The organism is Herbidospora sakaeratensis (assembly GCF_001570525.1).
GTDB lineage: Bacteria > Actinomycetota > Actinomycetes > Streptosporangiales > Streptosporangiaceae > Herbidospora > Herbidospora sakaeratensis.
On the sequence record NZ_BBXC01000024.1, the window covers coordinates 27,784 to 83,000 of the forward strand.

Below are 55,217 nucleotides of genomic sequence, written 5' to 3' on the forward strand. Positions count from 1 at the left end.
ATATGGGACGCGGGCGCCGAGGTCCTGCGGCTCGCGCACGACGGCCCGGTGAACTGGGTCGTCTTCGACCCAGGCGGCGCAGGCCTGGCGACGGCGAGCGCCGACGGCACGGTCCGGGTGTGGGACGCGGCCACGGGCGCGGAGCTGATCCGGCTGACCCACGGCGACGTGGTGTGGTCGGTGGTGTTCAGCCCCGGCGGCGACCTGCTGGCGTCGGCGAGCGGCGACGGTACGGCCCGCGTCTGGGACACCCGATCGGGCACGGAAAAGGCCCGGCTGGCCCACGACGTCCTGGTGCGGGCGGTGGTGTTCGGGCCCGGCGGCGACCGGCTGGCCTCGGTCGACGACGCCGGGTGCGTACGGGTGTGGGACGTGGTCTCGGCCGCGGAGGTGGCGCGGCTGACCCACGACGGCGAGGTGAACTGGGCGGCGTTCTCCCCCGGCGGCGACCGGCTGGCGACGGCCTGCCGCGACGGCTCGGTGCGGATCTGGGACGCCGCCTCCGGCGCGGAACTGGCCGAGTTGCCGCACGACGACGCGGTGTGGTCGCTGGCGTTCAGCCCCGACGGTTCCCGGCTGGCCTCGGCGAGCGGCGACGGCTCGGCGCGGGTGTGGGCCCTGAGCACCGAGGAGCTGATCGCCCAGGCGCTGGGCCGCCTCACCGAGAACCTGACCGAAGAGGAGTGGCAGCACCACATGGGCCCGGACGTGCCCTACCGCCGCCTGCGCGACGACCTCCCCTGAACGCGGAAACGCCCGTCCCCCGGGGAAGAGGACGGGCGCTTCCGTTCTGCGGAGGGTGTTACTCGACGTCCACGACCGGGCTGCCCGGACGGCACCGCTCGGGCAGCGGCTCCGTGTTGCACCCGGTCAGGATCCGCAGGATCTGCGGGTCGTGGTCGGAGGCCTGGTCGGAGAACTCGGCGTTGATGTGCACGACGCCGTACGCGTAGCCCTTGATGTTCGGGGTCACCAGGATGTGGTCGAGCGCCTGGGAGTTCCCGTCGAAGATGTACGAGTAGCGCTCACCGGCGGGCAGGTCGTTGATCAGCGCCTTCAGCAGCGCGCCGTTGTCGGTCAGCGTGCCGACGGCCGGCGAGAACTGGTAGTCGTTGATGTCGCCCAGGACGACCGCGCGGGCCTGGCCGCCGCTCTTGGTGTTGAGGTCGGCGATGAAGTTGCGCACCTCGGTGGCCTGCGCGATGCGCTGGACTTCGGTGGTGCGGTTCGGGGGCTGGACCGCCGCCGAGTGGGGGTGGTCGCCGCCCTTGCTGTTGAAGTGGTTGGCGACGACGAACAGCTGCTTGTTGCCGTCGTACAGGAACTCGCCGACGAGCGGCTTGCGGCTGGAGGACCACGCCGACGACGTCGGGTTGATGCGGCCGGGGGAGGCCGACAGGTAGACCTGGTTGCTCGTCGGACGCTCGCGCAGCACCGTCACGGCGGTGTTCGCGTCGCCGCCCGGACGGTCCACGAAGGTGGTCCGGGCCGGGTTGAACAGGAAGACCTGGCGGATGTTGCCGCCGGGCGCGCCGCCGTCGGTGCCCTCGTTGGGGTCGATCGAGCGCCAGTCGTAGGTGGGGCCGCCGGCCGCGACGATGGCCGCGATGAACTTGGCCACGGTCTGGTCGGCCGCGACGGTGCCGGTGGCGGTGCCGTTGTTGTCCTGGATCTCTTCGAGGGCCAGGATGTCGGGCGTGCCGAGGTTGACGACCACGGCCTCGGCGAGACGCTGGTACTTCGCGGCCGAGTCGGCGACGGTCAGGTTCTCGACGTTGTACGTCGCGATCGACAGGTCGCCGGCCTTCTTCGCCGGGGTCACCTTCTGGCGCTTGAGGCCGCCCTCGGTGATGGCGCCGAGCTGGGTGGCCTGCAGGACGTAGCCGCCGAAGCTCTGGTAGTCGATGACGCCGGTGGTGCCGGCGGCCAGCGTCGAGCCGACGTTGGCGGCGGGGGCGCCGACGAGCGACTGGATGAAGAACCGGCCCGCGTTGTTGTCGGCGTAGTCGAGGTAGATGTGGCCGCCGCGCGGGGTCGGGTTGTGGTTCGGGGTGTACGACACCCAGAGCTCGCCGAACTCGGTGTTGACCGGGCTGACCAGCTTGGTGTCCTGGGCGACGGTCATCCGCATGCCCTCGTGGACCTCGAGGTAGTCGAGCACGTACGACGACGGCTCCAGCGGCTGGGCCTCCAGGGCGCCCGACTTGGTGTAGACGGCGGGCAGGTTCACCGGGATCGGCGCGGGGAGCGCGTTGCCGCCGCTCACCCTGATGGTGCTGACGGTGCCGCCGATCTCGGTCAGCGCCTGCGAGCCCGTGGCGGGGCGGAACTCGGTGACGCGGCCGGAGGTGACGACCGAGTCGCCGGCGACGACACCGGGGGAGGTCGAGCCCGTGAAGACGAACAGGCCCTCGGAGGTCAGCGGGTCGGCGTCGGCCGAGAGGTCCTGCATCCAGTAGCCGCGCGAGTTGCCGGTGTTGCGGACGGCCGTGACGATGCCGGGCACGTTGGTGACGTTCTGGCCGACGATCGGGGAGATCCGGCCGCTGCCCTGGATGTCGTGGATGCGGACCGAGCCGGGCGTCGGGTCGGTCGGGCCGCCGGTGTCGGTCGCGACGACCGTGGTGCCCGCCGAGTTGGTGGCCTTCGGCACGCCCGAGGTGAAGTCGACCGAGTTGTTGTCGGTGTCGACCATCGAGCCGGACCGGGCGGCGGCCGTGGTGTTCGACAGGCCGGGGGCCGCGAGGGTCTCGACGTTGGCGGTGGCGCCGTAGCCGACGAGGTCCTTCACGTTCGGGGCGGTCGAGCAGGTGATGCCGCAGCCGACCAGCGGGATCTGCGCGGTGACCAGCGCGACGACGCCGGAGGTGCCCGACATCGGGATCGAGCCGATGGCGTCGGGGGTCGGCAGGTTCAGGGTGCCGCCGGCGCCGGCGGCCTGCTGGACCAGGTACTTCCCATGGGCCGGGATGGTGCCCGTCAGGTTCGTCATCTGGAAGACGGCACCTGCGGCGGAGGCGTATTGAACGCTCCAACCGGACACGCTGACCGGGCTGCCGGTGAGGTTGGCCAGCTCGATGTAGTCGTTCTTGATGGTCGCGCCCGAGTTGCCGCCACCGCCGTAGACGCCGGAGATGACGACATCGCTCGAGAGGGCGTTGGCGGGAGCCGGGACGGTCGTCAGGCTGGCCGCGACCGCTAACGACAGACCTGCCGAGGCGATCAGGCGGCGTGCTCTGGGATTAGCCACAGGTGTTCTGCTCCTTGGGGGAGATGGTCTCCACAGAGCATGGTGCCAGCGCATATCCCTTGGAAATGGCACATTCTGCTACTAACGATGTGTTCTCCGTTTCTTTCCGTGACGTTTCACTTCGGCCTGCTCTCCGACGTGCCCAAATGCCGCTTTGACCCTGGTCGTGTACGGATCGACGACAATCCCAGTGAAATGCCGGCGCCGGTCAGCCCATGAAGAAGGTGTACGCAGCCCCGCCGACGAAGGACACCAGTGGATGAACGCCAAACCCGGTTCGAGGAGGTCTACCGGGAGACGTACGGCCGGATCACCGCCTACGCCGCCCGCCGCTGCGCCGACCCCTTGGACGCCGCCGACGTCGTCGCCGAGACCTACACGATCGCCTGGCGGAAGGTGGCCCGATTACCTCCCGGCCCCGAGGCGCTGCTCTGGCTCTACGGCATCGCCCGGCGCGTCGCCGCAGATCACCGGAGGGGTGAGGCGAAACGGCGGGCCCGCATGGTCGAACTCGACGCCGACCTCGCCGCCTTGTACGCCGACCCGGCCGACCTGACCGCGATCCACCAGGTCTTCGCAACCCTCAAGGATGACGATCGGGAACTGCTGGGCCTGCTCGCCTGGGAGGGCCTGTCGCACGAGGAGATCGCGGCCGTCCTGGGGATCTCCCGCAATGCGGTCAGGATTCGCCTGCACCGGGCGCGACGCCGCTTCTCCGAGAAGCTCACCGAGAACGACCTGTGCCTACCGGCGGAAAGGCCCCTGTGAACGACACCGACGAACTCATCGCCGCGCTGGCCAGGGTCGAACCCGGCCATCAAGGCGCCGACCCGTCCGGCGCGGGGGCCCGGACGCTGCTGGCCGGAATCACGACCCGAAAGCCGCGAAGAAGAAGGTTCACGCTGGCCCTGGCCGGAATGGCCACGGCCGTCGGAGCCGGGCTCTTCCAGATCGGCACGCCCTCCTACGCCGTCACCAAGGACGCCGACGGCGTCGTCTGGGTCAGCGTGCACGACTTCGGCGACGTCAGCCGCCTGCGCGATGACCTGATGAGCCTCGGCGTCTCGGCCATGGTCGACCACGTCCCGGCAGGTCACTGGTGCCAGGAGCCACGGGGGGAGATCGTCTACGACGTCCCGCCCGGTCTTTACACCCTCCCGGAAGGAGACGGGCCGGGCTGGAGAATGCGGATCGACGGCACCCTGCTCGAGAAAGACCAGACGATCGTCTACACGATCGGCGCCGACGGGGGCGCCGGCACCTTGGTCTACCGAGGCCCGGTCGCGCCGTGCCGGGTCGTCTCGGGAAGTCCGTTCAGGGAGGTGACCAGCGAAGAGGAGGAGCCGTTCCGGTTCGTCGATCTCGACGTCGGCGGGCAGACCGTCGGGGAGGTCCTGCCCCGCCTACCGGGCGGGAAGGTCGGCTTCATGCCCATCAGCGTTCCGCCGGGCAGCCCCGGCGGCTGGGGCGAGGGGCCTGTCATCGAGAAGGCCGACGCTGGCTGGTACGTCTGGGCGGCCGTGCGGTTCAGGGACGACCCCGGCCGCCTCGTTCTCCTGGTCACCGAGGAGAAGTTCGGCCGCAACCCCGTCACCGGCCGCTAGAACGACGTCGACTGGCCGGGTTCCAGGAGGCGCAGGCGGTCGGCGAGTTCGTACTTCTCGAAGGCGTCGAGCAGGTCGGCCGGGCCTTCGGTGAAATGTTGCCAGCCCTCCATGTGGACGGGGATCACCACCTCGGCGCCGGTGATCAGGGTCGCCTCCACCACCTCCTCGGCCGTGAAGGTCAGGAAGCCGTCGAGCAGCGGGGTGCGGGCGGCGCCGGCGAAGAAGATCCCGGCGTCCATGGGGCCGAGGCGTTCGGTGATCTCGCGGGTCTCCTCCAGTGAGGCGTTGTCGCCGCTCACGTAGATCGCCGGTAGATCGAAGGCGGTCAGCACGAAGCCGGTCACCGGGCCGGTGAGATCTTCCGTGCCCGGCGGCCCGTGGCGGCCCGGCACCCACGTGATGCGGAGGGAGCCGCCGTCGGGTCGCTCGAAGGTCACGTGGTCCCAGGGCCGCAGGCCGGTGATGTCCTCGCCGAGCCGTTCGGCCGCCTCGGGCGTGGTCAGCACCTCGGGCACCTCGTCGAGCAGGGCGCGGCCCGAGCGGTCGAGGTTGTCGGCGTGCTGATCGTGGGAGAGCAGGATGATGTCGAGATCGCCCAGTTCCTCCCGGGAGACGGCCGGGCCGGTGGTCTTGATGAGCGTCCGGGTGCCGCTGGCGATCGGCCCGGGCGCGTCGAAGGCCGGATCGGTAAGCAGCCGGAGGCCGCCGATCTCCAGCAGCGCGGTGGGCCCGCCCACCAACCGCACGGTGCAGGTTTTCCGCTCCATCACCCCATCCTGCGCACACTCCGCCAAGGGGATTCGCCCGGGGGTACCGGACACCACATGTTGATGTGACAGCTGAGAACGATCCCATATATGGTGTCCCACGCGTTGGTTCGCCCCGCCTGCCAGGTGGGACGGCGTAAGAGGGAACCCGGTGGGAATCCGGGACTGCCCCGCAGCGGTGAGTGGGAACGAAAGCCGTCATCAAGCACTGGGCCCGTCGACGGGCCTGGGAAGCGACGGCCGGTAGGCGCTTCGAAAGAGCATGCCCGCGAGTCCGAATACCTGCCAATCGCGATTTGGTCCGAGGCCGCGTGGGACGGCCCCGCCCGGTGCCCTCGTGCCCGCGCGCCTCGGTGAGTTCGCGAGGAGAGGACGAGGATGCGGATCAAGAAGCGCGACGGGTCGCTCGAACCGGTCGACGTGACGAGGATCGTCCGCGCGGTCGAGGATTGTTCCGGCGGGCTCGCCGACGTCGAGCCGCTGCGGGTCGCCACCCGGACGATCAGCGGCCTGTACGACGGCGCCACCACCGCCGAACTCGACCGCCTGTCGATCCAGACCGCCGCCGAGATGATCGGCGAGGAGCCGCAGTACTCCCGGCTGGCCGCGCGGCTGCTGGCGGCCTACATCCGCAAGGAGGTGGAGGCCGACACGTTCAGCCGGTCGATCAAGGAGGGCCACGCCCTCGGCCTGATCGGCGACACGACCGCCGCCTTCGTGGCCGACCACGCCGACCTGCTCGACGCCACGATCGACGTCGGCAACGACCGGCGGTTCGAGTACTTCGGCCTGCGCACCGTGTACGACCGCTACCTGCTCCGCCACCCCCAGACCCGGCTCCCGGTCGAGACCCCGCAGTTCTGGCTGCTCCGGGTGGCCTGCGGCCTGGCCCAGACGCCCGGCGAGGCGGTCGAGCTCTACCGCCTGATGTCGTCGCTGGCCTACCTGCCCAGCTCGCCGACGCTGTTCAACTCCGGCACCGGCCACACCCAGATGTCCTCGTGCTACCTGGTCGACTCCCCGCGCGACGAGCTCGGCTCGATCTACGAGCGGTACGCCCAGGTCGCCCACCTGTCGAAGTTCGCCGGCGGCATCGGCATCTCCTGGTCGCGGGTCAGGTCGAGGGGCGCCCTGATCAAGGGCACCAACGGCCACTCCAACGGGATCGTGCCGTTCCTGCGCACCCTCGACGCCTCCGTGGCCGCCGTGAACCAGGGCGGCCGCCGCAAGGGCGCCGCGTGCGTCTACCTGGAGCCCTGGCACCCCGACGTCGAGGAGTTCCTGGAGCTCCGCGACAACACCGGCGAGGACGCCCGCCGCACCCACAACCTCAACCTGGCCAACTGGATCCCCGACGAGTTCATGCGCCGCGTCGAGGCCGACCAGATGTGGTCGCTGTTCGACCCGAACGAGCTGCCCGAGCTGCCCGACCTGTGGGGCGACGCCTTCGACGAGGTCTACCGCAAGGCGGAGCAGGACGGCCGCCAGGCGCGCCAGATCCGCGCCCGCGACCTCTACGCCAAGATGATGCGCACCCTGGCCCAGACCGGCAACGGCTGGATGACGTTCAAGGACACCTCGAACCGCACCTGCAACCAGGCCGCCGAGCCGGGCAACGTGGTGCACCTGTCGAACCTGTGCACCGAGATCATCGAGGTGTCGAACGACGACGAGACCGCGGTCTGCAACCTGGGTTCCATCAACCTGGCCGCCCACCTGGCCGACGGCGGCGTCGACTGGGCCAGGCTGCGCCGGACCGTCAAGACGGCCGTGGTCTTCCTCGACCGCGTGATCGACATCAACTACTACCCGACCAAGCAGGCCGCGGCGAGCAACCCGCGCTGGCGTCCGGTCGGGCTCGGGCTGATGGGCCTCCAGGACGTCTTCTTCGCGCTCCGGCTGCCCTTCGACTCCCCCGAGGCCAAGGAGCTGTCGACCCGGATCTCCGAGGAGATCTACCTGGCCGCCCTCGACACCTCGGCCGACCTCGCGGCGGAGCACGGGCCGCATCCGGCGTACGGCGAGACCTGGGCGGCCCGTGGGAAGCTCCAGCCCGACCTGCACGGCCTCAGCCCCGAGTGGACCGCCCTCCGCGCGAAGATCGCCGAGCACGGGCTGCGCAATTCCCTGCTGATCGCCATCGCCCCCACGGCGACCATCGCCTCGATCGCGGGCTGCTACGAGTGCGTCGAACCGCAGGTGTCGAACCTCTTCAAGCGCGAGACGCTGAGCGGGGAGTTCCTCCAGATCAACAACGCGCTGGTCGCCGAGCTCAAGGCCCGGGGCCTGTGGACCGAGCCGGTCCGGACCGCCATCCGCCAGGCCGAGGGCTCGGTGCAGGGCATCGCCGAGTTGCCTGGTGAGGTCAGGAGCCTGTTCCGGACCGCGTGGGAGCTGCCGCAGCGGGCCCTCATCGACATGGGGGCGGCGCGGGCGCCGTACATCGACCAGAGCCAGTCGCTCAACCTGTTCATGGCCAGCCCGACCATCGACAAGTTGTCGTCGATGTACCTGTACGCCTGGAAGTCGGGCCTGAAGACCACCTACTACCTGCGCTCGCGCCCCGCGACGCGCATCCAGCAGGCCACCGTGCCCGTCGCGGCCGTCGACGCCGCGATCGCCTGCTCCCTGGAGAACCCCGAGTCCTGTGAGGCGTGCCAGTGATGCTGCTCGACCCCGGCATGAGCCTGACCCTGCGCCCGATGCGCTACCCGGCGTTCTTCGAGCGTTATCGCGACGCCATCAAGAACACCTGGACCGTCGAGGAGGTCGACCTCCACTCCGACCTCGCCGACCTGGGCAGGTTGTCGCCGGCCGAACGCCACCTGGTGTCGCGGCTGGTGGCCTTCTTCGCCACGGGTGACACGATCGTCGCCAACAACCTGGTGCTCAACCTCTACCAGCACGTCAACGCCCCAGAAGCGCGCCTCTACCTGTCGCGGCAGCTCTTCGAGGAAGCCGTGCACGTGCAGTTCTACCTGAACCTGCTCGACACCTACGTGCCCGACGAGCAGGAGCGCTTCGAGGCGTTCGCGGCCGTCGAGAACATCCCGTCGATCAGCCGCAAGGCCGAGTTCTGCTTCCGCTGGATCGACTCCCTCGGCGACCTGAAGAGCCTGGAGACCAAGGCCGACCGCCGGGCCTTCCTGCTCAACCTCATCTGCTTCGCCGCGTGCATCGAGGGCCTGTTCTTCTACGGCGCCTTCGCGTACGTCTACTTCCTGCGCTCCCGCGGCCTGCTCAACGGCCTGGCCTCGGGCACGAACTGGGTGTTCCGCGACGAGTCGATGCACATGGCGTTCGCGTTCGACGTCGTCGAGGTCGCCCGCGCCGAGGAGCCCGACCTGTTCGACGACGACCTGGTCGCCCAGATCAGGACCATGCTCGCCGAGGCGGTCGACTGCGAGGCCCAGTTCGCCGAGGACCTGCTCAACCAGGGCGTGCCGGGCATGTCGATCGCCGACATGCGCCTCTACCTGGAGCACGTCGCCGACCGCCGGCTGGCCCAGCTCGGCATCGCGCCCCTGTACGGCTCGAAGAACCCCTTCGCCTTCATGGAACTCCAGGACGTGCAGGAGCTCTCGAACTTCTTCGAGCGCAAGGTCTCGGCCTACCAGGTCGGCGTCACCGGCTCGGTCAGCTTCGACGCCGACTTCTAGCGCACGCTCAGCCGCGCCCCGGTGACGGTCACGCCCTTCGAGGAGACCGTCACCGGTGACAGGTCCACCGACGTCACCTCGGGGACGGTCGCGACCAGGCGGCCGACCTGCGTGAGGAGTTCGCCCAGCGCGGCCGTGTCGGCCCGGGGGTGGTCGCGGTAGCCGTACAGGAGCGGGGAACAGCGCAGGTCGGCGATCATCTCGGCGGCGGCCTCCGGCCCGAGCGGCGGCACCCGGCAGGCCCGGTCGCCGGTCAGCTCGGCGACGACGCCGCCGTAGCCGACCACCACGAGCGGCCCGGTCACCGGGTCGTTGACGCCCCGCACGGTCATCTCCACCCCCGGCCACGAAGGGCCGAGCGTGATGCCGAAGTGGGCCAGCAGCGCCGGAGTGTCGTGGACGAGGCCGCGCGCCGCCGGGTCGTCGGCCGCGAAGAGCCATTCGGGCGCGGTCCGCCGCCACTCCACGTAGGCCGCCACCCGGGCCAGCGCCCCGACCGCCTGCTCGGGGTAGGCGTAACACGGCACCCGGCCGCCGACCAGCCCGTCCTGGCCGAGCACGCACGCCAGCGTGGTCACCTCGCGCTCGGCCGCCAGCACGGTCTTCCACGCCGTGCCGAGGTCGGCCCCGAACGGCGCGACGACCAGGCACGCGTCGGCGTCGGCCTCGGCCCCGCGCGGGAGCAGCGGCGTGGCCGCGTCGGCGTGCAGCAGGTCGCCGCTGACGGCCACCCGGCGGCCCGCGGGCAGGGGCTGGTAGGCGAGCAGCCGGACGGTGTCGACCAGGTCGCGCAGCCCTTCGACCAGGATCACCCCGGTGGCGCGGGCGAGCGCCGCCAGGCCCTCGGTGATCCCGGCCGGGGTGAAGACCACGATCGGCTTGCGGCGGCTGACCCGCGCCGCGACCTGCGCGAACTCCCGGGGGTCCCCCAGCGAGTCGACGACGATGACCGTCGTCAGCGGGTCGTCGCCCCAATGGGTCAACATCTCCGCGTCGTCGGCCCGCACGTAGGAACACACCGGCAGCACGTCGACGAGCGCCGCCAGCACCGCCTCCGACCGCGCCAGCACGGCCACCTCACCAGGAATGGAAACCACGCGATCAGGCTGCCCGCGTCGAGATCTCCCGGCTAGGGCCGGACGGCTCGCCCCGAAAGGACCAAAGTCCCGCCGGTTAGGAGCAGAATGTCGGCATGGCTCACCCCCTCGTGCCCAGCATGCGCCTGGATGAGCTGCTCGCCGAGCTGCAGACCCGGCTCGAGGCGGTGCTGGCCACCCGCGACCGCGTCCACTCGCTGCTCGAAGCCGTCGTGCTCATCGGCAGCGACCTCCAGCTGGAGACGGTGCTCGGCCGGATCGTGGAGACCGCCGCCCGGCTGGTCGACGCCACCTACGGCGCGCTCGGCGTGGTGGGCGAGGAGTCCACCCTCCTGGAGTTCATCCCGGTCGGGCTGAGCGAGGAGGAGATCGCCCGCATCGAGCACTGGCCCCACGGCCTCGGGCTGCTGGGCCTGCTCATCAAGGAGCCGAAGCCGCTGCGGCTGGCGCGGATCTCCGACCACCCCGACTCCTACGGCTTCCCGCCCGGCCACCCGCCGATGGGCAGCTTCCTCGGCGTGCCGCTGCGGGTGCGCGACGAGGTCTTCGGCAACCTCTATCTGACCGAGAAGCGCGGCGGCGCCGAGTTCGACGAGGAGGACCAGGCGGTCGTCACCGCGCTGGCCACGGCCGCCGGCGTCGCGATCGAGAACGCCCGCCTCTACGAGGAGACCCGCCGCCGCGAGATGTGGTTGCAGGCGTCGTCCGAGGTGACCACGAGCCTGTTGTCGGGCGCCGGCCCTCACGAGGTGCTCACCCACGTCGTCGGCCGGGCCCGCGAGATGGCCGACGCCGACGTCGCGGTGTTGCGCTTCGGCAACGGCACCGAGATCGTCGAGGGCGACCTCGCCGACCTCGTCGACCAGACGTCGATACCGCTCGGCCGGGTCGGTTCGGTGCGCGCGGTGCTGCTGCTGGGCAAACGTCCGGGGCGGTTGCCGTTCACGCCGTCGCTGGTGCGCATGCTGAGCGCCTTCGCCGACCAGGCGTCGATCGCGCTGGAACTGGCCGAGGCCCGCGAGGACGCCGAGCGCCTGGGCCTGCTCGAAGACCGCCACCGCATCGCCAAGGACCTGCACGACGTCGTCATCCAGCGGCTGTTCGCCACCGCCATGACGCTGATGAGCACGGTCCGGCTGGTCGAACACCCCGAGGCGGCGACCCGCGTCAGGCACACGATCGACGAGCTCGACGAGACGATCCGGCAGATCCGCTCCACCATCTTCGCGCTGCAGTCGCCGGCCGTGATGGGCGAGCAGAGCCTCCGGTCCCACATCGTCGAACTGGTCGAGGGCGCCCGCGGCCACCTGGGCTTCATGCCCGGCCTGCGGATGGACGGCTGGCTCGACAACGCCGTGAGCGACGCGGTCGCCGAGCAGCTGCTCGCCGTCCTGCGCGAGGCCCTCTCCAATCTGGTACGCCACGCGAAGGCCACCCGCGCCGACGTGGTGGCCGAGGTGACCGACGGCGTGCTGACGTTGATCGTCCAGGACGACGGCGTCGGCGTCGCCGCCGAGGGCCGCCGCAGCGGCCTGCGCAACCTGGAGGAGCGGGCGGTCCTGCTGGGCGGGTCGTTCTCGATCGGCCCGGCCGGCGCCTGGAACACCCGCCTCCGCTGGAGCGTGCCCGTCAATTAATACGGCGCCCCGACACCTCTTCGGTCGAGAGCGTCACGAAGTGGTCGAAGGCCGACGGCGCCCAGGGCATCAACGGCAGCGCCGACAACCGGGCGACCTCCTCGGGCGCGGTCACCCCGCGGGCGTGCCCGAGCACGGTCACCGACCAGCCCGAACCGGTGTCCTTGTCGACGTCGTCGATCTCGAAGGCCACCACGGCGTCACGGGTCGCGGCGGCCAGGCGGGAGCCGATGGCGGTCCGGATGACGACGGTCTCCCCGTCGAGGACGTAGTTGACCGGCTGGACGGCGGGCAGCGCCCGATAGGTGAAGACCAGCCGCCCGATAGGCGTGGTGGCCAACAGGCGCAGGCACTCCTCCCGCGACAACACCGTGAGTCCGGCCGAGTCGATTCTCATGACGTGAGTCTGCCGGTAACGGCATATAGGGGATTAGGGACCTAAGTCACATCAATCGCGCCGATCTGCCCTCATCCGGGCCGCGAGAGCCGCCGCCTGCGTCCGGCGCTGCATGTTCAGCTTGGCCAGCAGGTTGGAGACGTAGTTCTTGACGGTCTTCTCCGCCAGATACATGCGCTCGCCGATCTGCCGGTTCGTCAGCCCCTCGCCGATCAGCTCCAGGATCGTGCGCTCCTGCTCCGACAACATCCCCAGCGGGTCGGTGCGGCCGGCCTGGTCGCGCAGCCGGTGGAGCATCGACGCGGTGGTCTGCGGGTCGAGCAGCGACTGCCCGGCGGCGACCGTGCGGACCGCGCCCACCAGGTCGGAGCCGTGGATCTGCTTCAGCACGTAACCGGCCGCCCCGGCCATCACGGCCTCGAAGAGGGCGTCGTCGTCGGCGTAGGAGGTGAGCATCAGGCAGGCCAGGCCGGGCACCTGGCTGCGCACCTCGCGGCAGACCTTGACGCCGTCGCCGTCGGGCAGGCGTACGTCGAGGATCGCCACGTCGGGCCGCAGGGCGGGGATGCGCGCGGCCGCCGCGGCGGCGGTGCCCGCCTCGCCGACGACCTCGATGTCCTCCTCCGACTCCAGCAGCGCTGCCACTCCACGCCGCACGACCTCGTGGTCGTCGAGCAGGAAGACACGAATCATGGGACGAAATCTAGATACCGGAGGTCTCCGGCGGAAGGGACCTAAGCCCTCCTTGACGTCAAGCTCACTTGATGAAGCACGCTGAGGCCATGGACATCGAGGAGATCAGAGCCGTCGTCGCCGCCGTCGAGCACGCCCAGCGGAACGAGCTGGTCGAGGAGTTCGTCGCCCTCTTCCGCCACGACGCGATCTGGACCACCGGCCACGGCCGCCGCCTGTACGGCCGCGACGAGATCGCCGCCTTCACCCGGAAGGTGCTGCCGGGCGCGATGACCGACCTGTCGGTCACCTTCGAGATCGAGCACGTGCTGTTCATCCGCCCCGACGTCGCGGCGGTGAAGGTGGTCCAGCGCTACACCCCGTCGGACGGCAACCCGGGCTCGCCCATGTGGGTGATGGCCAAGGAGGACGGCCGCTGGTTGCTGACCGCCTGCCAGAACACCGAGGTGCTCCCTACGTGTTGAGCCGGCCGAACTCGTAGCTGAGGGCGATGAGGTAGGTCGTCCAGGCCATGAACGGCAGCAGTAGCAGGGCCGCCATCCTGCTGTCGCGCCAGAAGACGAAGAAGCCGACGACCTGCAGCACCAGGAAGATCGCCGCGTCGACCGCGGCCAGGTAGTGGAGGCGCAACCCGAGCGAGAGCGGCGCCCACAGGCCGTAGGCGATCAGCTGGGCCACCCACCACCACAGGGCGAAGGGCCGGGCCTCCTCGTACCAGAGCAGGCCGGCGATCAGGGCGAGGGTGAGTGAGAGGAAGGCGAACATCGGTCCGTGCAGCCAGATCGGCAGCTCGAAGGGGGGACGCTGGAACTCCGCCAACCCCGGCCGCGCGTTCTGCGCGATCACCCGGTTGTCGATCGCCGTCATCAGCACGGCGAGCAGCGCGAGCACCAGCCCCGGCCAGCGCCGGAGCCAGTGGGTACGCGGGGGTTCACTCATGGTGACACCGTAACGTCCCGTAAAACGGCCCGGCCGGAGCCGGGCCGTTTCCCGGTCAGGCGACGGTGCAGGCGGTTCCGTTCAGCGTGAACGCGCTCGGCCGCGCGGTGTTGCCGTTGTGGTTGGCGTTGAACCCGAACGACTGGCTCCCGTTCACGGGGATCGTCGCGTTGTACGACAGATTCGCCGCCGTGACGTTCCCGCTGGCCGGCGAGACGGTGGCGTTCCACGCCGAGGTCACCGTCTGCCCGGACGGCAGCGTGAACGCCAGGTTCCACGAGCCGATCGGGCTGGTCCCGGTGTTGGTGACGGTCACCCCGGCCGTCAGCCCGGTGTTCCACGGGTTGACCGTGTAGGTCACCCGGCAGGGACCGTTGTTGGGGGTCGGCGTGGGCGTGGGCGTGGGCGTGGGCGTCGGGCTGGGCGTGGGCGTCGGGGAAGGCGTCGGCGTGGGTGAGGGTGACGGCTGGGCGCCGTCGAGGCCGAAGAAGGTGATCGCCATCGCGGCCTGACCCGACAGCGGCAGGTTGTGGCCCACCCCCTGGAGGCTGATCGCCTCGACCTGGGTGCCGTAGCGGGTCCGCGTCCAGCCGGAGCGCGGGGTGTCGGTGGAGGTCGGCGTCTGCGACAGGCCGTGGACGTTGGTCCACTGCTTGATCTGCTCCCCGAAGTTCGGGTAGCGCAGGGTGGCGTCCTCGGTGCCGTGCCAGATCTGCATCCTCGGCCGGGGCCCGGTGTACCCCGGGTAGGCGCCGCGCACCAGGTCACCCCACTGCTGGGCGGTCCTGATCAGCTGCCCGTTGGCGCACTGGCTGTTCCACGTCGACCCGCCCGTGGTGGCGAAACAGGCGAACGGCACGCCCATGAACGCCGCCCCGGCCCGGAACACGTCGGGGTAGTCGCCGAGCAGGACGTTGGTCATCATGCCGCCCGAGGAGGCACCGGCGGCGAAGACCCGGTTCGGGTCGGCGTTGTAGCGCGACTTCACGTAGTTGACCATCGAGACGATGCCCACCGGGTCGCTGTTGCCGTTGTGGGTCAGCGCGCCGGAGGAGTACACGTCGAAGCACTGGCCGCTGCGGGTCGCCGACGGGTAGATCACGATGAAGCCGTAACGGTCGGCCAGGGAGGCGAACTCCGTGCCCGTGTAGAAGGCGGGACCGGTGCCGGTGCAGTAGTGCACGGCCACCAGGATCGCGGGGCGCTGGGCGACGGTGTCGGGGACGTACAGGTGCATGCGCAGGTTGGTGGGATTGGTGCCGAACCCCGTCACCTCGACGAGCGAGGCCGCCTGAGCCGGGCGCAGGGGCAGCAGCCCCGCCGCGAGGATCAGGAGGGCGACCAGGAGTCGTTTCATGCTCTCCTCCGAACGTTCGAAATATATCGGAGAGTGAACCGAAATATTTCAGCAGGCAACGTTCCGCGCGGAGGAGATCAGCCCACCTGGGACGGGTCATGAAACATTCGGAAAGAGGTTCTCAAGGTCTTCGGCACCGTGGTCACCGACGCCTGGCGCGACGACCAGTGCCGCAGGGCCGCGGCCGACCGGTTGTTCCGTTCCCGTTCCCGTTTTCGTCACCTCGGCCCAGGTGATTGCATGACCCCATGCGACTTCGTCTTGCCGTGGGCTGTGCGATGTGGAACCAGAAGTCGTGGCCGTCGGAGGGCCTGGCCGACTACGCGGCCCACTGCACCGCCGTCGAGGGCAACACGACCTTCTACGCCGTCCCGTCGCGCGAGACCGTCGAGTCGTGGGCCCGCCAGACCGGCCCCGACTTCCGCTTCCTGGTCAAACTCCCGAAGACCATCACCCACGAACGCCGCCTGACGGGCGCGGCCGACGAGCTGAGGGCGTTCCTGCACACGATGGAGCCCCTCGGCCCCCGCAACCACGCCCTGTGGATCCAGCTCCCCGGCGGCTTCGGCCCGGCCGACCTCGGCGTCCTGGCGGCCTTCCTGCGCGGGCTGCCCACGGGCCACCGCTACGCCGTCGAGGTCCGCCACCGGGCCTTCTTCGACGACGAGCGGGCCGCCTCGGCGCTTGAGAAGGTGCTGGCCCCCCGCGACGCCGAATGGGTGCCCTTCGACACGACGGTCCTGTTCGAGCGGCCCCCGACCTCCGACACCGAACGCGAGGCGTGGACGCGCAAACCGCGCATGCCCAGAAGAGACCGCGCGCTGACCGCCCACCCGCTGATCCGCTACATCGGCCGCGACGACCCCGACCGGACCGTCGAGGGCTGGGCCTTCTGGGTGGAGAAGACGGTCGAGTGGCTGAAGGAGGGCCGCTCGCCGACGATGTTCGTGCACACCCCCGACAACGTCGACGCGCTCACCCTCAACCGGCGCTTCCACGAGGAGGTCAGGGCGCGCCTTCCCGAACTGGAGCCGCTGCCCGAGCCTCCCGAGACGGAGCCGCTGACCCTCTTCTAGAGCACGGACAGGTGCAGGCCCTCGCCGACGGCGTACAGGTCGAAGCGCCGCAGCGTCTCGGCGTCGTCGGCGCACAACGTCACCCGTTCCGACTGGCGGCTCACGGCGTCCAGGCAGGCTCCGGCGCGGGAGACGCCCCACCCGATCCGCACTGTCACGGGCCTGCCGTGGAGCGTGTAGTGGACCCGCTGCTCCCAGAACCTGGGCGCGGTCTCGGTGCCGAGCCGGACCACCTCGATCCGGTCGAGCCGCCACCCCTCGGGCAGCAGCGCGTCCGCCGCGTACGACCTCGGCCGCAGCACGACCGTCAGCTCCGACGCGACGCGGTGCAGCACGCCGCGGACGTCCCGCTCCGGCAGGTCGTTCGTGCCGGCCTGGACCCAGGTTCCGTCGGGCATGCGCCAGCGCAACCAGTCGTCGTCCACCCAGAACGCCGGGTTCCCGTTCACCGGCGGCGCCTGCTCACCGCTCCCCGGAGGCACGAGCAGGTCGAGCAGGATCGCCGACTTGGGCTGGTCGCCCGACTCGTAGATCGCCGCGCGCTCGTCATCGACGTCGTAGATCGAAAGACTGCCGCCCCCGCGCCTGACCGACTCGGGCAACCAGCCGAAGACGGGATAGCGGTCGAGGACCGCGCCGCCGGTGACCGAAGGACCGGCGACGGTGTCGGCTTCCCGGTGGGCCGGGTTGAGGAACACCGCCAGCGCCCCCGCGAGCGCCAGTGCGCCCGCCAGGCCGCCGACCTGCCGCGCCCGCCGCCGTCTCCGCCCGCCGCGCACGGCCCGGCCGACGTCGATGGTGGTGTGCGGGGGCGGGTTGCGTACCAGATCATGAAGTTGCACGGTCAGCCCGTCGGACACGTCAGACCCTCTCCAGGTTCCTGCGCAGCGTCGCCAGCCCCCGCGAGGCCTGGCTCTTGACGTTCCCGGGCGAACACCGCATCGTCCGCGCCGCTTCCTCGATCGACAGGTCGCAGTAGTACCGCAGCACCACCGCCGCCCGCTGCCGCGGCGGCAGCGCGTCGAGCGCGGTCCGCAGGTCGAGAGCCGTCTCCAGGTCCTGTACGGCCACCGCCTCGTCCGTCCCCGTCCACGGCACCACCCACCGCGCCCAGAACCTCCGGCGCTCGGCCAGGAACTCGTTCACGAGCACCGCCCGCGCGTAGCCGTCGAGGTTCCCGGCCCGCCGCGCCCGCTGCCAGTGCACGAACAGCTTGGTGATCGCCGCCTGGACCAGGTCGTCGGCCTGATGCCAGTCGCCGCACAACAAATAGGCCACCTTGCGTAACCAGGGCGTCTTCGCCGTGGCGTACTCGATGAACTCGGCGTCCGCCGCCATCAGGAGCCCTCCCGGGGATGCCGTCACATCTCTGATGGCCCGAGCCGTCAGGAAGGTTGCACGGAGGTTTTCCGGAACCGCGACGGGGCGATGCCGTAGCGGCCGGTGAAGGCCTGGCGCAGCGACTCCGCCCGGCCGAAGCCGGTCCGCTGGGCGATCACCGCCATCGTCAGGTCGGTCGTCTCCAGCAGCCGCGCCGCCGCCTCCAGCCGGGCCTCGCGCACGTACCGGGCCGGCGACGACCCCAGGTGCTTCACGAACAGCCGGGTCAGGTGGCGCTCGCTGGTGCCGGCGCGGCGGGCGAGGGCGGCCGTCGACAGGTCGTCGCACAGGTTGGCCCCGATGAAGGCGGTGAGGGTGCTCAGCGGCCCGTCGGGGGCGGGAGGCTTGACGAACATGCTCATCTGGGCCTGGTTGCCGGGCCGCTGGAGGTAGGTCACCAGGTGCCGGGAGGTCATCCGGGCCACCTCGGCGCCGTGGTCCTCCTCGATGAACGCCAGCGTGAGGTCGAGCGCGGCGGTCACCCCGGCCGAGGTGGCGACCGCGCCGTCGCGGATGAAGATCGGGTCGGGGTCGACCGTGATCCGCGGGTGGCGGGCGGCCAGGCGGGGGGCGTGCCACCAGTGGGTGGTGGCCCGGCGGCCGTCGAGCAGGCCGGTCTCGGCCAGCACCGACGCGCCCGTGCAGACCGAGGCGACCCGGCGGCTGATCGCGGCGAGCCGCCTGACGTGGGCGACCAGCACGGGATCGTCCGCGGCGTCGTCGCAGCCGATCCCGCCGGCGACGATCAGGGTGTCGAGCGGGCCGGTCTCGTGTTCGAGCGCGCCCTGCGCGGCCAGGGTCAGCCCGCTGGCGCAGACGACGGGCCGCCCGCCGAGGGTGGCGAACGTGACGTCGTAGGGAGGCGCGGCGCCGAACAGGTTCGACATGATCAGCGAGCTGGTGACACAGGCGATGTCCAGTAATTCGGCGGCCGGATACCCGACGACCACGACTCTCCGCATGACAGCAGACTAAGAGCCCAGATTTCCGGACACATTGGTCTCCGGACGTAGGTTCGGCTCCTTCTCGCGGACCATCCTCGACCGCATGAACTGGAAACGATTCGTCCTGCACTACCTCGAGATGATCGTCGCGATGTTCGCCGGGATGTTCCTGCTGGGCCTGGTCACCGGCCGCTGGGACCTCGGCCCCGAGCTCGGCTACCTCGTCATGGCCACCAACATGTCGATCGGGATGGCCGTCGTCATGCGGCTGCGCGGGCACTCATGGCCACGCACCCTGGAGATGTGCGCCGCCATGTACGCGCCCGCGCTGGTGGCCTTCCCGCTCTTCTGGGCCGGCGTGCTCGACGACCACGGCCTGATGATGACGACCCACGTGATCATGTTCCCGCTGATGCTCGCCGTGATGCTGCTGCGCCGCGACGAGTACGCCCACGCCCACCATTAGAGCTTCTCCTGCCGGGGCAGGACCACCTCCCGCAGGATCAGCAGCAGGGCGGCGGCCAGCGGGATGCCCAGCAGGGCGCCCACCACGCCGAGCAGCGCGCCGCCCAGCAGGGCGCCGATGATGGTCGCGATCGGCGGCACGTCGACCGACGACTTGAACACCCTCGGCGAGATCACGTAGTTCTCGATCTGCTGGTAGATCACGAAGAAGATCACGCACGCGATGCCGACGGGCAACGAGGTCAGCAGGCCCACCAGAGAGGCCACCGCGGCCCCGATGACCGCGCCGACCATGGGGATCAGGTCGGTGATCGCCACGAAGATCGCCAGCGCCAGGGCGTAGGGCACCCCGGCGATGGTCAGGAAGACGAACGTCACCACGCCGGCGATCAGGGAGATGATCAGGTTGCCGCCGACGTAGCCGCCGATCTGCCTGATCACCTCGTCCACGAGCTTGGTCACCCGCTCGCGCCGCGAGCGCGGCACCAGCCGGTAGCCCGACTCCTTGATCGTGTTCAGCGACCCGAGGAAGTAGAGCGTCAGCACCAGCACCGTCAGGAAGCTGAACACGGCGCTGATCACCACGCCGGCCACGCCGAGAAGGCCGCCGAAGAGCTGGGTGGCCAGGTCGCCGCTGGTGACGTACTGCGTCAGCTTGTCCAGCACCTGATACTCCTGGTCCAGCGACCGGATCAGGGGATGGTTCTGGAGCTGCTGGACGAGCGTCGGCACGTCCTGGATGAAGCCGGTCGTCTGCTCGGTGAGCGCCGGCACGATCGACACCGCGAAGATCGCGAAGAACGCGATCACCCCGACGAACACGATGGTGATCGCCCAGATGCGGGCCATGCCCCGGCCGTGCAGCCACTCGACGGCCGGGTTGAGCCCGATCGCCAGGAACAGCGACACCACGATCAGGACCAGGACGGACCCGGCGGCGGCCACCATCTGGACCAGCCACCAGGCCGTCAGCACGCCCAGCGCGGCCACCAGGCCGAACATGAACGGGCCGTTGCCCATGGGCTTGCCGGGACGGCCGAACGGCAGCTTGTGCTCGCCGGTCGGCTCGCGTTCCGGCGGAGGCGGCGGTTCGGCCACGGCGCCGATGGGAGCGTGTGCGATGGGCGTCTCGACGGGCGAGGGCCCGGAGGAAACGGATTTGTCCGTCACGAGAGCCAAGACTGCCCCAAACGTGCCCTCATACACAAAGAAGCCGACGCCCGATCATGGGCGCCGGCTCCTCCGAGCTGGGCCTCAGGACATGCGGTTCTGCATCTCGTCGGCCTTCTGCTCCATCGTCTCGCCCGCCTGGTGAGCGCGGTGCCGCACGTGCTCCACCTTGCCGCGGACCGCCTCCTTGGTGTCGGACATGGTGTCCGCCCACTGCCGGGCGTTCCGCTTGTAGAGCGCGAAACCGATCGCGCCCATGGCCAGGCCGCCCATCAGCACCATCATCGGCATCCGGGTCCGCCGCTTGACGATCGGCGGCGCCGGGTCGATGCGACGGGCCATCTCGGCCATCATCGCGGCCACCCTCGGCGCGATGTGCTCCTCGAACGAAATCGCCGCGTGGTCAAGCCGCGGGGCGGCCCAGTAGCGGGCGTCCTCGAACCGGCTCGTCGCGACGTCACGGGCGGTGCCCGCGTAGTCACGAGCGTTGCCGGCCATGCCGATCGCGCCGTCACGGGCCATGCCGGCCATCGGGCCGACCCTGTTGGCCGTGCGGTAAGCCGAGTGTTTCGCCCGGCTCGCCCACGTCTCTGGATAGTCGAGCGCGGCGCGCGCCTTCTTCTTCATTGTCCGGGACACGACAACCTCCCCTGTCGAATTGGGGCCCCGAAGCGTCACCTTCCCGGCGGAATGCCCCTCAATCATCACCAGGGGCGCTCCGGACGATCGCTACCCTTGCCCTTGGAAAACATCGAGTCTGTGACACAAAGGGGGCGGCCACGCATGGCTGAGAACCTCATCGCGACCCTGAACACCAACCGGGGCACGATCAAAATCAAGCTCTGGCCGAACCAGGCGCCGAAGACGGTCCGCAACTTCGTCGAGCTCGCCGAGGGCACCCGGGAGTGGACCCACCCGGAGACCGGCCAGAAGACCAACGCCAAGCTCTACGACGGCACCGTCTTCCACCGCGTGATCGCCGGGTTCATGCTCCAGGGCGGCGACCCGCTGGGCCAGGGCATCGGCGGCCCCGGCTACGACTTCGACGACGAGATCCACACCGAGAACCAGTTCAACCGCCCCTACCTGCTGGCCATGGCCAACGCGGGCAAGCGGTTCGGCAAGGGCACCAACGGCTCGCAGTTCTTCATCACCGTCGCCAAGACCCCCCACCTGAACCAGGGGCACACGATCTTCGGTGAGGTCATCGAGGGCAGCGACGTGGTCGACGCGATCGCCGTCACCGAGACCGACGGCCGCGACCGGCCGATCAAGGAAGTCGTCCTGGAGTCGGTCACCATCGACCGGGTCTGATCGCCCGCGGCGGAGGCGCCCCACGGTGGGCGCCTTCGCCGTTTCCGTATGGCAGGCTGTGGTAAGGCCCCTCCGGAAGGACCCCATGACCACCCAGCCTCCCTCGATGGAACCGGGCTCGGCGGCGGTGCCCACCTGCTACCGGCACCCCGAGCGCGAGACCTACGTCCGCTGCCAGCGGTGCGACAAGCCCATCTGCCCCGACTGCATGCAAGACGCCGCGGTCGGCTTCCAGTGCGTCGAGTGCGTCCGCGAGGGCAACAAGGGCGTCCGGCAGGCCCGGGCCCAGTTCGGCGGCGGCCACGTCACCGTGCCCCGGGTCACCTGGGCGCTGCTGGCGGTCAACGTGCTGGCCTACGCGGCCGAGCTGGTGCTGGGCGGCGAGTTCGTCAACCGGTTCTCCACCTCGCCGGGCGCGATCTACGGCGGCGAGTTCTGGCGGCTGATCACTGGCGCCTTCCTGCACTCCCGGCCCACGTCGGCGTTCGCGATCACCCACATCCTGTTCAACATGTGGGCGTTGTGGGTCATCGGGCCCGAACTCGAACGCCGCCTGGGTCACGCGCGGTTCGCCGCGCTCTACCTGACCGCCGCGCTCGGCGGATCGGTCGCCGTCTACCTGTTCAGCGCCTACTCGGCCGTCGGCGCCTCGGGCGCCATCTACGGCCTGTTCGGCGCGATGTTCGTGATGGCCCGCCGCCTCGGCTACGACGCCCGCGGGGTGGTCTGGCTGATCGGCATCAACGTCTTCGTGACCTTCGTGATCCCCGGCATCAGCTGGCAGGGTCACCTGGGCGGCCTGGTCGTGGGCGCGCTGGTGGCGGTCATCTTCGCCTACGCGCCCGAACGCAACCGGTCGGTCATCCAGTGGGCCGGCGTGGCCGCGGTGCTGCTCGTGCTGGTGCTGACCGTCTACCTGGCCGATCCCTACGCGTTCGTCGCCGAGTGGGAGAGGCAGATCGGGCCGTTCCCCCGGTGAAACGAATACGGGCTGATGCTTCCCCAGGCTGTGGAAAAACCTGTGGAAAGTCTCAGCCCGTCGTCGTGAACCCGGCTAGCGCCACTTGGTGGAGAGAACCACACCGAAGATGATCAGGGCGAACCCGATCGCCAGGTTCCAGTTGCCGAGGGGCTCGAACACGGGGCCCGTGCGGCCGACGATGTAATAGGCCGCGATCCAGCCGATGCCGAGGATCCAGGACGCCACCATCACCGGCGCGAGCCAGCGGGGGCTCACCTTGACCGTCGTCGTCTTCTGCGGCGGGGTGTAGACGGCCTTCTTGCGAACCTTCGAGTTGGGCACGGGAGTCTCCTGATGGTCACCCGCGCTCGATGCGGGTCTGGCAGTAAGCGTAGTCGCTAAGAATAGACGCCGACGTCCCCGAAGGGCGATTCCCCTTTCCATCGGGCGTCCGCAAACAATAGGTCAACACCGGGGATCTCGAGCACCCCCACTTCTACGGTGGCCCGGTGAGGGCGATCCTGCGGACCATCGGTGAGCTCAGCATCACCCTGGGTGTCGTGTTGCTGCTCTTCTGCGCCTACCTGCTATGGGGTACCAGCGCCTACACCGAACGCCACCAGCGCCTCCTCCAGCGCCAACTCGAGGCCGAGCAGGCCGACAAGCCCCTCGGGAAGGTCGAACTCGGCGGCGCCGTGGCCCTCATCCGGATCCCCCGCCTCGGTGCAAGTTACAAATACGCCATCGTCGAGGGCGTCGAGGACGAACACCTGCGCCAGGGCCCCGGCCACTATCCCGGTTCGGCCCAGCCCGGCGAGGTCGGCAACTTCGTCGTCTCGGGCCACCGCACCACCTACGCCGCCCCGTTCAACCGCATCGACGAACTCAAGAAGGGCGACCCCATCGTGGTCGACGCCCGCGAGGCCCGGTACACCTACCAGGTCACCGGCACGAAGATCGTCGAACCCACCGAGGTGGACGTCATCGAACCGGTCCCCGGTCACCCCGGCAAGAAGGCGGTGAAAGCCCTGATCACCCTCTCGACCTGCCACCCCGAATACTCGGCCCGCCAGCGCCTCATCGTCTTCGGCTCCCTCACCAAGACCGAGGAACGCGATGTGATCTAGGAGGTCCTGCGTATGTACGCCTTCATCTGGCGCCGCCTGCCCGGCAACCGCGCCGCCAAGCTGGTCGGCACGCTCCTGCTGCTCGGCCTGGCCGGGCTCGTCCTCTGGTACGGCGTCTTCCCGTGGCTGGAGCCGCGTGTCGCCCTTGACGAGGTGACCGTAGGGTGAGCAGGTGCGCATTCTGGTCGTCGACAACCATGACAGTTTCGTGCACACCATCGTGCAATACCTGCGTGTCCTCGGCGCCGACTGCGACGTCCGGCCCCGCGACGACGTAGGGGTCGCCGACGCCGGCGGGTTCGACGGGGTGCTGGTCTCCCCGGGCCCCGGGGCTCCCGAAGACGCCGGGGTCAGCGTGCCGCTGGTCCACTGGTGTGCCGCCCGGCGGGTGCCCTACCTGGGCGTCTGCCTGGGCCATCAGGCCCTGGCCGTCGCCTACGGCGGCGAGGTGAAGCGGGCCCCCGAACTCCTGCACGGGCGCACCAGCCCGATCGCCCACGACGGCCACGGGGTCTTCGAGGGGCTGCCGAGCCCGGTCACCATGACCCGCTACCACTCGCTGGCGGTGGTGCCCGAGACCGTGCCCGGGGAGCTGACCGTCACCGCGACCACCCCCGACGGGGTGGTCATGGGACTGCGGCACAGGTCAGCCCCTCTGGAAGGGGTGCAATTCCACCCAGAATCGGTCCTGTCCGAGCATGGCTCACAATTGCTCGGAAATTGGCTCAGAAACCTGTAACACGGCGGGGGCTGTAACCGAAGTCACAGTGAGGGTTTCCGCCATTGCCCCCGAGTGGCGGAAACCCTTCCTGCGTTTACTGGCCGAACTCGCCGGTCCCGCCGTTGCCGCCCGTGTCGACGTCGACGCCGTCACCGGGGTCGCCCGGGTTGGTCGGGTCTTCGGTGCCGTCGGTCGGCTCGTCGCTCGGCGGGAAGTCGCCGCCCGGGTCGTCGGTCGGCGGGAGCTGCGGGTCGGTCGACGGGCCGCTGGAGACGACCAGTGTGATCGTCCGCTTCGGCTGCTGCTTCGACCCGCCGGCGGGGGTCTGGTCGATCACGATGCCGCGCGGGACCACGTCGCTCGGCTGCTCCGAGATGTTGACGTTGAAGCCCGCCTCTTCGAGCGTCTGGCGCGCGTCGTCGACCGTGAGCGTGGTGACGGTCGGGACCTCGATCAGCTCGGTCGGCAGGGTCAGCTTGATCCGGCTGCCCTTGTTGACCTCTTCACCTGCGGCCGGGTCGGACGCGATGACCGTGCCCTGCTTGCCCGAGGAACCCTTGAACTCGACCGTGAACTTCAGCCCCGCGGCCTGCAGCTCGGCGGCGGCCTCCTCGCGGGTCTTGCCCACGACGTCGGGGACCGCGATGGTCTCGACGCCCTTGGAGATGAAGAGCTTGACCTCGGTGCCCTTCTGGATGTCCTCGCCGGCCGCCGGGTCGGTGCGGATCGCCCGGCCCTTGCGGTAGTCCTCGTTGAACTCCTCTTCGACCGAGACCTTGAAGCCCTCCTTGGTCAACGCGGCCTCGGCCTCGGCCCTCGGCTGGTCTTCCACGATGGGGACCGGGACGGTCTCGACCTTGTCGCCCGAGTCGGTGGGCGCCAGGAAGGTGAGCCCGACCCAGACGAACGCGCCGATGATCAGCAGCGGGATGAGGATCCACGCGGCCGTCTTCGCGGCGGTCGCGCCGGCGCTGCTCTTCTGCCGGTGCCGGTCGCTACGGCTGGTGCGCTCCTCATCGCCGTACTCGTAGGCGGGGATGTGGCGGGTGCCCTGCGCCGGGGCGGCGCCCTGGGCGCTCGTCATGGTGCGGGTGCGGTCGGCGCCGGCGTACTGGCCGTAGTTGTTGGCCAGGGCCATCGTCTGCGGGTCCATCGGCATGCCCTGCACGGCGCGCTGGAGGTCGGCCCGCATCTCGGCCGCGCTCTGGTAACGCTGCACCGGGTCCTTGGCCATCGCCTTCAGGACGATGGCGTCACACCACTTGGGGATCTCCGGGTCGATCCGCGACGGCGGGATCGGGTCTTCGCGGACGTGCTGGTAGGCGATCGCCACGGGGGAGTCGCCGGTGAAGGGGGGCTGGCCGGTCAGCAGCTCGTAGAGCACGCAGCCGGTCGAGTAGATGTCGCTGCGGGCGTCGACGCGCTCGCCGCGCGCCTGCTCGGGCGAGAGGTACTGGGCGGTGCCGATGACCTGGGCGGTCTGCGTCATGGTGGCGGCCGAGTCGGCCATCGCGCGGGCGATGCCGAAGTCCATCACCTTGACCTCGCCGTTGCGGGTCAGCATGACGTTGGCCGGCTTGATGTCGCGGTGGACGATGCCGCCCCGGTGGCTGTAGTCGAGCGCCCGCAGGATGCCGTCGATGAGCTCGGCCGCCCGCTCGGGCATCAGCCGGCGGTCCTGGCGCAGCACGTCGCGGATGGTCCGCCCGTCGACGTACTCCATCACGATGTAGGGCACCGGGGTGCCGTCCATCATGTCCTCGCCGGTGTCGTACACCGCGATGATCGACGGGTGGTTCAGCGACGCCGCCGACTGTGCCTCGCGCCGGAATCGAGCCTGGAACGTGTGGTCACGGGCCAGGTCGGAGCGGAGGGTCTTGATCGCGACGATACGGTCGAGCCGGATGTCACGGGCGCGATAGACCTCGGCCATGCCGCCACGCCCGACGACGCCGTCGAGTTCGTATCGACCGCCGAGTAGCCGTGGCTGAGTCATTTCCTGCACAGTCCCTTGCCGTTCATCGTGGGGTGCCGCCGTTGTCCATCATCGACCCCATACGTCATGGCGTCTCCTCGTTCGGGAGGGTCGTGGCGCTTGGGGAAGGTGAGGGCATTGTTGGAGTCTCACTGGGCGTCGGAGTCTCGCTCGGCGTCGGGGTCGGGGTGGGAGTCGTCGTGGTCGTCGGCGACGGCGCGGGGCTCTTGCTCGGGATCGCCGTCTTGACAACGGTAGCCGACGGCGTGGAAATAGGCCGGGCCGACGGCACCGAGGGCGGCCGGCGGGTGGCCGGCACCAGGGGCGTGAGTGTGGTCCGCCTCGGCTGGTCGACCGGCGCGAACGTCACCTCACCACCGTCTTCGGGGGACCTCCCGGTCACCGTCTCCGGCTCGTTCGAAGTCGGTATGAATTGAATCGCCCCGAACCCGGCCGCCGCGGCCGCACCGACGGCGGCGACGACGAGGGCGGTCGTCCGCCGCCCGTTCTGGGGCAGCGGCTTGGTCGACAACGGCCCGCCCGACGGCGGGGCGCCCACCCGGTTGGTGATGACGACGCTCGGCCCGGTGAGCGTGCTCAGCGCGGCCTCCTGCGGCCCGGCCAGCGAGTCGCGCAGCACCATCGCCCGGTCGCCCAGCTCGCGGGCGCTGCCGGGACGCCGTGCGGGGTCTTTGGACAGCAGGGCCATCACCAGCGCCCGCACCCCCTCGGGCACGTCGGCCGGCAGCGGCGGCGGCTGCTCGTTGAGGTGGAGCAGCGCCACGGCCACCTGGGTCTCGGCCAGGAACGGCGGCCGGCCGGTCAGGCACTCGTAGGCCACCACGCCCAGCGAGTAGAGGTCGGTCGAGGGGGTCAGCTGATGGCCCGACGCCTGCTCGGGGCTGACGTACTGGGCGGTGCCGAGGACCGTTCCCGTCGCCGTGACCGAGGCCGATTCGAGGGCCCGGGCGATGCCGAAATCGGTGATCTTGATCAGGCCGGTGCGGGTGACCAGCAGGTTCCCCGGCTTGACGTCGCGATGGATGACGCCGGCCCGGTGGGCGGCGTCGAGGCCGCGCGACGACTGCGAGACGACGTCGAGGGTGACCTCGGCGCTCAGCTTCCCGTTGCGGGCCAGGATCGCCGACAGCGGCTCTCCCGGCACCAGCTCCATCACCAGATAGGCGAGGTCGTTCTCCTCGCCGTAGTCGAAGACCTGGGCGATGCCCGGGTCGGCCAGCCCGGCGGTGATGCGGGCCTCGGTCCGGAACCGGTCGCGGAACGCCGGATCGGCGGCCACGTGGGCACGCAGCAGCTTGACCGCGACCTCCCGGTGGAGGAGGTCGTCGGTCGCGCGCCAGACCTCGCCCATGCCGCCGATGGCGATCCGGGAGGTCAGCCGGTAACGGTTGCCGAGCAGGCCATGGCTCATTTCGAGTCGAGCACCGCCTGCATGACGTCACGCGCCAGCGGCGCAGCCGTGCCACCGCCGGTGGCGTCGTTGCCGGCGCTGCCGGCCTCGATGAAGACGCAGATGGCCGTCTGGGGGTCTTCGGCCGGGGCGAAGCCGATGAACCACGCGTGCGGCGCCGGGGCGTCGCCCGCCTCGGCGGTGCCGGTCTTGCCGGCCACCGTCACGCCGGGGATCTGGGCGCCGGTGCCGGTGCCGTTGGTGATGACCGAGACCATCATCTGCTTGAGCTCGTCGGCGACCTCGCCGCTCAGCGCCTCGGTGAGCTGTTCGGGCTTCAGCTCCTCGATGACGCTGCCGCCGGGGTCGGTGATCTTGTTGATCAGGTTCGGCTTCATCAGCACGCCGCTGTTGGCGATCGCCGAGGCGACCTGGGCCATCTGGAGCGGGGTCTGCTGGTTGTTGCGCTGGCCGATGGAGAGCTGCGCGAGCGCCGCCGTCTCCTCTTCGGGCCCGATCGTGGTGCCGGCGGTCGGCAGGTCGAACTGGATCGGCTCGCCGATGCCGAACTTGGCCGACTCCTCGCGCATCGTGTCCCACCCGAGGTCCATGCCCATCTGGCCGAACGGGGTGTTGCACGAGCGCTCCAGCGCGAACCGCAACGTCACCTCGCCGCTGCCGCACGCCGCGCCGCCGTAGTTGGGCAGGCCCGCCGTGGTGTCGGGCAGGTCGAGCACCTGCGGCGCCGGAACCGTCGTCTCGGGGTCGCGGCTGCGGTCGGCCTCCAGGAACGCCGCCGCGGTGACGACCTTGAAGGTCGAGCCCGGCGGGTAGGTCTTCTCGGTCACCCGGTTGAGCAGCGGGTCGGTGTCGTCTTCAGCCAGCTTGTTGTAGGCGGCGGCCACGTCGCCGCGGTCGGGGATCGCCAGCTCGTTGGGGTCGTAGGTGGGCAGCGAGACCATCACCTGGATGGCGCCCGTCTTCGGGTTGAGGGCCACCACCGCGCCGCGCTTGCCGCTCGCCCGCAGCTTGTCGTAGGCGACCTTCTGGGCGGCCGGAATGAGCGTCAGGTCGACGCTGGCGCCCTTCGGCGGCTTCTTGCTGACGAAGTCGATCAGGCGGCCGACGACCAGGTCGGGGTCGCTGCCGTCGAGGAACTTGTTCTCGTTGAGCTCGACGCCGCGCGCGCTCTCGGGTGCGAAGAAGCCCAGGACGTGGGCGTACATGCGCCCGTTGGGGTATTCGCGCTCGTAGCGGAACTCGGCGTCCTTGGTGTCGACCGTCTTGGCGAGGGTGGTCTTGCCGTTGTCTGCGGTGATCCAGCCCCGGTCGACGGAGTAGCGCTTGTAGAACGAGCGGGTGTTGCGGTTGTCGGTGCTGTAGTCGCCGGCCTTCACCGCGCCCAGGTAGTTCACGTTGATCATGAGCAGGCCGAACATGACCATGCAGGCGACGGCCGCGCGTTTGAGGGTGCCGTTCATCGCGTGAACACCTGGGTGAGTCCTTCGTTCTGGATGGCCTGGGGCGGCGGGCGTCGAGCCGCGTCCGACATGCGTACCAGCAGGGCGATAAGGATCCAGTTAGCCAGCAGGGCCGAACCGCCCGCCGACATGAACGGGGTGACGAGTCCCGTGAGGGGGATCAGCCTGGTCACGCCGCCGACGATGATGAAGACCTGCCAGGCGAGGATGAACGACAGACCACCCGCCAGCAGCTTCGAGAACGGGTCTCGGGCGGCCAGGGCGGTGCGCAGGCCGCGCTGCACGATGAGGGCGTACACCATCAGCAGCGCCATCAGCCCGGTCAGGCCGAGCTCCTCGCCGACGACGGCCATGATGAAGTCGGAGAACGACAGCGGGATCAGGTTGGGGAAGCCCTCGCCGAGGCCGGTGCCGAGGATGCCGCCGGAGCCGAACGCGAACAGGCCCTGCAGCAGCTGGAAGCTGCCGCCCAGTTCACGCTCGTAGAACTCGGGGTCTTCCGGGTGGAGCCAGACCTCGAAGCGCGCCTGCACGTGGTCGAACAGCTGCCCCGCCAGCACGGCGCCGCCGATGAACAGCAGGATGCCGATGAGCACCCAGGAGGTGCGCTGGGTGGCGACGTAGAGCATCACGATGAACGTGCCGAACACCAGCAGCGAGCTGCCCAGGTCTTTCTGGAGGATCAGCACACCGAGGCTGAGCCCCCACGTGACCAGGACGGGCCCGAGGTCGCGGGCGCGGGGCAGGTCGATGAAGAGCAGCCGCCGTCCGGCCAGCGCCAGCACGTCACGCTTGGCCACCAGGTAGCCGGCGAAGAAGATGACCAGCGCCAGCTTGGAGAACTCGGCTGGCTGGATGGTGAACGGGCCGACGCCGATCCAGATGCGGGCGCCGTTGATCTCGCGACCGACGAGCGGCAGCAGCGGCATGATCAGCAGCCCGAGGCCGATGAAGCCCATCGTGTAGGTGAGGCGCTGCAAGGCCCGGTGGTCCTTCAACACGATCAGGGTCGCGGAGAACATCACCACGCCGAGCGCGGTCCACATGAGCTGGTTGGTGGCCGAGGCGCCGCCCTGGCCGGTCTGCTCGATCCGGTAGATGATCACCAGGCCGAGCCCGTTGACCAGCGTCACGAGGGGGAGCAGCAGGGGATCTGCCCAGGGGGCCCATTTCGCCAGCACGCCGTAGGCGGCGAACATCAGCGCGGCCAGGCCGAGGCCGTAGGTGAAGGTGCCCGAGGGGATCTGACCGTTGATGCCGAGGCCGACGCTCGCGTAGGCGCCCATCACGACGACGATCGCGAAGGCGAGCATGACGAGCTGGGCGCCCCGCCGCTTGGCGGTCATCGGGACGGCCGGCGCCTCCGCTACGGGTGCGGTGGTCACGACGGCGTTTCCGAGCTGTCGGCCGGCTGGTCGGCGGGGCTCTGGGTCGGGCTGGGGGACGCGTCGGGCGTCGGGCTCTCGGTGCCGCCGGTGAGGGCGGCGATCTTCGCCTTGCCGGCGTCGACGTCGTTGACCATGATCCCGCTCATCACTTTGTCCTGTTCCACCTGCGGGAGAGCCGAGACCGACAGGTCGGAGGTGTGGACGACGTGCTTGAACGAGACGAAGCCCAGGTCGGCGTCGACCCCCTGGAACACCACCAGGCGGCCTTGATCGGCGCCGACGTAGAACTGGTTCTGGGTCCACTGGTAGCCGAAGTAGCCTCCGGCTCCCAGGACGCCGACCACGACGACCAGTAACGTCGTGACGACCGGCCAGGTGCGCCGCTTGCGGGCGGCCCGGCGGCCGGAGGCCGCGAGGGCCTCCGGCGCGGGTCGGTCGTCGAGATCGAGGTCGACGATGACCGGCTGGGGCGCGGTCACCGTCGTGGCCCGGCCGGCCGGGTTGTCGGGCGGTGCCGAACGGACGCGTCCGGAACCGGCCGCCCCGACCACCGCCGCCGCGTGGCTGAGCGGCTGCACGTCGTCGGTCTCGATGACGTCGGCCACCACGCAGGTGATGTTGTCAGGTCCGCCGCCGCGATTGGCCAGGTCGATGAGCTGGCGTACCACGTCGTCGGGATCGTCGATGGTGGAGAGCGTGTGATGGAGTGTCTCGGCGCTGACGACGGTGGACAGGCCGTCCGAGCACAACAGGTAGCGGTCGCCGATCTGGGCTTCCCGGTCCTGCAGGTCGGGGTCGACCTCGCCGCTGCCGTCGAGGGCGCGGAGAAGGATCGAGCGTTGCGGGTGGTTGGCGGCCTCTTCCTGGGTGATGCGGCCGTCGTCCACCAGCGACTGCACGAGCGTGTGGTCGTGGGTGATCTGGTAGAGCTCACCGTTGCGCAGCAGGTAGGCCCGCGAGTCGCCCACGTGGACGAGCGCGAACCTGGTGCCGTTCCACAACATGGCGGTGAGCGTGGTCCCCATGCCCTTCAGGCTGGGATCGCGGGCCACCATCATGTGGAGCTGGTGGTTGGCGTCGCGGACCGCGGCCTCGATCGTGCCGACCAGGTCACTCCCGTAGGCGTCCCGGTCAAGGGACGACAGTGCGGCGATGGCGACCGAGGAGGCCACCTCACCGTGAGCGTGCCCGCCCATGCCGTCGGCGACGGCGAGCAGGCGGCCGCTGGCGTACGCCGAGTCCTCGTTTCCTTCACGGAGGAGGCCGACGTCCGAGCGGGCGGCGTATCGGAGTGCTGTTGTCATTTGCGCAATTCGATGACGGTCTTGCCGATGCGGATCGGAGTCCCGAGAGGCACCGGCGTCGGGCGGGTCACTTTGGAACGGTCGAGGTAGGTTCCGTTGGTCGAGCCGAGGTCTTCCACGATCCACTGGCCGTCCTGGGGGAAGAGCTGGGCATGGCGGCTGGACGCGTAGTCGTCGCTGAGGACGAGCGTCGAGTCAGTGGCCCGGCCTATCGTGATCGGCTGTTCGGTGAGGTTGATGATGGTCCCTTGCAGGGGGCCACCTGTGACGACCATCTGACGTGGCTCCCCCCTCTTGGGCTTGGCAGGAATATTCTTCGCCGGTTTCGTGGGCAGCTTCCGGGGATTGGCGGAAGGAGCCGTTCGCGGACCGAACAAGTCTGTCCGGATCACGCCGACCGCGGCAATGACGAAGAACCAGAGCACCGCCAGGAAGGCGAGCCTGATCAGCAGCAGCGCGAGCTCGGACATGGACCGTTTGTCTACCTTTAATCGCGTCTGAACACCAGGGTCGTGCGCCCCAGTGTCACCCTCGTCCCGTCTTGCATCTCGATCCTGCGGACCGGCTGCCCGTTGACGAAGGTGCCGTTCGTGGAACCGAGATCAACCAGAACGACCTGCTGACCCTCGACCCGTAGCTCGGCATGATGCCGCGATACGCCCGGATCCACCAGCCGTAGATCACAATCGGTCCCCCGGCCCAGCAGAGTGACCGGTGTGGTCAGCTCGTAGGACCGCTGGCCCTGCGGGTCGTCCTGGGTGGACACCAGCAGGCGGGGCCGGCCGCCGAACGCGCTGCTCTTGCGAGCCGCGGGCACGTCGCTGACCGGCTGTCTGATCTCGTCTTGCTCGACCGTCGCGCCGCGGATGACCCCGGACCTGATCCGGAACAGCCCGACCGCTAGGTCTTCGGCGATCTCGAAGCGCACCCGGACGGGTCCGACGAACGAGTAGCCCTGCTCCTTGGCGTATTCCCGAGCGAGGTTGGCGAGCTCGTGGCTGATGCTGTCGGCATAGACCTCGAGCCGCTCGTTGTCGGTCGTGGACAACTCCACCACGAAGTCGTTGGGCACGAGCGTTCTGCCCTGAGCGACGATCGCGGCACGGTCGTCCATCTCCCTCTGCACCGCGCTGGCGACCTCTACGGGCTGAAGGTCGGACTTGAACGCACGTGCGAAGGCCCCCTCAACCAAACCTTCGAGCCTGCGCTCGAAGCGCTGAAGGACTCCCACCGGGTACCTCCCTTCCTCCATCGTCTACACGGATCGTATCCGGGTTCAGTGGCACTGGCGGATCCGTGCTAACCTTTCCAGGCAGCCGAAAAGAGGCGCACCCGTAAGGGGCAAGTGGCGGAATGGCAGACGCGCACGGTTCAGGTCCGTGTGTCCGAAAGGACGTGGGGGTTCAACTCCCCCCTTGCCCACAGAGAATCGACCTCGCTGGTCGGAAGGATCACCTTCCACCTGCGGGGTTTTTTCGTTGTGGGGCATAACGTCCCTGATGGCACGGCGGATCCTCCGTAGTCTGAACGGCGTTGATCCATATTCTCCGAAGCGCGGCTTTCAAACCGCTTGCACCCGGGTTCGGATGAAAAAGTTTGCCCGAAGTCTCGTCATGCGAGACCGAATGTCCCGGAATACGGGCCGCTCCCTGTTACAGGAGCGACCCTTGGGGCAGGCGGGGGCGCGTACGCGTGAGACGCGAGGGCGCGCCCCCGTCTGGACTGAGGAACGCAGGAGAGCGAAGCGAACCGGAGTGACGAGGGAAGACGGGGGCTGAAAGCGCCCGAGCCGCCGTGCCGGAGGCACGGCGGGCTACACCGTGAGAAGCTCGCCGATCAACGACGTCACGCTGATCTCGCCGACGACCTCGCCTCGTTCGTCGACCACCAGGCCGAGTTGGGCCCGCGCGTCCTGAAGCGCGGTGACCGCGTCGGGGATGGGGGTCGAGACCTTCAGGGTCGGTACGGGCGTCGCCAGCTCCCCTGGGGTCATGTCGGGATGGACCAGGCTGTCGCGGACGTGCAGCACGCCTCTGACGCCCTCGGGAGAGGTCACCAGCATGCGCAGCCGGTTGGCCGCCACCGCCGTCTTGTGTACCCGGTCGGCCGGGGCGTCGGCGGCGATGGTGACCGCGTCGGCGAGCGGCGTCATCAGGCGTTCGACCGGCTGGTTCTGCACCCGCAGCGCCCGGGTGAGCAGGTCGTGCTCATCGCGGTCGAGCATGCCCATCCGGCCCGACTCGGCCACCAGCACGGCGAGCTGGTGCGGCGTGCGGGCGGTGGCCAGTTCGTCGCGGGGGCGGACGCCGCACAGGCGCAGCAGGCCGTTGGTCAGCCCGTTCAGGCTGGCCAGCAGCGGGCGGGCCAGCCAGACGAAGCCGCGGAACGGCAACGCCAGGGCCAGCGCGGCCGGCTCGGGGTGGGTCAGGGCCAGCGACTTGGGCGCCATCTCCCCGACCACCATGTGCAGGAAGGTGACGATCCCGAGGGCGAGCACGTACGAGAGCGCGGTGCCCACACTCTCGGGCAGGCCGCCCAGGACCGGTTCGAGCAGGTGGTGCAGCGCCGGTTCGGTCACCATGCCCAGGCCCAGCGAGCAGAGCGTGATGCCGAGCTGGGCGCCGGCCAGCATCAGCGAGAGCTGGCGGCTGCCCCGCAGGGCGGCCCTGGCGGCGATCCGGGCGAACGGACCGGAGGCCGCCTCTTCGAGGCGGTGACGGCGGGCCGAGATGACCGCGAACTCGGCGGCCACGAAGAACCCGTTCAGCGCCAGCAGCACGACGCCGAGCAGGAGCGCCATCGTGGAGCTCACACCGGCCTCCCTTGGAAGAGGGCCGAGAAGAGCTCGGGCGCGTAGTCCTGCGGACCGGTGTTCTCGTGGGCGGACTCCTCGGCGGCCGGCTCGGCGGCCGGGGTCGCGATCGCCAGGCGGATCATCTGGGGCACCCGCCGGTGCACGTCGAGCACGGTCAGCAGCGCGTGGCGCGGCTCCTCGTCGTCGTCGAGCAGGTCGTGCTCCTCGACGGTCCCGACGGTCACCGCGTCGCCGGGCTCGGCCATGCGGCCCAGCTCGGCCAGCACGAGGCCGCCGATGGTCTCGTAGCCGTCGTCCTCGGGGAGGGTGACGCCGGTCGCGCGCTCGACCTCGTCGATGCGCAGCGTGCCGGGCACGTCCCAGGAGCCGTCGGGGTTGACGGTGACGCCGAGGGGTTCGGGGTCGTTCTCGTCGACCAGTTCGCCGACGAGCTCCTCGGCCAGGTCTTCGATCGTGACGACGCCCGCGAGGCCGCCGTACTCGTCGATGACGCAGGCGAAGGTGCCGCCGGACATGCGGGAGAGCAGCACCGGCACGGGCAGGGTGGCCGGGACCAGCAGCGGGGTGCGCATGATGCCGGCGATGGTCGCCTCGCCCTCGCGGCCCAGGTAGTCGAGCAGGCCGACGACGCCCACGACGTCGTCGGTGTCGCTGCCGAGCACCGGGTAGCGGGAGTGGCCGTGGTCGCGTACCGCGTCGACCAGGGACGACACGGGCGTGTCGGCGTGCAGCGAGACCACGCGGGGGCGGGGGACCATGACGTCCTCCGCGGTGCGGTCGCCGAAGTCGAGGGCGCGCTCCAGCAGGTCGGCCAGCCGGGGCGGCAGGTCGCCGGCCTCACGGGAGTCGTCGACGATGCGGTGCAGTTCCTCGGGGGTGGCGCCGTGCTCGAGCTCCTCGACGGGCTCGATGCCGAACAACCGGACCAGCCGGGTGGCGGAGCCGTCGAAGAACCGGATCAGCGGCCCGAAGATCTTCAAGTAGAGCAGGGTCGGGCGGGACAGCCACATGGCGACCGGCTCGGGCCGGGCGATGCCCAGGTTCTTGGGCGCCAGCTCGCCGAGGATCATCTGGATGATCGTGGCGATGGCGACGCCGATCGCGACGCTCACCCCGGGAACGGCGCCCGGCGGCAGCCCGAGGTCTTCGAGCGGGCCGCGGAAGGAGACCGAAATGGCCGGCTCCGCGAGGAAACCGACCAGCAGGGTGGTCACGGTGATGCCGAGCTGGGCGCCCGACAACATGAAGGAGAGCCGGCCGGTGACGTCGAGGGCCCGGCGGGCGGCGGGGTTGGTGTCGGCCTGCTGGCGCAGCAGCGCGCGGTCGGCGGCGACGTAAGCGAACTCCTGGGCGACGAAGAAGCCGGTCGCCAAGGTGAGGAGCAGGACGGCGAGGAGGCCGAGGGCGATGGTCATCTCATCGCCTCACGTGGACCCGTGCCAAGGCACGGGCCGGTACTCCAGGGGTCCGAAACGGACACGACGGTCCTTTCAACTAGGGGTGCTTCAACCGTAACGGGCGAGCTGCCGATGATGTTTCCCGGATCGGATCTGTGTACTTTTCCATAGGAAAACCTTGATAACGGGCCCGCCCCGGGGGGTCGGATCGGCGTACCGTCAAGGCAGAGTCAGATGTCGGCAAGCGGGGGGTAGAGGAACGTGGTTGAGGACAACGAGCCGACGCGAATGGTGCGGCGGCCGCTGGAGCCTCCGGCCTACCCGGTTCGCGAGCCGGAAGTCAAGGGACCCGAGCCCAAAGGCCGTTCCAAGGTCTACGGCAAGCCCCGCAAGGGCGACTCACCGGTCAGGATGTTCGACGGCGGGAACGAGCCAAGGGCCGAAAAAGGCCCGCGCAAACCGCGCCGCATCGGCCGGAACATCGCCATCGGCCTGGCCGTATTCCTCTCGCTGGTGCTGATCGGGGTCGTGGCGCTGTTCTTCAGCGTCCAGGGGAAGATGAACAACGTCGACGCCTTCACCGACTACGACGGGCGGCCGGCCGAAACGCCGGGGCAAGACTGGCTGCTGGTCGGCTCCGACAGCCGGGCCGGGCTGAGCGCGGCCGAGAAGAAGAAGCTGCGCACCGGGTCGGCGGTCGGGCGGCGTACCGACACGATGATGTTGCTGCACATCCCCGACGGCGACGGCCGCCCCACGCTGGTCAGCCTCCCGCGTGACTCCTACGTGCCGATCCCGGGCAACGGCAACGGCAAGCTCAACGCGGCCTACGCCTTCGGCGGCCCCAAGCTGCTGACCCAGACGGTCGAGCAGGTCACCGGCATCCGCGTCGACCACTACATGGAGATCGGCTTCGGCGGCTTCGTCGGCATCGTCGACGCGGTCGGCGGCGTCGAGATCTGCCCCAAGCAGGCGATCAAGGACCCGAAGGCGGCCCTGAACATCAAGAAGGGCTGCCAGGTCATGGACGGCGGCACCGCCCTCGGCTACGTCCGCACCCGCAAGACCGGCGCCATCCCCGACTTCGACCGCACCCAGCGCCAGCGCGAGTTCTTCTCCGCCGTGGTCAAGAAGGCCGCCAGCCCCGGCACCCTGATCAACCCGTTCACGGCCGTCCCGCTGGCCAACAGCGCCGCCGAGTCGGTCGCGGTCGACCCCGCCACCGGCCCGTTCAACCTGCTCTCGCTGGGCCTGGCCATGAAGAACAACCCGGTCACCACCGCGGTCCCGATCGGCTCGTTGCCCACCATCGACGGGCAGTCGGTCGTCAAGTGGGACACGACCAGGGCGAATCAGCTGTTCGAGGCGCTGGAGGCCGACAAGCCGGTGCCGAAGAGCGCGCTCGAGAAGGGCTAACTCACGGCCGTGACGATGACGGCCGTGGTGATCACCATCAGCACGGCCGCCTCCACCGCCTTGATGGCCTCCCTGACGCCCTCCCCGACCCAGTCGCCCTCGGTGATCTCCTTCACCCGAGACTCGTCGGCGCCGGGGAACTGCTTCTTGAGCGCCTTGGCGGCGTGCATGATCCCGATGAGCACGGCGGTCCGCTCATCGGGCTCGGCGCCGTTCAGCACGCTCTCCACCCGCATCCGTACGGCCCTCTCGACGCTGCCGTCGAGCTCCGGGTACTTGACGGTCTTGAACAGGCCGAGGATCTTGCCGCGCTCCTCCGAGAGCACCCCGCCCTCCACGAGCCTGACGAGCAGCCGCTCGCGCAGCTTGGCGCCCTGCAGCTTGTCGACCCACCACTCGGGCTTGCGCACCTTCTCCTCGGCGGCGATCCGGGCCAGCGCGGCGTCGAGCTCCGGCTCGCCGACGGGGGTGTCGTCGGTGACGACGACCTTCTTGTCGGCCAGGCTCAGCCGGCCCCTGATCGACAACTCGGCCAGGAGGGCGCCGGCGAGGCCGGCGTTCAGCTCGGTGGAGCCGATCGTGGGCTGGCCCGTCGTCTCGTCGTAACCGAGAAGCAGCACGTCTTCGGCGATGATGCTGGTCATGTGCCCGTCCCTACGTAGTCTGAAGTATGCCTGAATTGCCGGAGGTGGAGTCGCTGGCCGAGTTCCTGCGGGAACGTGCGGTCGGACAGGTCGTGCAGGCCGTCGACGTGGTGGCGTTCTCGGCGCTGAAGACCGTTTCGCCGCCGATCTCCGCATTGGGCGGTCTTACCGTGACGACGGTCGCCCGCCACGGGAAGTTCCTCGATCTCGACTGCGACGGGATCCACCTCATCTTCCATCTCGCGCGCGGGGGCTGGCTGCGCTGGCGCGACGACCTCTCGGGCGCCAAGCCGGTGCGGCCGGGCAAGGGCCCGCTCGCCCTGCGGGTCAGGTTCGCACCCGACCTGCTCGGCGTCGCCCCCGGCTTCGAGCTGACCGAGGCGGGCACCCAGAAACGGCTGGCCGTCTACGTCGCGACCGCGCCCGGCGACGTGCCGGGCGTCGCCGCCCTCGGCCCCGACCCGCTGACGCCCGACTTCACCGTCGAGACGCTGACCTCGATCGTCGCGGGCAAGCGCACCCAGATCAAGGGCCTGCTGCGCGACCAGAAGATCATCGCGGGGATCGGCAACGCCTACTCCGACGAGGTGCTGCACGCGGCGAAGATGTCTCCGTTCAAGGTCGCCTCGACCCTGACCCCCGACCAGATCTCCTCCCTGTACGACGCCATCGTGGTCACCCTGAAAGAGGCGGTCGAACGGGCCCGGGGCCTGGCCGCCAAGGACCTGAAGGCCGAGAAGAAGTCCGGGCTGCGGGTGCACGGGCGTACCGGAGAGAAGTGCGAGGTCTGCGGCGACACGGTGCGGGAGGTGTCGTTCGCCGACTCCTCGTTGCAGTACTGCCCGACGTGCCAGACGGGCGGGAAACCGCTGGCCGACCGGCGGATGAGCAAACTGCTCAAGTAGGGACCAGCTGTCCCTACACTGGGGCGCATGACTCTGCGGGACGTGCAACCGACCGGTGTGCCTGACGGCGCTTACCTGCTTGACGTGCGTGAACTCGACGAGTGGCGGGCCGGCCACGCCCCCTCGGCGACCCACATCCCGCTCGGCCAGCTGCAGAACCGGGTGGGCGAGGTGCCCCAGGGCCAGCCGGTCTACGTGATCTGCCGGGTCGGCGGCCGGTCGGCCCAGGCGGCCACGTGGCTCAACCACGTGGGCTGGGAGGCGGTCAACGTCGGCGGCGGCATGCAGTCGTGGGCGGCCTCGGGGTTGCCGATGCAGAGCGAGAGCGGCCAGCCGCCCTACGTGGCGTGACTGTCGCGCTTCCGGCTCACATCCGGTAGTAGCCGAGCAGGTCGTCGAGCGCGTTCACGGGGTCGATCCGGACGATGGTCCCGGTCTTGAACGCGTTGATCATCTTGCCGTCACCGATGTAGACGCCGACGTGGTGGGTGCGCTTGGCCGTGCCGAAGAAGACCAGGTCGCCGGGGGCCGGGACGGTCGCCTCGCGCAGCCGGCGCAGGTGGTCGTCGGTGGTGCCGGGGCCCAGCACGTCGTGGTCGTAGGCGATTTCGTAGACCCAGCGGGTCAGCCCGGAGCAGTCGAGGCCGTTGGTGCGCTCGGCCGGGCACGGCTTGATGTCGCCCCGATAGCCCCTGCAGGTGCCCAGTGACGGTCCGGCGCTTCCGGCGTGGCCGCCGCCCCACGAGTAGGGGTACCGGCCGATCAGCGCGTACGCCGAAGCGAGGATCTGGGCCCGTTCGTCCGGCCGGGGAACGGACGCCACCGCGAAGACCAGGATCAGCGCCGCGATCACGGAAATTTTCATCGATATGAGCCTAAAGGTGACAGTCGTCATGCGCGGTCGACCGCCGCCTGGTCCGACGGCGCGGCGCCGCGTACTGGGGCTGATCGAGCGAAACTTTTAGGTGAAAACTTTCGTCGATGAAAATCAGAAGTCCGTAAGATCGTTGACAAATCTGTGGGACGAAGCTCACACTCTCGACATTCATCGCGTTAGGCATTGGGTCGGCACTCAGACGCGGTGGAGTTCCTGTACGACCCGAAAAGAGGAGCGACATGCCGTCCTCTCGCCCACGTCCCACCACCCGATCGTTAGCCACTGCCCTGCTGGCAGTGCCCGCTTTGCTGCTCGGCACCCCCGGTGTAGCCCTCGCCGCCGAGACCGGCGCCCCGCCCGTCCTCGACGTCGCCACGCTCTCTCCGGTCCACCCGGTCCCGAACTACAACGGGGTGGCCAACAACGCATATGTGACCTCCACGAGCACCGGCCCCGGTGGCTGGTTCACCGGCAACGAGGTCACGCTGAACCTGTCGGCGACCGACGACGACGCCGTCAACCTGTTCCGGGTGACCGTCGCGGGCGTCACCGTCGAGGTGCCGGCCGTCCGGAACGGCAACCGGGGCACCGCCGCCCACGTGATCAGCGGAGACCGCAACGGCGCCGTGAGCTACGTCGCCGTCGACGCGGCCGGCAACGCCTCGGCCTCGCGGTCGATCACCGTGCGCATCGACACCAAGCCGCCGGTGGCGGCCTGGCCCGGCATCGCCAACGGCAAGGTCGCGCACAGCGCGCTGCCCGCGTCCATCACCCCGACCCGTACCGACCCCACCCCGGGTGCGGGCGGCGCGGCGGTCCGGGACATGTGGATCGACGGCGTCTGGACCTACCCGATGCCGCTCGACCTGGCCACCCTCTCGGTGGGGCAGCACACGTGGGCCGTCAACGTCGGCGACTCCGCCGGCAACGCCGCCAAGTACACGCTGACCTTCGAGATCACCACCTCGATCGCCGACCTGCGGGCGCTGGTCCAGCGGTACGTCACCGCCGGTAAGATCTCCACGCCCAACGGCAACCGGCTGCTGGCGCTGCTGACCGAGGCCGAAGGCGGCGCGGCCGAGGCGGCGCTGGTCAAGTTCGGCGCGCTGGCCGCGAAGGTGACCCCGGCGGGCTACATGCGGGACTCGCTGGTCAAGGACGCCGCCTGGCTCGTCGAGGAGCTGCAGGGCGTCGACCACCCCGACGTCGTCACCGGCGTCGCGGTGACCGCCGGCCAGGGCATGGAACGTTACCCGTTCCGGGCTCCGGGCGAGGCCGTGCGGAACAACCGGCCCAAGTTCAAGATCCTGCTGTTCGGCAACCGTCCGGGCGCCTTCCGGCACGAGCACATCCCGCTGACGATGGCGATGATCCAGGACCTCGGCCGGGCCAACTCCTTCGACGTCGACGTGTACGACTACCTCAGCCCCGAGGTGTCCGTCGCGGGCAACCCGTTCGAGAGCGCCGAGCGCCTGTCGCAGTACGACGCCCTGGTCGGCGTCTCCAGCGTCGGCAACGACGTGTTCGTCACCAACCGGCCGTCGACGACCACCCCCGGCGCCACCGTCGACGAGCAGGCCGCGCTGCAGACCTACATCCGCAACGGCGGCGGCTTCGTCGCCATCCACGGCGCGACCGACTCCATGCACAACTGGGACTGGTACAAGAACCTGGTCGGCGGCGAGTTCGACAACCACGGCTCCAACGCCGGCGGCATCCAGAACACCTGCGGCGGCTGCGTCATCGGCGAACTGGTCACCGAGGACGACACCCACCCGTCCACCCGTCACTTCGAGAAGAAGATGCCGGTCATGGACGAGCTCTACAACTGGCGGGGCTTCCTCCCCCGCGAGAAGGTGCACGTCCTGCAGACGCTGACCGAGTCGACGTACGTGTCGGGCATCGGCAACAGCGCGGGCCGCGTCGAGGGCCCCGACCACCCGATCTCGTGGTGCGCCAATTACGACGGCGGGCGTTCGTTCACCCAGGCGCTGATGCACAACTGGAAGAACACCGCCGACCCGATCTTCCAGAAGAACATCCTGGAAGGCATCAAGTGGGCCGCCGGCGCCACCTCCGGCAACTGCGTCACCCACGTGGAGATGCGCGCCCTGGTCGCCGCCGGGACGGCCGACGGCTCCATCGACACCGGTCTGGCCGCCACGCTGACCGGCGCGATCGACGCCTCGTACAACGCCTACCTGGTCAAGGACTACGTCGAGGCCATGGAGCAGGCCAAGGTCGTCCGCCGCGAGGTGAAGGCCAACCTGCCCGGCGTCGACAACACCCCCATCCGGGAGCGCGCGAAGGAACTCGCCGAGTGGATGAAGGTGCTCGCCGACGACGCCGTCATCCTGCGCTTCACGTCGGAGCCCGTGCCGGCCACCCACAGCGCCGGTGACGACGCCGTCTTCGCGGCGCCCGCCGAGGGCCAGAACGTCGCCTACCAGTGGCAGGTCAAGGCGCCCGGGGCCGACTGGGCCGACGTGCCCGGCCAGACCTCGTTCGCGATCGCCCTGGCCGTGACGCCGGAACTGGACGGCTCGGAGTACCGGGTCCGCGCCACCGACCCGACCGGCGAGATCGTCTCGCGCTCGGCGGTCCTGCGGGTCAGCTGACCCGTCCGCTACACCACCGGTGGCCCGAACCGCTTCGGGCCACCGGCCTGGCGATCCATCAGGAGTGAACTCAATGCGCCGCCGTCTCATCCCGGCCGTGGCCGCGCTCGTGTTGTGCGCCGCGTGCGGGACCCCGGCCGATTCCGCGGCGGGGGCGGTCACCTGCGAATCAGGCCCCCGTACGTCTCTGGCCACCCCCGGCGACACCCAGTGGCGCCACCCCGACCAGTCGTTCTACGCCCCGGGCGACCCGAACGTGCCCAGCGGCGGCAGCCTGGAGCACCTGATCGTCGGCGACAACGCCCTGATCGTCCAGTACTCCCCGGAGTTGCCCCAGCCGTCCATCGACGCGCTCCGCGAGTGGGCCGCGATGCAGACGGCGACGGTGGCCGTACCGGGAGAGACCGACCCGGTCGTCCGCGCCGTCATCGCCTCGACGGAACTCACCTGCGACGGCCTGGACACCGACCAGCTCACGGAACTGGCCCGCTCCCGCGCACCCGGCCAGGGGACCGAACACGACGCCCAATAGCGAGCACCCCGGGGGTGGTCGAACGGGTGAGCATGATGCATCATGTGGGGGCGAACCGGGCTGGTCCCGGTTCGCGACAACCTAAGAACCGCGGGAGCTCGGGCGTAACCGGGCTGAGAGGGCGACCAGCGTCGCCGACCGCATGAACCTGTCCGGGTAATGCCGGCGTAGGGAGCGTGTGTGATGACAGCCGTCGTCGATTCCGAGGCCCCCCTCACCCTGCACGAAGCTCCGCCGAAGACGCTCGGCCTGCTCGACCAGGGTGCCCTTTGGGCCAACCTCGGAGTGTCACTGCTCGGGTTCTCAGGAGCGATCGCACTCGTCAACCCCCTCGGCGACCGTCCGCTGAGCTTCGTCGCGGCCCTGGCGGCCGCCGTGGTGGGCAGTCTCATTGGCACGGCCATGGTCGGCCTGGCCGCCATCCCGGGCACCCAGACGGGTGCGCCGGCGATGATGCTGCTCAGAGGGCTTTTCGGGGCGCGGCTCTCCTATCTCCCGACAGTGCTGAACATCATCCAGATGCTGGGCTGGGGGGCCTTCGAGCTCTGGGTCATCGCCCAGGGTGCGCAGGCCATCGCGGGGCAGTTCGGCGTCACGGTGCCTTATGCGGTCTGGGTGGTCATCGCGGGGGTGATCACCACGGCGCTCACCATCAAGCCGCTGGGAGCCGTGCGCATCCTGCGGCGGTACGTCACCGTCGGCGTCGTCGTCGCGATGCTCTATTTCGCGTACGAGCTGATCTCCCGAGGGCCCTCGCTCGGAGCGGGGTCGTGGGAGGCGTTCACGCCGGCCGTCGACTACGTCATCGCGTTGAGCGTCTCGTGGGTGCCGCTGGCGGCCGACTTCTCGCGTTTCTCCCGCAGTTCGCGGGCGGCGTTCGGCGGGGTGGTCGGCGGGTACACGATCGCGCAGGTGGCCTGCCTGGCGCTGGGGATCGCGGCGCTGGCGCTGGTGGGGAACGACACGAACAAGGTGTGGGACCCGTTCGTCACCGCGTCGCTCGGCGCGGTGTTCTTCGGGATCCTGGTGCTGCGGGAGACCGACCAGTCGTTCGTGAACGTCTACTCGGTGACGATGTCGCTGCAGAACCTGATGCCGAGGGTCGACCGGCGCATTCTCTCGGTCGTCATCGGGGTGCTGGTCACGCTGCTGGCGATCTTCGTGAGCGCCGACACCTACTCGGCTTTCCTGGGCATCATCGGGGCGGTGTTCGTGCCGATGTTCGCCGTGCTGGTGGTCGACTACTTCCTGCTCGGCGGGTCGCGCGGGTGGGACACCTCCGACCACGCGCCGTCGCGGTGGCTGATGACCGTGCCGTGGCTGCTCGGGTTCGCCACCTGGTGGATGCTCGGGGCGCTGCCCGACATCGGGTGGTGGGAGGCCATCTGGACGTCGGCGCGGGAGGCCCTCGGGTTCACCCCCGCGCCCTGGATGAGCGCCGCGCTCGGCTCGTTCCTGGTCGCCGCGCTGGTCACGCTGGCGATCGGGGCCTCACGCGGCGCTCGGCCGCGACGTCTATCTGATGCGGGTGAACGCCACCGCCGCGGCTGACGCGATCACGGTCGACAACACGACCATGAACAGCACCGACTTCAGCGGGTTCTCCCGCTTCGGCGGGGTGGCCACGGCCGCGACCCTCGGCTTGCGCGGCTCCGGCGTGGCCGACGGGGTCGGCTTGGGACGCGGAGACGGCTTCTTCGTGGTCGGGGCCGGTTTCGGGAGACGTACCGGAACGACCCTGGCCGGGCGCTCGGCCCTCGGCGTCGACTCCTTCACCGGAGGAGGCGGCGGCGGGGGCGGTGGCGGTGGCGGAGGCGGTGGTGGCTCCTCGGCCGGCGGCGGTGGCGGCGGTTGCTCCACCTCCGGTTCCTCCGGCAGGGGCGGCGGCGGTTCCTCTTCGGCCGGCGGTGGAGGAGGTGGCTGTTCCTCCTCGGCCGGTGGCGGCGGCGGGGGTGGCGGCGGCGGAGGCGGCTGGTCGCACGGCGGCTGCTGGCCGACGCCGACCCCCAGCTCCACGTCGAGGACCACCCCGACCTGGACGCACACGCCCACGCCCGGCCCCACGTCGAGGCCCACCCCGATGATGTCGTCGGCCGTCGCGGCCGGGGCCGAGGCCACCGACAGGGTCGACAACATCAGGAAGCCCAGCGTGGCGGCGGTGATGCGGCTGTTCATCAGCTCAACCCCGATATGCGGCCGAACTCGGCCAGCGCGCTGGTGAACGCGTCGGGCTTCACGGCCAGCCCGCCGTCGAACACGTGGACGATGTCGAACGCCATGTAGATGCCGACCCCCAGCAGCGCCGCCATGGCCAGCATCGGCAGCAGCGCCATCCCCTTCGGCCGGGCCCCGGCCAGGAACGGGAAGACCAGCACGATCAGGCCGGTCACCACGGTCAGCACCAGCAGGATCGTCGGCGGCGTCGCCCCGGCGTCGGCGGCGCGCTGCCGCCGCGACGAGCTCAGCTGGGAGATCTGGTCCATGACGGCCGCCTTGGCGTCTTCCTGGTCTTCGCCGTCGACGATCAGACCGGACACCTGGGCGCGCAGCGTGTTGAGCCGGGTGGTGCCCTCGGCGCTGAGCTGGCCGTCGGCCATCAGCGGCCACTCCTGGTCGACCACGAAGCCGACGTAGTCGCGCAGCCCGGCCTGGATCTGCGTGGCGGCCGGCCCGGGCAGTTCGTTTGCGGCCCAGTAGGCCTCGACGGCCGACTGGCTCTCGGTGTAGGTGTTCTGGCGGGCCGAGTCGGCGGTCGTCCACGGCACGACGATCGCGATGGCGAAGACCAGCAGGAACAGCGCCGACAACATCGACCCGGCGTGACCGACCGACGGGCCGCCCGGGTCGGAGTCTTCACTTCCGGCGCCGAACCTGCGGAACAGGAACGCCGACAGTGCCACCACGGCGATCGCCGACCCCACGGCGACGATGAACCCCAGCATGACCACTCCCCACTAGTGACCTGGTGATTGCTCGGCGTGAGATTACTATCACATTGAGTGATCACAGGTTTACCGTGTGGGGACAGACCCGTTGCGCTAAGCGATTTCCATGTTCAGCAGCAGTTCTTTGGCGGCTTTTCCACCGGCGTACGCCCCCGGCGAGCCCGGCCCCTCGACCACCCGGTGACACGGAACCAGGAGACAGACGGGGTTCTCGGTGACCGCGTTGGCGACCGCGCGCAGCGCCTGCGGCCGGCCGATGCGGGCGGCGACCTCGCCGTAGGTGGTGGTCGTGCCGTAGGGGACCGAGGTGATCATCTGGAGCACGCTGCGGGCGAAGGCGGTCGCCAGGCGGAGGTCGAACGGCAGGGTGAAGGTCCGCAGCCGGCCGTCGAAGTAGGCGTCGATCTCCCGCTTCAGCGGGTCGAGGCGCTTGGGGTCGTGGCCGATGAACGACCCGACCTCACGGTAGACGCGTTCATAAACGGCGTGTTCGTCGTCGAATGTGGTGGCAATCACACCCTTCGCCGTGACGGCCAGCACGAGGCGCCCGGCGGGGGTCTCGTGGGTGCCGAAGGCGATGTCGGGTGCCGATTCCCCTACGTACGTGGGCGAGGTGACCCGGAGCAGTGCCTCCAGGTCGCCCGATGCGGCCGACGCGTCCATGGCACTTCCCTTCCCCGGGTTCGAGGGCAGCGTAGCGGAGCATTGGAAAAGGTCATGATCACGATCGGAAAAGCGGCACGATGGACCCGTGGAATGTGACCACTGGGACAAACGTGATGACGAGGACGAAGGGATCGCGCGGGCGGTAGTCGCCAGCGCGGCCGATGCCATCGTCGCCCTCGACCGCGATCTGTCGGTGGTCACGTGGAACCCGGCCGCGGAGCGGCTGTTCGGCTGGCCCGCCGACGAGATCCTCGGCCGCCGGCCCCCCTTCGTGCCCGAGGAGCTGATGGCCGAGCACAACGCGGTGCTCGAACGGGTGCGCACGGGTGGCACCGTACAGCTGAGGACCCGCAGGTTCCGGCGCGACGGCACGCTCATCGAGGTGCAGGCCGACATCAGCGGGCTGCGCACGCCCTCGGGCGCGTTGCTCGGCTACGTCGGCGTCTACCACCAGCGCGAAGACAACGAGGCCGCGCGGGCCCGGTCGGTCCGCCGCGCCCAGCTGGTCCGCCGCCTCACCGACGTCGTCGGCGACATCAACGCCGAGCTCGACCAGAACGTGGTGCTCGACCGGATCGCGGGCTCGCTGACCGAGCTGACCGGGGCCGACGCGGGCGGGTTCGTGCTGATCGACGGCGAGAAGCTCCGGCTGGTCAGCTCCCACCGGCTGCCCGAGGGCATGAAGGGCGCCACCGCCGACCTGGGCAGCAGCCTGGTGGGCAAGCTGCTGCGCACCGGCAAGCCGGTGATCCTGGAAACCGGGCCCGAGGGCCTGCAGGACCTGATCTGGGCCCAGCTCGACGGGCTGCACACCATCGCGGTCGGCATCGCGGCCGTCGGCGGGCGGCCCTACGGCGCCCTCTACGCCCTGTTCGCCCGGCGCAAGCCCGGCCACGTCGAACTCGAGCTGCTCGAACTGCTCGCCGGGCACGCCGGCATCGCGGTCGGCAACGCGGTGGCCTACCAGGACGCGGTCAGGCAGCGGGCGCACGAACGCGCGGTCTTCGACGCCAGCGCCGACGGCATCGCCGTGCTGAGCGAGAGCGGCACGGTCATGCGCTGGAACCCCAAGGCGGCCGAGCTGACCGGCTACGCCTATGACGACGTGATCGGCAAGCCGCCGCCCTTCGACCTGCCGGCCCCCGGCGAGAAGCTGACCTTCCAGCTCGAATCGGGCCGCTGGCTCGACGTGCTGTGCGCGACCATCCCCGAGACCGGTGAGATCGTCGCCGACTTCCGCGACATCACCAGCGCCAAGGAGCTGGAGGAGGCCAAGGACCTGTTCCTGGCCACCACCAGCCACGAGCTGCGCACCCCGATCACCGTCGTGACCGGCTTCGCCAGCACTCTGGCCGACCGGTGGGACAAGCTCTCCGACGGCGACCGGCGGGCCCACGTCCACACGATCGCCGAACGCGCCAAGTCGCTCGGGCGGCTGATCGACCACCTCCTGCTCGGCGCCCGCGCCGGCGCCGCCGAGCCGTCGGTCCGCGACGAGGCCTTCGACCTGGCCGAACGCGTGCGGGCCGCGACTCTGGGCCTGCCGGTGCTCTCCGACCGCCACCGCGTCGAGGTGCGGGTGCCCGACGATCTTCCGCTCGTACGCGGCGACGCGCTCGCCACCGACATACTGCTCGACCAGCTGCTGGAGAACGCCTTCAAGTACTCCCCCGACGGCGGCCTCATCCAGGTCTCGGCCTGGTCGGAGGAGTCCCGGGTGGTCCTCACGGTCGACGACGAGGGCATCGGCATCGCCCCGTCCGACCGCGAGCGCGTCTTCGAGCGGTTCGTCCAGGGCGAGAGCGGCGACCGCCGCCGGTTCGGCGGGGTGGGGCTGGGTCTCTACATCGTCCGGAGCCTCGCGCGGGCCCAAGGAGGGGAGGTGGCCGCACTGCCTCGACCCGAGGGTGGTACACGTATGCAGTTCGTGCTGCGCAGAGAGGGGTTTGTCACCGCACCCGACACACCGGGGCGGTAAGGCCGGGGTAACACCGAAGCTGACCTATTGTCCAATGTGCACAAGCTGTAATCAGTGCTCGGTTTCCACGGTCAGCGAACGGGGCATTTCGGTCTTACTGGGGTGACCATCTTCAGGGGGTTCGGGAGAACGGGGAGGTGAGTGCGTCGAGCGTCGTCATGCTGCCGTACGCTCTGTCGAGCGTGGCTGTGGCGCGTCAACGCCTCAGCGCCGACCTGCTCGCTTCCGGGGTTTTCGAAGCGGCGGTCGACGACACGGTCCTGGTGATGAGCGAACTGTTGAGCAATGCCCTGCGCCACGCACACCCCCTCGCGTCTGGGCAGCTCAGAGTCACATGGGCCTGTGGTGACGGACATGTGGAAGTGGCCGTGAGCGACGGTGGGGCGACCACCGAGCCGCGTGCCGGAAGGCCTACCCTCTCGTCTCTGGGGGGCCGGGGGCTCGGCATCGTCGAGTTCCTGGCAGAGCGCTGGGGAGTACGCCACGAGGGCGAGACGACGACTGTTTGGGCCATCGTCCACGCCCCGCAGCCTGCCCGAAACGGGCAGTCAGGTGAGTCCGAAATAAGCGCACTGCGCGAAGTCGTCTAAGCGGTGAGTAGTCGCCGTTCGGTCGTCGTCCATGCGGTGCTGATCAGCAGGTAGACGCCCGTCGCGAACGGCAGGAACGCGGCGGCGAGCACGGTCCCGTAGGGAAGTAGTTTCAACAGCCCGCTTCCGGGCATTTCAGGCGTCCCGATCACGAGTCGGGACGACTGCCAGGCCACCAGTGCGATGAGCACGAGGAGGCCGACGAACACCAGGGTGGGCCCGCCGAACAAACCGGAATGGGCGATCACCGCCCCCAGGTGCTCACTCAGGGGCACCGACAGTGCGCTGTGGGTCATCAGGACGTTCTGCTGCCCGGCGATCACCGGGTGGGTGAACAGGTTGTACAACACGAACACGAACGGGATCTGGGCCAGGCCCGTCCCGACGCCGGCGAATATCGAGGTCCCGGCGCCGGCATAGAGGGCCTGGACCTCCCTTGCCATACGCTCCGGGTCGTCGGCGTGGCGCTTGCGGAGTTTCGCCAGGTCGGGGGCGAGCTTCTGGCGGATGCGCTGGAGCTTCGCCTGACGGATCCCCAGGGGGAGCAGGGCGAGCCTGACCAGCAGGGTCAGCAGCACGATCGCCGGGGCGGCGCCGACGAGGCCGGCCAGCGCCGCCGTGGCGTCATAGGCCGGGCCGAGGATGAAGTCGAACACGATGCGGGAACCTTTCGTCGTGCCTTCGAGGCAGATTCAAAGCGCGAGCCACAGCCGGCCTTCGGCCGTCTGCATCTCGCTTTGGGCATGACGAAGGCACCCCTGCCGATCAATGGCGATCAGCGGGGCGCCGGGGTTCCTGTCGGAGCTCTCGACCTTGTGCGGCCCGGTGAATTGGGGCGGCGGAGCCGTACAAGCACGGCTTCGACGCCCGCGCCGAGCGGCGCGTGCGCGACGTGCGGCGCCGCGGCCAGCAGCCGCAGCGCCCACGCGACGAGCAGCAGGCCCAGCACGGCGAGAAACGCGATGCCACCGGGCATCGCGAGCGCGCCGAGCAGGGCCTGGACGAACATGCGTTACTTCTTGCCCACCAGCGTGATCACACCGACCACGACCGCCGCGATCAGCGCGACGACAAGGAGGAACTTCAGCGTCGCGAAGAGCGCGGGGATGATGAATCCGGTCACCAGCCAGATGGCGATGATGATCCCCACGACCGCAAGAACAGTACGGGTCATGGCCAACAAACTACGCGTTCGGCGATCGCCGTGCGACCTAGTCTTTGGGTCGTGACCGTCATTCTCGTGGTCGACGACGACCCCGCCGTGGCCGAGGTCGTCGCACGTTATCTCGAACGTGACGGCCACGAGGTCGAGTGTGATCCCCTGGCCCTCACCGGACCGCCCGACCTGCTCATCCTGGACATGAACCGGCTCGCCGTCGGCCGTGAGCTGCGCGCCCGCTGGCCGGTCCCGGTGATCATGCTCGGCGAGGCCATCGACCTGGCCGTCGACCTCGACGCCGACGCCGACGACTACGTCACCAAGCCCTTCAGCCCCCGTGAGCTGGCCCTGCGCGTCGCCGCGGTGCTCCGCAGGGCCCGTGGATCGATCGTGCCGGCCGGAACCGGGGTGCTGCGCGACGCCGACCTCGTGGTCGACGTCGGGGCCCGCCACGTGCGCCTGGGCGACGCGGAGGTCACCCTGACCGCCCGCGAGTTCGACCTGCTGGTCTACCTGCTGCGCAACCCGCGCCAGGCGTTCAGCCGCACCGACCTGCTCGACCGCGTCTGGGGCTGGGCGTTCGGCGACTCCTCGACGGTCACCGTCCACGTTCGCCGACTGAGGGAGAAGATCGAACGCGACCCGACCGACCCCGGCCGCATCATCACCGTGTGGGGCGTCGGCTACCGCTACGAACCGAGGTCGTGACCGATCGAGAACGCCTCGGTGATCGCCCGGAACGTCGGGCACGGCCAGCGCCACATGCAGCTGCGGCAGCGCAGGATCGGATGGGCCGTGTCGCTCGTGATGCCGCCCGCGTCGCGCGGCTGGTGCAGGTCGATCAGCCGCAGCGACAACTCGGAGAAGGCCAGCAGATCGTCTCGGGAGGCTTCCAGGAAGTCGAGGTCGGTCGAGGCGAGCCGGGTCTTGATCGGTACGAAGCCCTCACGGTTCAACAGGTATCGCAGAGGTCTGACCGCGTCACGCCATGAACTCGCCTTGTCGGTGCGGATCTGGATGACTTCCAGCCGCTCACGAAGCCGACGTCTCTGTGGATCTTCGGGAAGTTCCGTGTTCATGAGCGCCGCTCCTCCTCGGGCTCCGGCGGGAGCCGGTTCCTTAGCGTCAAGCTTCGCGCACTCTGCGTTTACATGGGACCGAAATCGGGGACAAAGGGCGGACGACTCTTCGGTAATCCCAGAGGAACGTGACCCAGCGCCCGACCGGCGCTAGTGTGCGCGCTGTGGAGCTCAAAGTCTCGACTCGATCGCATGCGGGTCACGCTGTGATGGCCGTAATCGGAGAAATCGACCTCTATACCGCGCCTCGCCTGCAGTCGGAGTTCACCCGAGTGCTCGAAGAGACCGCGCTTGACCGGGTCGTCATCGACATGTCCGGCGTGGAGTTCTGTGACTCCACCGGCATGAACGTGCTGCTGTCCGCTCTCAAGCGGCTCAAGGAACGCGGCGGCGTGCTGGAGGTGGCCGCACCACGTCCGGCGGTCCGCAAGATCCTGCAGGTGACCGGTCTCGACTCGGTGTTCACCGTGCACGAGAGCGTGCCCGCGGAGCTGGCCAACCCGACCGGATGAGCGACCTTTCCCCCCGCTCCGACACCGCGGTCGTCATCCCGGCCAAAGACGAGGGCGACCGCATCGCCACGACGGTGACCGCGGCCCTGCGCCTGCCCGGCGTCTCGATCGTCCTCGTGGTCGACGACGGCTCGTCCGACGAGACCGGGCGGGCGGCGCGCGCCGCCGGCGCCCGCGTCGTGCGCCACAGCCGCAACCGCGGCAAGGCCGCCGCCATGGAGAGCGGCGCCGAAGCCGTGCGGCTGCTCGACGAAGACTGCAACCTGCTTTTTCTGGACGCCGACCTGGGGGAGACGGCCGCCGCCGCGGCCCCCCTGATCGGACCGGTCCGCGACGGCATGGCCGACATGACCATCGCGACCTTCACCACCCGCGTGAAGCTGGGCGGCCACGGCGTCGTGGTCAGGGTCGCCCGCGACGGCATCAAACGGCTGACCGGCTTCGACCCGGCCCAGCCCCTCAACGGCCAGCGCTGCCTGACCCGCGCGGCCTTCGAGGCGGCCCGTCCGCTGGCGGCCGGGTTCGGCGTGGAGACCGGGTTGACGATCGACCTCGTCCGGAAGGGGTTCCGGGTCGTGGAGGTCGAGGTGGAGATGGCCCATCGCGCCACCGGCACCGACTGGCGGGCCCAGCTGCACCGGGCCAAGCAACTGCGCGACGTGTCACGGGCGCTGGCGGCCCGCGAGCCGACGGTGGTCAAGGCGATGGAGACGATCGAAGGTCTGCGGCCGAACACCCGTTCCTGAGGGTCCTGTTTGTTTCGGGCGCTTTCGCGCCCGAAATTTCGGTTGGTGGATGCCGGAATCGACCTGACCTCAGATGGCCTGACGAGGTTTTCCACAGGCTGGGAGTTGTCCACAGGTTGCCTCCGGGCAGGTTGACGCCGGGCGGGCGGCCCTAGGCTTCTCGGCGTGGAGCGTGTGGCTGCGGGCAGGCTGGCCGTCTGGTGTGTGGCGGCGGCCCTTGGGCTGACCGTGCTGCTGGCCCTGCTCGGGCCGTCGGCGCTGCAGCCCCGGCTGACCGGGTCCGGGTGGTTGCCCGTCTTCTTCGACGCCGGGTTGCCCGGATGGCCGGTCATCGGGCTGGGGGCGGCGGTCGTCGTCTTCGGGACCGCCGGGGTGCTGCTCGGGCTCTACGGCGCGCCTTCGTTGCGGGTGTTGCGGTGGCTGGGGGTCGTGGCGGTTCTGCTCCTGGCCTTCCTGCCGCCGATCGGGTCGTCCGACCACCTCAACTACGCCGCCTACGGCCGGTTGGCGGCCCTCGGGCACGACCCTTATTCGGTCACGCCCGACCGATTCCCCGGCGACCCCGTTGTCGGGGCGGTCGAGGAGTGGGCCACGACGCCGAGTGTCTACGGTCCCGTCACGACCGGGGTGCAGGCGCTGGCGAGTCTCGTGGGCGGCGACTCCGTCCGGCTGACCGTGTTCGTGATGGCGCTCGTCAACGCCGCCGCCTTCCTCGCCGTCGCCTGGCTGCTCGGGTCGCGCGGGGTGGTTCTGTGGACGGCCAATCCGCTGGTCGTCCACCATCTCGTCGGCGGCATGCACGCCGACACGCTCGCCATCGCCTTCGTGGTCGCCGCGCTGGTCACCCGGTTCAAGGGCGTCTTCCTCGGCCTGGGGGTCGCGGCCAAGGTGACCGTGGGGGTGGTCGCGCTCGGCGTCGCCTGGGAGCTGCGCCGGAACCTGGGCCGGTTGGCGGTGGTCGCCGCGACCGCGCTGGCGGTCTCCGGGGTGGCCTACTGGCTGGCGGGGCCGCATTCGCTGGGGCAGGTGCTCAACGCCAGCAAGATGGTCTCGCTCGCGACGCCGTGGAGCGTGGTCAAGAGCGGGCTCCAGGCGGTGATCGGCCCGGGGTCCTACCAGGTCTGGATCCAGATCGGGTCGCTGCTCCTGTTCGCCGCGCTGGCGGCGCTCCTGCTGCGGGCGCTGGCGCCGCTCGACGCCACGCGGGTCGCCGTGGCGTTCTCCGTCGCGTGGTTGTTCGCCACGCCCTACGCGCTGCCCTGGTATGACGGGCTCGCGTTCGCGCTGCTCGCCCTGGTGCCGAGGTCGTGGCTCGACTACGTCCTGGTCGCCCGGATCTCGTTGTTGTCGCTGGCCTACCTGCCGGCGCGCCAGTTCGACCAGCCCGCCGGGTCGGAGTGGCTGGTGGAGGTGGTCAGGTCTCAGGTCGTTCCGTGGCTGCTGCTGGTTGTGGTGGTGTTTCTGCTCGTACGACTGCCGCGAGTGTCAGCGGTACGGCCACCGTCAGTGCCATCGCCGGAATCGCGATCCCCGAGTCGTTGATCAGGAACCCGACGAACGCCGCCGTCAGCGCGCCGATCAACCCGGCCCGCAGTTCGGGGGCCTTCTCGTAGGCCACGCTCAGCGCGGCGACCTTCATCTCGCGCGGCCGGGCCAGCACCAGGAACAGGAACGCCACCGCGACCAGCGAGAGCAGGGTCAGCGGCCAGTTCCCCAGCGTGCCGAGCATCGCGCTGAGCTTGCGCGCCAGCACCCCGCCGGCCTCGCCGTCGACGACCTGCTGGACGAACGCGCCCAGGTGGGTGCGCTGCTCGGCCGGGCGCGACCAGTCGGCCAGCGCGATCACCGTGATCAACGCGGCGCCCCCGGCGGCGATCAGGGCCAGCCGGGCCACCGACACCCGCAACCCCGCCAGGAGCAGCAGGAATACCGCGAAACCGAGCACGAACGACGGCACCCCGCCGAAGTCGGCCCCCCAGGAGGGCCAGCCGTCGGCGGCGATGGCGAGCAGGCCGTACAGGCCGCAGAAGGCGAACGCGAGCCCGCGACGGCGGATGAAGTGCGCGGCGGCGGCCAGGAACAGGATCGTGCCGGTCGAGTAGACGGCGAAGGCCATGTTGCCGAAGCCGTAGAACCGGCCGCCGGTGACCGGTTCGTAGCCGGTCACCGCGTTGACCTGCAGGTGTGAGCCCGTCATGACGTCGAGCAGCAGCGCCAG

The 55,217-nt window shown here is 69.8% G+C and carries 57 protein-coding genes, 1 tRNA gene, 1 pseudogene and 2 riboswitches (1 of these 61 running past the window's edge); of the genes and pseudogenes, 27 read left to right on the forward strand and 32 right to left on the reverse strand.

Going from position 1 to position 55,217, the window contains the following annotated elements:
• A partial coding sequence (locus AW271_RS33940; RefSeq protein WP_169806438.1) for a WD40 repeat domain-containing protein occupies positions 1-744 on the forward strand: 744 nt, incomplete at its 5' end.
• Between the two features lie 58 nt (positions 745-802).
• Here the strand turns inward: AW271_RS33940 and AW271_RS33945 are convergent.
• Positions 803-3,250 (reverse strand): DUF8508 domain-containing protein, encoded by a 2,448-nt coding sequence (locus AW271_RS33945; protein ID WP_062341713.1) that lies wholly within the window; start codon positions 3,248-3,250, stop codon positions 803-805.
• Between the two features lie 255 nt (positions 3,251-3,505).
• Here AW271_RS33945 and AW271_RS33950 point away from each other — a divergent pair, with 255 nt between their 5' ends.
• Both AW271_RS33950 and AW271_RS33955 read left to right on the forward strand, forming a co-directional pair.
• Positions 3,506-4,018: an RNA polymerase sigma factor gene (locus tag AW271_RS33950; protein WP_062341714.1), complete on the forward strand. Its 513-nt coding sequence runs from the start codon at positions 3,506-3,508 to the stop codon at positions 4,016-4,018.
• Complete coding sequence (locus tag AW271_RS33955) at positions 4,015-4,854, forward strand: hypothetical protein (RefSeq protein ID WP_062341716.1); 840 nt, start codon at positions 4,015-4,017, stop codon at positions 4,852-4,854. The genes AW271_RS33950 and AW271_RS33955 overlap by 4 nt, the downstream gene beginning before the upstream one ends.
• Here AW271_RS33955 and AW271_RS33960 read toward each other — a convergent pair.
• Positions 4,851-5,624, reverse strand: a complete 774-nt coding sequence (locus tag AW271_RS33960; protein ID WP_062341718.1) for an MBL fold metallo-hydrolase — start codon at positions 5,622-5,624, stop codon at positions 4,851-4,853. The two genes, AW271_RS33955 and AW271_RS33960, sit on opposite strands and share 4 nt — an antisense overlap.
• A gap of 88 nt (positions 5,625-5,712) precedes the next feature.
• A riboswitch (cobalamin riboswitch) is annotated at positions 5,713-5,928 on the forward strand.
• Positions 5,929-6,002: 74 nt separating this feature from the next.
• Between AW271_RS33960 and AW271_RS33965 the strand changes: the two genes are divergently transcribed.
• Both AW271_RS33965 and AW271_RS33970 read left to right on the forward strand, forming a co-directional pair.
• On the forward strand, positions 6,003-8,288 hold the full coding sequence (locus AW271_RS33965) for a ribonucleoside-diphosphate reductase subunit alpha (RefSeq protein WP_062341720.1): 2,286 nt from the start codon (positions 6,003-6,005) through the stop codon (positions 8,286-8,288).
• Positions 8,288-9,283, forward strand: a complete 996-nt coding sequence (locus tag AW271_RS33970) for a ribonucleotide-diphosphate reductase subunit beta (protein ID WP_062341721.1) — start codon at positions 8,288-8,290, stop codon at positions 9,281-9,283. The genes AW271_RS33965 and AW271_RS33970 overlap by 1 nt, the downstream gene beginning before the upstream one ends.
• Here the strand turns inward: AW271_RS33970 and AW271_RS33975 are convergent.
• Complete coding sequence (locus AW271_RS33975) at positions 9,280-10,380, reverse strand: acetate--CoA ligase family protein (protein ID WP_157554915.1); 1,101 nt, start codon at positions 10,378-10,380, stop codon at positions 9,280-9,282. The genes AW271_RS33970 and AW271_RS33975 overlap by 4 nt on opposite strands.
• A gap of 95 nt (positions 10,381-10,475) precedes the next feature.
• Here AW271_RS33975 and AW271_RS33980 point away from each other — a divergent pair, with 95 nt between their 5' ends.
• On the forward strand, positions 10,476-12,017 hold the full coding sequence (locus AW271_RS33980; RefSeq protein ID WP_062341725.1) for a sensor histidine kinase: 1,542 nt from the start codon (positions 10,476-10,478) through the stop codon (positions 12,015-12,017).
• On the opposite strand, the gene AW271_RS33985 is transcribed toward AW271_RS33980, so the two are convergent.
• Both AW271_RS33985 and AW271_RS33990 read right to left on the reverse strand, forming a co-directional pair.
• Entirely contained in the window at positions 12,010-12,414 is a 405-nt protein-coding gene (locus tag AW271_RS33985; protein ID WP_062341727.1) for a pyridoxamine 5'-phosphate oxidase family protein, read from the reverse strand. The two genes, AW271_RS33980 and AW271_RS33985, sit on opposite strands and share 8 nt — an antisense overlap.
• 51 nt (positions 12,415-12,465) lie before the next feature.
• The gene (locus AW271_RS33990) at positions 12,466-13,107 is read right to left on the reverse strand and encodes a response regulator transcription factor (protein WP_062341729.1); all 642 of its coding nucleotides are present in this window, start codon (positions 13,105-13,107) and stop codon (positions 12,466-12,468) included.
• Positions 13,108-13,178: 71 nt separating this feature from the next.
• On the opposite strand from AW271_RS33990, the gene AW271_RS33995 reads away from it, so the two are divergent.
• The gene (locus AW271_RS33995) at positions 13,179-13,571 is read left to right on the forward strand and encodes an SgcJ/EcaC family oxidoreductase (RefSeq protein WP_062341732.1); all 393 of its coding nucleotides are present in this window, start codon (positions 13,179-13,181) and stop codon (positions 13,569-13,571) included.
• Here AW271_RS33995 and AW271_RS34000 read toward each other — a convergent pair.
• On the reverse strand, positions 13,561-14,046 hold the full coding sequence (locus tag AW271_RS34000) for a TspO/MBR family protein (protein ID WP_062341734.1): 486 nt from the start codon (positions 14,044-14,046) through the stop codon (positions 13,561-13,563). The two genes, AW271_RS33995 and AW271_RS34000, sit on opposite strands and share 11 nt — an antisense overlap.
• A 55-nt stretch (positions 14,047-14,101) precedes the next feature.
• The gene (locus AW271_RS34005; protein WP_062341736.1) at positions 14,102-15,403 is read right to left on the reverse strand and encodes an extracellular catalytic domain type 1 short-chain-length polyhydroxyalkanoate depolymerase; all 1,302 of its coding nucleotides are present in this window, start codon (positions 15,401-15,403) and stop codon (positions 14,102-14,104) included.
• A gap of 248 nt (positions 15,404-15,651) precedes the next feature.
• Between AW271_RS34005 and AW271_RS34010 the strand changes: the two genes are divergently transcribed.
• Positions 15,652-16,479: a DUF72 domain-containing protein gene (locus AW271_RS34010; protein ID WP_157554917.1), complete on the forward strand. Its 828-nt coding sequence runs from the start codon at positions 15,652-15,654 to the stop codon at positions 16,477-16,479.
• Here the strand turns inward: AW271_RS34010 and AW271_RS34015 are convergent.
• The 3 genes from AW271_RS34015 to AW271_RS34025 are packed head-to-tail and all read right to left on the reverse strand — an operon-like array spanning position 16,476 to position 18,821.
• A complete protein-coding gene (locus AW271_RS34015; RefSeq protein WP_062341741.1) occupies positions 16,476-17,339 on the reverse strand; it encodes a hypothetical protein in 864 nt (287 codons plus the stop codon). The genes AW271_RS34010 and AW271_RS34015 overlap by 4 nt on opposite strands.
• A 1-nt stretch (position 17,340) precedes the next feature.
• Positions 17,341-17,817, reverse strand: a complete 477-nt coding sequence (locus AW271_RS34020; RefSeq protein WP_062341743.1) for a SigE family RNA polymerase sigma factor — start codon at positions 17,815-17,817, stop codon at positions 17,341-17,343.
• Positions 17,818-17,864: 47 nt separating this feature from the next.
• On the reverse strand, positions 17,865-18,821 hold the full coding sequence (locus AW271_RS34025; protein ID WP_062341745.1) for a GlxA family transcriptional regulator: 957 nt from the start codon (positions 18,819-18,821) through the stop codon (positions 17,865-17,867).
• Between the two features lie 85 nt (positions 18,822-18,906).
• Here AW271_RS34025 and AW271_RS34030 point away from each other — a divergent pair, with 85 nt between their 5' ends.
• Positions 18,907-19,269, forward strand: coding sequence for a hypothetical protein (locus AW271_RS34030; RefSeq protein WP_062341955.1), 363 nt, complete (start codon positions 18,907-18,909; stop codon positions 19,267-19,269).
• Here AW271_RS34030 and AW271_RS34035 read toward each other — a convergent pair.
• Together AW271_RS34035 and AW271_RS34040 are read right to left on the reverse strand one after the other, a co-directional pair.
• The gene (locus tag AW271_RS34035; RefSeq protein WP_245653333.1) at positions 19,266-20,438 is read right to left on the reverse strand and encodes an AI-2E family transporter; all 1,173 of its coding nucleotides are present in this window, start codon (positions 20,436-20,438) and stop codon (positions 19,266-19,268) included. The two genes, AW271_RS34030 and AW271_RS34035, sit on opposite strands and share 4 nt — an antisense overlap.
• A gap of 84 nt (positions 20,439-20,522) precedes the next feature.
• Positions 20,523-21,077, reverse strand: coding sequence for a hypothetical protein (locus AW271_RS34040; RefSeq protein WP_157554919.1), 555 nt, complete (start codon positions 21,075-21,077; stop codon positions 20,523-20,525).
• Positions 21,078-21,221: 144 nt separating this feature from the next.
• Between AW271_RS34040 and AW271_RS34045 the strand changes: the two genes are divergently transcribed.
• Entirely contained in the window at positions 21,222-21,752 is a 531-nt protein-coding gene (locus AW271_RS34045; protein ID WP_062341751.1) for a peptidylprolyl isomerase, read from the forward strand.
• A gap of 85 nt (positions 21,753-21,837) precedes the next feature.
• Positions 21,838-22,731: a rhomboid family intramembrane serine protease gene (locus AW271_RS34050; RefSeq protein WP_062341753.1), complete on the forward strand. Its 894-nt coding sequence runs from the start codon at positions 21,838-21,840 to the stop codon at positions 22,729-22,731.
• Positions 22,732-22,806: 75 nt separating this feature from the next.
• Here the strand turns inward: AW271_RS34050 and AW271_RS34055 are convergent, their stop codons facing one another.
• Positions 22,807-23,055, reverse strand: coding sequence for a cell division protein CrgA (locus AW271_RS34055; RefSeq protein ID WP_030455197.1), 249 nt, complete (start codon positions 23,053-23,055; stop codon positions 22,807-22,809).
• Between the two features lie 167 nt (positions 23,056-23,222).
• Between AW271_RS34055 and AW271_RS34060 the strand changes: the two genes are divergently transcribed.
• From AW271_RS34060 to AW271_RS34065, 3 genes are read left to right on the forward strand one after another with little or no spacing between them, the layout of a single operon-like run.
• Positions 23,223-23,840: a class E sortase gene (locus tag AW271_RS34060; RefSeq protein WP_062341755.1), complete on the forward strand. Its 618-nt coding sequence runs from the start codon at positions 23,223-23,225 to the stop codon at positions 23,838-23,840.
• 12 nt (positions 23,841-23,852) lie between these two features.
• Entirely contained in the window at positions 23,853-24,008 is a 156-nt protein-coding gene (locus tag AW271_RS40980) for a hypothetical protein (protein WP_169806440.1), read from the forward strand.
• A 4-nt stretch (positions 24,009-24,012) separates the two neighbouring features.
• A complete protein-coding gene (locus tag AW271_RS34065; RefSeq protein WP_083977630.1) occupies positions 24,013-24,579 on the forward strand; it encodes an anthranilate synthase component II in 567 nt (188 codons plus the stop codon).
• Between the two features lie 76 nt (positions 24,580-24,655).
• Here AW271_RS34065 and pknB read toward each other — a convergent pair whose 3' ends face one another.
• From pknB to AW271_RS34100, 7 genes are all read right to left on the reverse strand, one after another.
• Entirely contained in the window at positions 24,656-26,557 is a 1,902-nt protein-coding gene (pknB, locus tag AW271_RS34070) for a Stk1 family PASTA domain-containing Ser/Thr kinase (RefSeq protein ID WP_062341757.1), read from the reverse strand.
• 64 nt (positions 26,558-26,621) lie between these two features.
• The gene (locus AW271_RS34075) at positions 26,622-27,968 is read right to left on the reverse strand and encodes a serine/threonine-protein kinase (protein WP_062341759.1); all 1,347 of its coding nucleotides are present in this window, start codon (positions 27,966-27,968) and stop codon (positions 26,622-26,624) included.
• Complete coding sequence (locus tag AW271_RS34080; RefSeq protein ID WP_062341761.1) at positions 27,965-29,428, reverse strand: peptidoglycan D,D-transpeptidase FtsI family protein; 1,464 nt, start codon at positions 29,426-29,428, stop codon at positions 27,965-27,967. Before AW271_RS34080 ends, AW271_RS34075 begins: the two co-directional genes overlap by 4 nt.
• Entirely contained in the window at positions 29,425-30,774 is a 1,350-nt protein-coding gene (locus AW271_RS34085) for an FtsW/RodA/SpoVE family cell cycle protein (protein ID WP_062341763.1), read from the reverse strand. Before AW271_RS34085 ends, AW271_RS34080 begins: the two co-directional genes overlap by 4 nt.
• A gap of 35 nt (positions 30,775-30,809) precedes the next feature.
• Positions 30,810-32,120 (reverse strand): Stp1/IreP family PP2C-type Ser/Thr phosphatase, encoded by a 1,311-nt coding sequence (locus AW271_RS34090; protein ID WP_062341765.1) that lies wholly within the window; start codon positions 32,118-32,120, stop codon positions 30,810-30,812.
• Positions 32,117-32,590, reverse strand: a complete 474-nt coding sequence (locus AW271_RS34095; RefSeq protein ID WP_030455205.1) for an FHA domain-containing protein FhaB/FipA — start codon at positions 32,588-32,590, stop codon at positions 32,117-32,119. The genes AW271_RS34090 and AW271_RS34095 overlap by 4 nt, the downstream gene beginning before the upstream one ends.
• Before the next feature lie 17 nt (positions 32,591-32,607).
• Complete coding sequence (locus AW271_RS34100) at positions 32,608-33,351, reverse strand: FHA domain-containing protein (RefSeq protein WP_030455206.1); 744 nt, start codon at positions 33,349-33,351, stop codon at positions 32,608-32,610.
• A 108-nt stretch (positions 33,352-33,459) separates the two neighbouring features.
• On the opposite strand from AW271_RS34100, the gene AW271_RS34105 reads away from it, so the two are divergent.
• Positions 33,460-33,542, forward strand: a tRNA-Leu gene (locus AW271_RS34105).
• A 391-nt stretch (positions 33,543-33,933) separates the two neighbouring features.
• On the opposite strand, the gene AW271_RS34110 is transcribed toward AW271_RS34105, so the two are convergent.
• Both AW271_RS34110 and AW271_RS34115 read right to left on the reverse strand, forming a co-directional pair.
• Positions 33,934-34,932 (reverse strand): hemolysin family protein, encoded by a 999-nt coding sequence (locus tag AW271_RS34110; RefSeq protein ID WP_062341768.1) that lies wholly within the window; start codon positions 34,930-34,932, stop codon positions 33,934-33,936.
• Positions 34,929-36,350, reverse strand: coding sequence for a hemolysin family protein (locus AW271_RS34115; RefSeq protein ID WP_062341769.1), 1,422 nt, complete (start codon positions 36,348-36,350; stop codon positions 34,929-34,931). Before AW271_RS34115 ends, AW271_RS34110 begins: the two co-directional genes overlap by 4 nt.
• Positions 36,351-36,593: 243 nt before the next feature.
• On the opposite strand from AW271_RS34115, the gene AW271_RS34120 reads away from it, so the two are divergent.
• Entirely contained in the window at positions 36,594-37,748 is a 1,155-nt protein-coding gene (locus tag AW271_RS34120) for an LCP family protein (protein WP_245653334.1), read from the forward strand.
• On the opposite strand, the gene AW271_RS34125 is transcribed toward AW271_RS34120, so the two are convergent.
• A complete protein-coding gene (locus AW271_RS34125) occupies positions 37,745-38,392 on the reverse strand; it encodes a GOLPH3/VPS74 family protein (protein WP_062341771.1) in 648 nt (215 codons plus the stop codon). The genes AW271_RS34120 and AW271_RS34125 overlap by 4 nt on opposite strands.
• A 26-nt stretch (positions 38,393-38,418) precedes the next feature.
• Between AW271_RS34125 and AW271_RS34130 the strand changes: the two genes are divergently transcribed.
• Complete coding sequence (locus AW271_RS34130; RefSeq protein WP_062341773.1) at positions 38,419-39,297, forward strand: Fpg/Nei family DNA glycosylase; 879 nt, start codon at positions 38,419-38,421, stop codon at positions 39,295-39,297.
• A 27-nt stretch (positions 39,298-39,324) separates the two neighbouring features.
• The gene (locus AW271_RS34135) at positions 39,325-39,648 is read left to right on the forward strand and encodes a rhodanese-like domain-containing protein (protein WP_062341775.1); all 324 of its coding nucleotides are present in this window, start codon (positions 39,325-39,327) and stop codon (positions 39,646-39,648) included.
• A gap of 16 nt (positions 39,649-39,664) precedes the next feature.
• Here the strand turns inward: AW271_RS34135 and AW271_RS34140 are convergent, their stop codons facing one another.
• Positions 39,665-40,162 carry a C40 family peptidase gene (locus AW271_RS34140; protein WP_157554921.1) on the reverse strand — a complete coding sequence of 166 codons (498 nt, stop codon included), beginning with the start codon at positions 40,160-40,162 and terminating at the stop codon, positions 39,665-39,667.
• A 308-nt stretch (positions 40,163-40,470) separates the two neighbouring features.
• Here AW271_RS34140 and AW271_RS34145 point away from each other — a divergent pair, with 308 nt between their 5' ends.
• The 3 genes from AW271_RS34145 to AW271_RS34155 all read left to right on the forward strand — a co-directional run bounded on the left by AW271_RS34145 (position 40,471) and on the right by AW271_RS34155 (position 44,875).
• Positions 40,471-42,792 carry a ThuA domain-containing protein gene (locus tag AW271_RS34145; RefSeq protein WP_169806441.1) on the forward strand — a complete coding sequence of 774 codons (2,322 nt, stop codon included), beginning with the start codon at positions 40,471-40,473 and terminating at the stop codon, positions 42,790-42,792.
• A gap of 73 nt (positions 42,793-42,865) precedes the next feature.
• On the forward strand, positions 42,866-43,324 hold the full coding sequence (locus AW271_RS34150) for a hypothetical protein (RefSeq protein ID WP_062341778.1): 459 nt from the start codon (positions 42,866-42,868) through the stop codon (positions 43,322-43,324).
• A gap of 80 nt (positions 43,325-43,404) precedes the next feature.
• A riboswitch (TPP riboswitch) is annotated at positions 43,405-43,516 on the forward strand.
• Entirely contained in the window at positions 43,508-44,875 is a 1,368-nt protein-coding gene (locus AW271_RS34155; RefSeq protein ID WP_062341780.1) for a purine-cytosine permease family protein, read from the forward strand. It overlaps the preceding riboswitch by 9 nt.
• Here AW271_RS34155 and AW271_RS41280 read toward each other — a convergent pair.
• The 3 genes from AW271_RS41280 to AW271_RS34170 all read right to left on the reverse strand — a co-directional run bounded on the left by AW271_RS41280 (position 44,840) and on the right by AW271_RS34170 (position 46,932).
• The gene (locus AW271_RS41280) at positions 44,840-45,499 is read right to left on the reverse strand and encodes a hypothetical protein (RefSeq protein ID WP_062341782.1); all 660 of its coding nucleotides are present in this window, start codon (positions 45,497-45,499) and stop codon (positions 44,840-44,842) included. The genes AW271_RS34155 and AW271_RS41280 overlap by 36 nt on opposite strands.
• Positions 45,499-46,266, reverse strand: coding sequence for a bestrophin-like domain (locus AW271_RS34165; protein WP_062341964.1), 768 nt, complete (start codon positions 46,264-46,266; stop codon positions 45,499-45,501). The genes AW271_RS41280 and AW271_RS34165 overlap by 1 nt, the downstream gene beginning before the upstream one ends.
• Positions 46,267-46,362: 96 nt before the next feature.
• A complete protein-coding gene (locus tag AW271_RS34170; protein WP_062341784.1) occupies positions 46,363-46,932 on the reverse strand; it encodes a methylated-DNA--[protein]-cysteine S-methyltransferase in 570 nt (189 codons plus the stop codon).
• 88 nt (positions 46,933-47,020) lie between these two features.
• Here AW271_RS34170 and AW271_RS34175 point away from each other — a divergent pair, with 88 nt between their 5' ends.
• Together AW271_RS34175 and AW271_RS34180 are read left to right on the forward strand one after the other, a co-directional pair.
• Entirely contained in the window at positions 47,021-48,913 is a 1,893-nt protein-coding gene (locus AW271_RS34175; protein ID WP_062341786.1) for a PAS domain S-box protein, read from the forward strand.
• Between the two features lie 137 nt (positions 48,914-49,050).
• Positions 49,051-49,503 carry an ATP-binding protein gene (locus AW271_RS34180; RefSeq protein WP_231515593.1) on the forward strand — a complete coding sequence of 151 codons (453 nt, stop codon included), beginning with the start codon at positions 49,051-49,053 and terminating at the stop codon, positions 49,501-49,503.
• Here AW271_RS34180 and yidC read toward each other — a convergent pair.
• From yidC to AW271_RS40990, 3 genes are all read right to left on the reverse strand, one after another.
• Complete coding sequence (gene yidC, locus AW271_RS34185) at positions 49,500-50,159, reverse strand: membrane protein insertase YidC (protein WP_063818202.1); 660 nt, start codon at positions 50,157-50,159, stop codon at positions 49,500-49,502. The two genes, AW271_RS34180 and yidC, sit on opposite strands and share 4 nt — an antisense overlap.
• Before the next feature lie 119 nt (positions 50,160-50,278).
• Entirely contained in the window at positions 50,279-50,512 is a 234-nt protein-coding gene (locus AW271_RS34190; RefSeq protein WP_062341789.1) for a hypothetical protein, read from the reverse strand.
• Positions 50,513-50,515: 3 nt separating this feature from the next.
• Complete coding sequence (locus AW271_RS40990) at positions 50,516-50,677, reverse strand: hypothetical protein (RefSeq protein WP_169806442.1); 162 nt, start codon at positions 50,675-50,677, stop codon at positions 50,516-50,518.
• A 51-nt stretch (positions 50,678-50,728) separates the two neighbouring features.
• Here AW271_RS40990 and AW271_RS34195 point away from each other — a divergent pair, with 51 nt between their 5' ends.
• The gene (locus tag AW271_RS34195) at positions 50,729-51,370 is read left to right on the forward strand and encodes a winged helix-turn-helix domain-containing protein (RefSeq protein ID WP_157554923.1); all 642 of its coding nucleotides are present in this window, start codon (positions 50,729-50,731) and stop codon (positions 51,368-51,370) included.
• Here the strand turns inward: AW271_RS34195 and AW271_RS34200 are convergent.
• Positions 51,352-51,618: a hypothetical protein gene (locus tag AW271_RS34200; RefSeq protein WP_245653335.1), complete on the reverse strand. Its 267-nt coding sequence runs from the start codon at positions 51,616-51,618 to the stop codon at positions 51,352-51,354. The two genes, AW271_RS34195 and AW271_RS34200, sit on opposite strands and share 19 nt — an antisense overlap.
• 287 nt (positions 51,619-51,905) lie before the next feature.
• Between AW271_RS34200 and AW271_RS34205 the strand changes: the two genes are divergently transcribed.
• From AW271_RS34205 to mptB, 3 genes and pseudogenes are all read left to right on the forward strand, one after another.
• The gene (locus AW271_RS34205; protein ID WP_030455225.1) at positions 51,906-52,253 is read left to right on the forward strand and encodes an STAS domain-containing protein; all 348 of its coding nucleotides are present in this window, start codon (positions 51,906-51,908) and stop codon (positions 52,251-52,253) included.
• On the forward strand, positions 52,250-52,999 hold the full coding sequence (locus AW271_RS34210) for a glycosyltransferase family 2 protein (RefSeq protein WP_062341794.1): 750 nt from the start codon (positions 52,250-52,252) through the stop codon (positions 52,997-52,999). Before AW271_RS34205 ends, AW271_RS34210 begins: the two co-directional genes overlap by 4 nt.
• A gap of 228 nt (positions 53,000-53,227) precedes the next feature.
• Positions 53,228-53,911, forward strand: a pseudogene (gene mptB, locus AW271_RS43325) (polyprenol phosphomannose-dependent alpha 1,6 mannosyltransferase MptB); the annotation flags it as partial.
• A 502-nt stretch (positions 53,912-54,413) separates the two neighbouring features.
• On the opposite strand, the gene AW271_RS34220 reads toward mptB, so the two are convergent.
• Positions 54,414-55,217, reverse strand: partial view of a hypothetical protein gene (locus tag AW271_RS34220; RefSeq protein ID WP_062341799.1) — the end only. The gene runs 1,362 nt beyond the window's last position; 804 of the gene's 2,166 nt are visible here — the last part of the coding sequence; the start codon falls outside the window, past its right edge; its stop codon occupies positions 54,414-54,416.

Bases quoted from the DNA above. Each gene is read 5' to 3' on its own strand.
- AW271_RS34075 (WP_062341759.1), bottom strand. From the start codon at position 27,968: ATGAGCCATGGCCTGCTCGGCAACCGTTACCGGCTGACCTCCCGGATC.
- AW271_RS34020 (WP_062341743.1), bottom strand. From the start codon at position 17,817: ATGGCGGCGGACGCCGAGTTCATCGAGTACGCCACGGCGAAGACGCCC.
- AW271_RS34170 (WP_062341784.1), bottom strand. From the start codon at position 46,932: ATGGACGCGTCGGCCGCATCGGGCGACCTGGAGGCACTGCTCCGGGTC.
- AW271_RS33980 (WP_062341725.1), top strand. From the start codon at position 10,476: ATGGCTCACCCCCTCGTGCCCAGCATGCGCCTGGATGAGCTGCTCGCC.
- AW271_RS34130 (WP_062341773.1), top strand. From the start codon at position 38,419: ATGCCTGAATTGCCGGAGGTGGAGTCGCTGGCCGAGTTCCTGCGGGAA.
- pknB (WP_062341757.1), bottom strand. From the start codon at position 26,557: ATGACTCAGCCACGGCTACTCGGCGGTCGATACGAACTCGACGGCGTC.
- AW271_RS40980 (WP_169806440.1), top strand. From the start codon at position 23,853: ATGTACGCCTTCATCTGGCGCCGCCTGCCCGGCAACCGCGCCGCCAAG.
- AW271_RS34010 (WP_157554917.1), top strand. From the start codon at position 15,652: ATGCGACTTCGTCTTGCCGTGGGCTGTGCGATGTGGAACCAGAAGTCG.
- AW271_RS34080 (WP_062341761.1), bottom strand. From the start codon at position 29,428: ATGAACGGCACCCTCAAACGCGCGGCCGTCGCCTGCATGGTCATGTTC.
- AW271_RS34095 (WP_030455205.1), bottom strand. From the start codon at position 32,590: ATGTCCGAGCTCGCGCTGCTGCTGATCAGGCTCGCCTTCCTGGCGGTG.
- AW271_RS34085 (WP_062341763.1), bottom strand. From the start codon at position 30,774: ATGACCGCCAAGCGGCGGGGCGCCCAGCTCGTCATGCTCGCCTTCGCG.
- AW271_RS33985 (WP_062341727.1), bottom strand. From the start codon at position 12,414: ATGAGAATCGACTCGGCCGGACTCACGGTGTTGTCGCGGGAGGAGTGC.
- AW271_RS34115 (WP_062341769.1), bottom strand. From the start codon at position 36,350: ATGACCATCGCCCTCGGCCTCCTCGCCGTCCTGCTCCTCACCTTGGCG.
- AW271_RS33990 (WP_062341729.1), bottom strand. From the start codon at position 13,107: ATGATTCGTGTCTTCCTGCTCGACGACCACGAGGTCGTGCGGCGTGGA.
- AW271_RS34150 (WP_062341778.1), top strand. From the start codon at position 42,866: ATGCGCCGCCGTCTCATCCCGGCCGTGGCCGCGCTCGTGTTGTGCGCC.
- AW271_RS34165 (WP_062341964.1), bottom strand. From the start codon at position 46,266: ATGCTGGGGTTCATCGTCGCCGTGGGGTCGGCGATCGCCGTGGTGGCA.
- AW271_RS33965 (WP_062341720.1), top strand. From the start codon at position 6,003: ATGCGGATCAAGAAGCGCGACGGGTCGCTCGAACCGGTCGACGTGACG.
- AW271_RS34025 (WP_062341745.1), bottom strand. From the start codon at position 18,821: ATGCGGAGAGTCGTGGTCGTCGGGTATCCGGCCGCCGAATTACTGGAC.
- AW271_RS34155 (WP_062341780.1), top strand. From the start codon at position 43,508: ATGACAGCCGTCGTCGATTCCGAGGCCCCCCTCACCCTGCACGAAGCT.
- AW271_RS34190 (WP_062341789.1), bottom strand. From the start codon at position 50,512: ATGTTCGTCCAGGCCCTGCTCGGCGCGCTCGCGATGCCCGGTGGCATC.
- AW271_RS34135 (WP_062341775.1), top strand. From the start codon at position 39,325: ATGACTCTGCGGGACGTGCAACCGACCGGTGTGCCTGACGGCGCTTAC.
- AW271_RS33970 (WP_062341721.1), top strand. From the start codon at position 8,288: ATGCTGCTCGACCCCGGCATGAGCCTGACCCTGCGCCCGATGCGCTAC.
- AW271_RS34045 (WP_062341751.1), top strand. From the start codon at position 21,222: ATGGCTGAGAACCTCATCGCGACCCTGAACACCAACCGGGGCACGATC.
- AW271_RS33960 (WP_062341718.1), bottom strand. From the start codon at position 5,624: ATGGAGCGGAAAACCTGCACCGTGCGGTTGGTGGGCGGGCCCACCGCG.
- AW271_RS34005 (WP_062341736.1), bottom strand. From the start codon at position 15,403: ATGAAACGACTCCTGGTCGCCCTCCTGATCCTCGCGGCGGGGCTGCTG.
- AW271_RS34125 (WP_062341771.1), bottom strand. From the start codon at position 38,392: ATGACCAGCATCATCGCCGAAGACGTGCTGCTTCTCGGTTACGACGAG.
- AW271_RS34090 (WP_062341765.1), bottom strand. From the start codon at position 32,120: ATGACAACAGCACTCCGATACGCCGCCCGCTCGGACGTCGGCCTCCTC.
- AW271_RS40990 (WP_169806442.1), bottom strand. From the start codon at position 50,677: ATGACCCGTACTGTTCTTGCGGTCGTGGGGATCATCATCGCCATCTGG.
- AW271_RS33995 (WP_062341732.1), top strand. From the start codon at position 13,179: ATGAAGCACGCTGAGGCCATGGACATCGAGGAGATCAGAGCCGTCGTC.
- AW271_RS34210 (WP_062341794.1), top strand. From the start codon at position 52,250: ATGAGCGACCTTTCCCCCCGCTCCGACACCGCGGTCGTCATCCCGGCC.
- AW271_RS41280 (WP_062341782.1), bottom strand. From the start codon at position 45,499: ATGAACAGCCGCATCACCGCCGCCACGCTGGGCTTCCTGATGTTGTCG.
- AW271_RS34050 (WP_062341753.1), top strand. From the start codon at position 21,838: ATGACCACCCAGCCTCCCTCGATGGAACCGGGCTCGGCGGCGGTGCCC.
- AW271_RS34030 (WP_062341955.1), top strand. From the start codon at position 18,907: ATGAACTGGAAACGATTCGTCCTGCACTACCTCGAGATGATCGTCGCG.
- AW271_RS34140 (WP_157554921.1), bottom strand. From the start codon at position 40,162: ATGAAAATTTCCGTGATCGCGGCGCTGATCCTGGTCTTCGCGGTGGCG.
- AW271_RS34000 (WP_062341734.1), bottom strand. From the start codon at position 14,046: ATGAGTGAACCCCCGCGTACCCACTGGCTCCGGCGCTGGCCGGGGCTG.